Source organism: Bradyrhizobium aeschynomenes, from assembly GCF_013178945.1.
Classification (GTDB): Bacteria; Pseudomonadota; Alphaproteobacteria; order Rhizobiales; family Xanthobacteraceae; genus Bradyrhizobium; species Bradyrhizobium aeschynomenes.
In genome coordinates, this window is sequence record NZ_JABFDM010000003.1 from 451,806 (window position 1) to 505,894 (window position 54,089).

A 54,089-nucleotide genomic window follows, 5' to 3' on the forward strand; every position below is an offset into this window, starting at 1 on the left:
CCCGGCGAAAGCCGGCGCGCGCTTTATGAGCGGGCACGGGCGGCGCTGATCGCGCAGCTGCGCAGCGTCCAGCCGCCGCTCAGCGAATCCGAGATCACCCGCGAGCGGCTGTCGCTCGAGGAGGCGGTCCGCAAGGTCGAGGCCGAAGCGGCTCAGCGCGCCCGTGAGGCACAGCGGGCCTCCAGCGGCGCGGCCCGTCCCGGCGATGCGCTGCGCCGGGCCGGCGCGCGCAATCCCGATGCTCCGGCGGCCCCCGCAGCTCAGCCCGGCCCGACGCCCGAACAACCCGCGGCTCCCGCTGCGCGACCGCGGCCAGCTGCTGGGTCCCCAGTGCCTCGCAACGACCGTCCGCCGACTGGTCCTGAGCTGGCAGAGACACGGTCCGTCCGTCCTCCGCGGACCGAGTCGCCGGTTGCCGCGGCAGCCCCGGCTGCACCGGCTCGGCCGCAGCCGCCACAGGGCGCATCCCAGGATGTACCGCCGTTGCGCGAGCGTCCGGCCCCCCCGCGACGGGGCCAGGACAACAACGGCACTGCCGCTGCGACGCCGTCGATGCGTGGCTTCCGGGACATCACCGCCGACGTCGATGATCTCGGCAAGGCGACGGCCCAGGCCAATCGCGCCGCGCGCAAGACCTACGCCAATGTTCCGGCGACCGACCTCGACCGCCTCGACGGCGATGATGACCGGCCGCCGCTGCCCGCCGAGCCGGCCTATTCCTATGACGAGTCGGTCCAGGAAGCCGAGCGCTACGCGGTGCCGGCCACTGCCTCGGCCCGTCCGCGGACGGCCGGCGAGCGCGAGGCCAAGAAAAAGCCGGAGCGCAGTGGATCGACCTTCCCGTTCAAGGCCGCCATTGCTGCCGGCATCGTGCTGATCCTGATCGGCGCCGGCATTCTGTGGGGCCGGCCGCTGGTCGGAACCGTCAGCAGCCTGTTCAAGTCGACCTCGACGGTCGAGGCGCCGAAGGACGCCGGGGCGCCGCTGAGCAAGCCGAAGATCACCGACCGCGTCGGCCAATCGCCATCCTCGGACCAGATCGCGCCGGTGGCCCAGAAGGTCGTGCTCTACGACGAGGATCCGGCCGATCCGAAGGGCAAGCAGTATCTCGGCACGGTGGTCTGGCGCACCGAGCAGATCAAGGCGACAGGCACGCAGAAGGCCGACATCGCCGTGCGGGCCGACATCGAGATTCCCGATCGCAAGTTCAAGATGACGATGTCGTTCCGCCGCAACACCGATACGTCGCTGCCGGCGAGCCATACCGCCGAGCTCACCTTCATCCTGCCGCAGGATTTCGCGGGTGGAGGCGTCGGCAATGTGCCGGGCATCCTGATGAAGTCCAACGAACAGTCGCGCGGCACGCCGCTGGCGGGCCTCGCGGTCAAGGTGACCGACGGCTTCTTCCTGGTCGGCCTCTCCAATGTCGACGCCGACCGGACCCGCAACGTGCAGCTCCTGAAGGAACGCTCCTGGTTCGACGTTCCCTTGGTCTACACCAACCAACGCCGGGCGATCATCGCGATCGAGAAGGGGGCTCCGGGCGAGCGCGCCTTCAACGACGCCTTCGCGCTGTGGGGAGACTGACGGGGCGGCACGGGCTTCGCGCCTTCGGCGGATCGGCGAGGCAGGAGGTTTGTCATGAAGCGATATCTCATCTTCGTTGCCGTCGGCCCCGCGCTGGGCGGCTTCGCGCTGCTTCTGGTCACCACCTATATGTCCGGCTACTGGACCAAGACCGATCCGGGTGAAGTGGCCAAGCTGTTCAAGGTGTTCGTCACGTCGCTGCAATACAGCTACCTGTTCGGCTTCCTGCCGGCGCTGATGATGTGCGCGATCGACGACATCCTGTTCCATGTCCGGCGGATCGCGCCGGTGATGCGGATGCTGATCGTGGGCGGCATCGCCTTCGTTCTCGCCGGCTTCAACTATGCGTCCCATGGCTCCGAATACGGCGCGCTGCAGTGGATCCTGTATGGCCTCGTCGGCTTCATTCCGGCGACGGTGTCGTCCTGGCTGGTTCACAACTTCGTCGATGAGCAACTTCCGGATGCCTCGCCGGCCCGGCCCAGCGAGCATGGTGCGTGACGGCGTGACGCAACTTGCGCCGCGCTGCCGCGTTTCTATGTGATGGGTATGCAAGACCATATGTCCACCTCGCCCCGCCGCGCCTCCGGACGTGCCTCGCAGGCGCATTTCAGCGCCAATGAGGCGCGGGGGCCGATCATCGACCAGGATGGACGGGAGGTCCCTCAGGGGGCCTTCCAATCGTCGTTCAATGGCGCCTTCGTCGGGCCGGGCGGCGTTCGCTTCGATTTCCAGAGCGCCAATCCGTTCGGCAATCTGACCCGCGAGCAGCGCATCGCGCGGCTCGAGGCGGTGGCCAGGCTGCTCGACGTCGCCTTCGTCGTGCCCGGCACCAACATCCGCTACGGCATCGACGGCATCATCGGCCTGATCCCGGTCGTCGGCGACCTCATTGCGACCGCGCTGTCGCTGTGGCTGGTGCGTGAGGCCCGTGCGCTGGGTGCGCCCTGGCACGTCATCACGCGGATGCTGGGCAACGTCGCGGTCGAAGGCGTGATCGGCATGGTGCCGGTCGCGGGCGATGCGTTCGACGTGCTGTTCCGCGCCAACATGCGCAACGCCAAGATCCTCCGGCGGTGGTTGGATACCCAGCCGCGCTGACCAACGGCAGAAACCGATAAACAAGTCTCCATAAAAAAACTGCCCCGCGCGAGGCGGGGCAGGGTGTCGTCTGATGGTCTGGCTGCCGTCAGGCTGCATCGGCGTCAGGCGCCTTGTCCTCGACGGCGCGGCGCGGCAGCGGAAACGCCTCGCTCTCATACAGGGTGCGGATGCCGTTCTGGTCGAACCGGGCTTCCTCGACCTGCAGATAGGCGCCATTCAGCGAGTCCGCCGGCAACTCCTCCATGGCGAAGCGCACGGCCTCGGCCGCGGTGCCGAACCGCCGATAGGCAAAGCCCGCCCGCTTCTTCTTGCGAATGGCGGCGGGAAACAGTTCGGCAGAGGTGTTGAAGTTGAACGGACGCAGTGGACGCATGGTCTGAGACCTCTTCTTGTCGGCTAAGAACGCTGACGCGAGCTTTCGAACGATCCAGCTTGGCAATGACGCCAGCGTTTGCGGGGGTGGAGGGCTGTTATCGCCGCTCCAGGCGGCCCGGCCCTGCATGTCAGTTACAGCCCCTAATATAGGCCGATTTGACAGAAATGCGAATCCTGCCCGGTCACATCGTAAATCCGGGCTGCTTCCGGTCGCATTGAAATATCCTATTTTTTCAACAACTTAATCGATCTGCAACTTGTGAATGCAAGGGAGGCCGATCCGCACGGTGAAAATCTCGCGCCTTGTGACCGATTTTGACCGCTCCGGGCGCATGGACCGGGACCCGACGGCCTCCCGGTACCGTTGGATGAACGGCCCCGGGAGCGCCAGAAACTGCCGGACGATGATCAGCGCGGCTTCAGCTTCAGCGCCGCCGAATTGATGCAGTAGCGCAATCCGGTCGGCCCCGGGCCGTCGGGGAAGACGTGGCCGAGATGGCCCGAGCATTTCGAGCACAGCACCTCGGTGCGGACCATGCCGTGGGTATAGTCGGTCTCCTCGTCGACATGGCTCTCGGCCGCCGGCACGGTGAAGCTCGGCCAGCCGCAGCCGGAGTCGAACTTGGCATCGGATTCGAACAGTGTCTGGCCGCAGCCGGCGCAGACATAGGTGCCGGCGCGGTGCTCATGCTCGTACTCGCCGGAGAACGGACGCTCGGTCGCCTTCTCGCGCAGCACGGCATATTGCATGGGCGTCAGCTCGCGGCGCCACTCCGCCTCGCTCTTGACCACCTTGTCGCTCGTCTTGGTGTCGCTCATCCTCTGATCCTCCGGCGGATCCGCTGGGGTCCGCCCTGTCGTCGTGCCGGTCGGCCTCAATTCGTCGCCTTGGCGTCCCTGACCAGCGTCGGCTTGTCGATGTAGTTCTCGGCGAAGATCTTCTTCAGATTGTCGATCTTCGGCAGGTCGTTATAGGCAATATAGGGCTGGCTCGGGTGCAGCGTCAGATAGTCCTGGTGATAGTCCTCGGCCGGGTAGAACGCCTCGAGCTTTCCGACCTTGGTGACGATCGGCTTGCCGAACACCTTGGTCTTGTCGAGCTGGGCGATATAGGCCTCGGCGACCTTCTTCTGCGCCTCCGAGGTGGTGAAGATCGCGGAGCGATATTGCGGGCCCGAGTCCGGGCCCTGCCGGTTCAGCTGCGTCGGGTCGTGCACGACGGAGAAGAAGATCTGCAGGATCTTGCCGTAGGAGATCTTCTTCGGGTCGAACTTGATCTGCACGGACTCGGCATGGCCCGTGCTGCCGCTCGACACCGAGCGGTAGTCGGCGGTCGCCTTGGTGCCGCCCGCATAGCCGGACACGGCGCTGACCACGCCGGCGGTGTGCTGGTAGACGCCCTGGACGCCCCAGAAGCAGCCGCCGGCCACGACCGCAGTTTCAATGCCTTCGGCCGCCGGCTGGTCCTGGGCCGGAGGCGGGAGCACCACGGCTTCCTCGGCGGCGTGGAGCGGCTGCCATGCCAGGATGCCGGCAGCCGCGATCGCGCCGAGCAGGGCAGTCTTGACGAAAAGGGAGCGGGTGAGGCGCATCTTGGGATCCTCGTGAGGGTGGCTTGTCTCGTCTCGCCGGCCGGAAACACTGGCCCGGTCCGGCCTCTGCTGCAAGATACGTCGGTGCCCGGCCCGCGTTACGGGGGACGTGACACGACTGCGTGAACAGGCGCGTGCGCATGGCGCACCAAGCTCGGGAAAGTAGGGCGGCGTGCGGCGAGACCGTTCCAGGCATGACGACGTGGTCTCGCGGCCTGAAATTGCCCGAGGAATGCCGGTTCATCGGCCCTCCGAAGGCGGAGGGCGCAGGGAAGGCCGGACCTCGACTGAGGCCCGTGGCCCGCCTGCGTAGAAAAATGCAGGCGGCAGGAACCACAGGTTCAGCCGGACAGACCCGGCCCTCCCTGCGCGATGGTGTTAACGCTTATACGAGCTCTCCCCGGGGACCGGCTGTCTTGCCCCCGTCGCCGGCGGATCATCACCACCGGCTTGGCCTCAGCGTCGGGAGGCCAGGACCACACGCTTTCGTCGTCCGCGCCATGCCGTTCGTCCGCAGGCGCTTCGCCCACTGCAACATGTCGCGTCCATCGCATTCCGCTGCCAACGTCCGTGACGATCGCGATACGTCCCCTGCCGTGCAACGAAACGCAGGCATGATAAGTCTGATTTGGGGAATCGTGAAACGATTTATGTTTTTCAGAATGTCTTGACAGCTTTCTGTCTTGGCCGGCCGATTTGCCCGACGGGCCGAAGGGCGGTGCTGTACGCCGTCAACGCGGCGTCGGTCCTGCGTCGGCGGCAGCTATCGAACTCGCGACGACGGGGTGAGGTCATCGGATGCGCGCGATCTCGTCCACGAACTCACGATGACGTCACGCTTCGTCGATCCTCGAATGATGGTGTGGTTCAGGTCTCGCGGTCGTGATCCCGGTGCGGCGGCGATGCCGCGAATATTTCGTTCCCTTCGCGGTCAATACAGAAGCGGTCGCGCCTCGCTGATGACAGTCCCGACCAGGGCATCCATCGCGTGCGTGGTCTCCGCATCCTGAGAACCTGGAGAACAATCATGACATCCTGGAAATCAAAGGCGGCAGCCTTGCTGCTGTCGATGGCCATTGCTGCGCCGGGATCGGCGCAGGGCTGGTTCTTCGGCGAGCAGGAGCCCGGGACATATCAGGCGATGCATCCCGATCGCGACGTGCTCAACGGCGGCGCGCTGACGCCGGCCGGACGCATGGGGCTGGTGCGACCCTCCGGCGCGGCGCTCGTGTTTCCGCCGTCCGCCCATCTCGCGCCGTACGACCGGCTGCCGCGGCGACGGTGACGCGTCGAATTGGCATGGCGCGCAGTTGCGCGGCCGGCGTCTCGACCCCGGCGCGTCATCGCCATACACTGCCCACATGCGACGCCTTCCCCTCCGAGACATCGAAGCCTTCGTGGCGGTGGCCCGCGCCGGCAGCCTCGCGCAGGCGGCGTTGACCATGAATCTGAGCGTACCGGCATTGAGCCGTCGCATTCAGCAGCTCGAAGCCGGGCTCGCCGTGCGGCTGTTCGAGCGACAGCCGCGCGGCCTCGCGCTCACTGCGGCAGGCGACAAATACTTTGCCGCGCTCGATCCGGCCTGGCGAAGCATGACCCTGGCGACGGAGGCGCTGCGCAAGCGGGACCATGCCGGGCTCACCGTCAGCGTGATGCCGACCTTCGCAGCGAATTGGCTGATCCCGCGGCTGCAACGTTTCCAGGCCCGGCACAGCGCGGTGCAGATCGTGTTGCAGACATCGGCCGAGATCGAGGATCTCAACGCGCGGTCCGAGCTCGACTGCGCGATCCGGCTGGGACGGGGACCGTGGCCGGGGGTCACCAGCGAGCCGCTGCTGGCGGTCGATGCAGTGCCGGTGCTGAGCCCGCAATTGCGTGATCGGTACGACAGCCCGCGGCATCCGCACGACCTCGTCAATGCCAGGCTGATCGGCACCGATCACCAGATCGAATTCTGGGCGGAGTGGTTCGCCGCTTCCGGTATCGATGCCGTGCCGACGGACTGCCTCGTCTTCGACAATCTCCAGGTCGTCTACGAGGCCGCGAGCGCCGGCATGGGCATCGCGCTCGGGCTCGATCCGGTGGTGCGGCCGTTCATCGACGCTGGCCGGCTAGTGCCGCTGTTCGCCGAGCGTGTGCGCCTGCCGCGGCAGTTTCATCTCGTGCGCAGGCGCGATGCCGGCGGCAAGGCGCGCGACTTTGCGGTGTTTCGCGACTGGCTGTTTGCGGAGGCCGCGCGCTTCGCCGCATGACGTGCCGGCTGCGCCTTGCGCCGTGCTGAAGGGGCGGAGCCGAAAACGGAATGGTGCCGCAAGTCCGGGCCACCTAACATGAGAGAGCCCGATCTCGCGAGACGACCATGCCAAGCTACCGCCTGCACTACTTCCCCGAATCCGGCAACAGCTACAAGCTGGCCCTGATGCTGGTCCTGTGCGGCCAGAGCTTCGAGCCGGTATGGACCGATTTCGGCGGTGGCATCACGCGCACTGCCGCATGGCGCGCCAACGTCAATCCGATGGGCGAGATCCCGGTGCTGGAGGAGGACGGCGTGCGGTTGACCCAGACCGGCCCGATCCTGCTTCAGCTCGCCGCGCGCTACGGCAAGTTCGGCGGTGCCGACGCGCGTGAACGCTTCGAGATCCTGCGCTGGCTGTTCTGGGACAACCAGAAAATGTCCGGCTTCATGGCGACCTATCGCTATCGCCGGGCCTTCACGCCGACCCCCGACGAGAAGGTGCAGGCATTTCTGCGGGCACGCATCGACGATTTCCTGGCGATCCTGGCGGGCGAAGTGGCGCAGCGCCCCTTCATCATCGGCGACGAACCGACGGTCGCCGATCTCTCGCTGTGCGGATATCTGAGCTTTCCGATGGAGGAGAGCGGCTATGATCTCGCGGTGCGCTTCCCGCCGGTCGCGGCATGGCTGCAGCGTATCGCCGCGCTGCCTGGTTGGCGGGCGCCCTATGATCTGTTGCCTGGGCAGCGGCTGCCGCGCTACGTCCGAGAGGACGGCACGATCACGAACGGCCGCAGGCTCGCGCAGTCGTGATTGGGGTGACGCGATCGCCTGCCTACATCATCGTTGGTGCGAATTGACGCGCAGCAGAGGGGCCAATCATGATCGCATTCAGGAGCCTGGCGGCAGCTCTGCTGATGTCGACGCTGGCGGTGACCGCGGCATCGGCGCAATTCTCCGAGCCGGCGGCGTATGAGGCCATGCATCCCGATCGTGACGTGCTCAACGGCGGCGCGCTGACGCCGGCGGCCCAGGCGGAGTTGGCCCGTCGCGGCGCGCCGGTCCTTCCGAACGCCAATGCAGCGATGCGGCCGGCCGATGTCGCGAGGCCGCATCGGCTTCACCGGCGCTGAGCGAGGCGACTCAGCTCGCGTGCTCCTCGCGCTCGTGGATTACGCTGGCGCGGCCGACGATGAGGTCGTCGACATGGCCGATGCGCGAGACGTCCTTGCCGGCATAGGGCAGGGAATGCAACACGCAGCGCATGGCGTTCAGCCGGGCGCGCTTCTTGTCGTCGGACTTGATCACGGTCCACGGGCAGTCGGCGGTGTCGGTGGAGAAGAACATCGCCTCCTTGGCGCGGGTGTAGTCGTCCCATTTGTCGAGCGAGGCGGTGTCGATCGGCGACAGCTTCCACTGCTTGAGCGGATGCGCCTCGCGCTCCTTGAACCGGCGGCGCTGCTCCTCGCGGCTGACCGAGAACCAGAACTTGATGAGATGCATGCCGCTGCGCACGAGGTTGCGCTCGAACTCCGGCACCTGGCGCAGGAACTCGTCATATTCGGCCTGCGAGCAGAAGCCCATCACGCGCTCGACGCCGGCGCGGTTGTACCAGGAGCGGTCGAACAGCACGATTTCGCCGGATGTCGGCAGGTGCTCGACATAGCGCTGGAAGTACCACTGCCCACGCTCGACGTCGCTCGGCTTGTCCAACGCGACGACGCGGGCGCCGCGCGGGTTGAGATGCTCCATGAAGCGCTTGATCGCGCCGCCCTTGCCGGCGGCGTCGCGGCCCTCGAACAGCAGCACCAGACGCTGCCGCGCGTCCTTCATCCAGTTCTGCAGCTTGAGCAGTTCGGTCTGCAGGATGAATTTCTGCTCCTCATAGTCCTTGCGGTACATTCGGAACTTGTAGGGATAGCCGCCCTGGCGCCAATTGTCGGCGAGTTCGTCGGAGGTGTGGCGCTTGTCCGGCTTGGTCTTGCCGTCGATCAGCGCCTTCATCAGCTTGGCATCATCGGGCGCCGCGCCGTCGAGCATGGCCTTGATCGGTGCAGAATCGGCGTTCAGCGCCGGCGGTCCGTTCAGCACGCTCTCGAACGCCGACAGCTCGGTGATCTGCGCAGCCTGCGTCGATTCATTCACCAGCGACTGCCCGATCGGATCGAGGTTGGTCGCGGACTGTTTTCGCGCGACTCGCGCCGTCGCACTCGCTCGCCGGCCGTTCGACGTCTTGTCCTTCGTCGTCTTCGTATTTGCCATCCGATTCCGCCCCGCCTGCTGGTGATGTACAGACATGTGAATCGTTTTGTATCCGCCAAGCGTGCTGCGGCAGCTTGACCTGGATCAACTGGTCGCAGGCTTTGCGGGAACGAGGCAGAGCGATACCGCCGCTGCCTGCATCAAGGTTAAACGACGATGGACAGCCGCTTCGCGGCGCGCGTGATGCCGGTGTAGAGCCAGCGGGCGCGGCTCTCCTGAAAGGCAAAGCTCTCGTCGAACAGCACGACGTCGTCCCATTGCGAGCCCTGCGACTTGTGCACGGTCAGCACATAGCCGTAGTCGAACTCGTCATAGGGCTTGCGCTGCTCCCACGGGATGTCCTCGATGCCGCCCGCGAAACATTCGCCGCGCACCGAGACTTTCGTCACCTTGCGTCCGAAATCCTCCTCGGGCGCGACCCGCATGGTCACGATCTTGGACTTGGAGGTCGCGCGCGACTTCACCCGCCACAGCCCGCCATTGAACAGGCCCTTCTTGCGGTTGTTGCGCAGGCAGACCAGCTTGTCGCCGGCGACGGGCAGGGCGTCCTCGATGTCGAGGCGCTGACGGAAGCGGTTGTTGTAGGCGCGGCGGGTGGCGTTGCGGCCGACCAGCACCTGGTCGGCCTCCATGACGCGCGACGGATCGAGCTCGCGGCGCTCCACCACCTCGCTCTCGCCATAGCGGCCGATGTCGAGCGTATTGCCTTCGCGCACGTCCATGGACATCCGCACGATCGGATCGTCCTTGGCCTGACGATGCACCTCGGTCAGCATCACGTCGGGCTCGCTGTCGGTGAAGAAGCCGCCGCCCTTGACCGGCGGCAGCTGTGCGGGATCGCCGAGCACCAGCAGCGGGCAGTCGAAGGACAAGAGGTCACGGCCGAGATCGGCATCGACCATCGAGCATTCGTCGATGATGATGAGCTTGGCCTTGGACGCCGGCGCGTCGTCCCACAATTCGAAGTTCGGCTGCTCCTCGCCGCTCTCCTGCGCGCGGTAGATCAGCGAGTGGATGGTGGAGGCGTTGTCGCAGCCCTTGCTGCGCATCACGAGCGCTGCCTTGCCGGTGAACGCGGCGAACTTGACCTCGCCGTCGACGCCCTCGGCGATGTGGCGGGCGAGCGTGGTCTTGCCGGTTCCGGCATAGCCGAACAGCCGGAACACCTGCGGCGTGGCGTTCCTGCCTGGCTTGGCCTTCAGCCAATCGCCGACAGCCTTGAGGGCGGAATCCTGATGCGGGGAGAAGGTGGTCATGGCTCACAAGAATGGAGCCGCGGGGCGACTCGGGACATTCCGTGAACCTAAGGGCTGTTTCAGCGAGATCAAGCTGGAAGAGGGGCTAGTGTCAGGGCGAGATTGTGCCAAGCGGACGGTGCGCCCCTCCCCCTTGCGGGGAGGGGTTGGGGGTGGGGGTCTCAGCAAAGACTGCCCGTGTGGACCCCCACCCCCGACCCCTCCCCGCAAGGGGGAGGGGAGTCGACCTCGCGTGCGGCGAAAGCTCGCGTAATCAGAAGGAAGCTTACTGCCAGCCCGGCACGCCGCGCATGTCCGGCAGGTGATGCGCGATGCCCTTGTGGCAGTCGATGCAGGTCTTCTGCCCCGTGAACAGGAAGCGCTGGTGAGCTTCGACGGCGCGCGGGGACTGCCTGGTGATGTCCATCGACTGGGAGCTGTGGCAGTTGCGGCATTCGAGCGAATCGTTGGCCTTGAAGCGTGCCCATTCGTGCAACGCCAGCTCCAGGCGGCGATCGTTGAACTTCTCGCGGGTGTCGATCGAGCCGAACAGATGACCCCAGACCTCCTTGGACGCCTGCATCTTGCGCGCGATCTTGTCGGTCCAGTTGTGCGGGACGTGGCAGTCCGGGCAGGAGGCGCGGACGCCGGAGCGGTTGGAGAAGTGGACGGTCGTCTTCAGCTCCGCGAACACGTTGTCTTTCATCTCGTGGCAGCCGGTGCAGAACTTCTCGGTGTTGGTGATCTCGAGCGCGGTGTTGAAGCCGCCCCAGAAGATCACGCCGGCGACGAAGCCGGCGAGCACCAGCACGCCCAGGCCGAAGATCGAGCTCGGCTTGAGCAGGACGTCGACGAGGTCGAGCACGAATTGCCAGGCGCGGCGGAGGAGGCCGAGCCGTTTCTCCGGGGCCGGTGTTCCCGGCCCCTGCGGGATGTCGGCGCTGCTCATCGCTTGGCACCGGGCTTGTCGTGCGACAGCACCGTGTCGATGTCGACGAAGTCGTTGCTGACCGGCGGAGTGGCGACACTCTGCGGCACGTGGCACTGGTTGCAGAAGTAGCGGCGCGGCGACACCGACGCCAGGAACTGGCCGTCGCGGTCCATGAAGTGGGTGATCGAGAGCATCGGCGCTTTCGATTCGGCGGTGCGCGCACGCGCGTGGCAGGACAGGCACTTGTTGCCCTGCATGTCGACCTGATAGCCGTCGATCGCATGCGGGATGACCGGCGGCTGCTCCGGATAGTTGCGCACCTCCTTCTCGGCGGTGTTCTTCATCGGCTGCATCGGCGGCGCAGGACCCTCGTCGTTGAGCGGTGCGGGACCGCGCAGTGAGGACGAGACGCTCTGGGCGAGCAGGGCGCTCGAGCCGGCCGCGAGGCTGGCTGCGAGCAGCATCATCGCAAGTTTCTTGATCATATCAGTCACACCCGCTCGATGCGCACGGCGCATTTCTTGTAGTCGGTCTGCAGCGAGATCGGATCGGTGGCGTCGAGCGTCACCTTGTTGATCAGCTTCGACTCGTCGAACCACGGCACGAACACGAGGCCGCGCGGTGGCTTGTCACGCCCGCGCGTCTCGACGCGGGCGCGGATGAAGCCGCGCCGCGAGGCGACCTTGACCTCATCGCCACGCCGCAAGTTCGCTGCCTGCGCATCGTCCGGATGCATGAAGCAGACGGCCTCGGGGAACGCCTTGTAGAGCTCGGGCACGCGGCGCGTCATCGTGCCGGAGTGCCAGTGCTCGACGACGCGGCCCGTCGACAGCCAGAACGGATAGTCCTTGTCGGGCGATTCCGCCGGGGGCTCGTAGGGCAAAGCGAAGATGCGCGCCTTGCCGTCGGCGAAGCCGTAGAACTGCACGCCGGTGCCGGCCTTGACGTAGGGGTCGGAGCCTTCGCGGAAACGCCAGCGCGTCTCCTTGCCGTCGACGACCGGCCAACGCAGGCCGCGCTCCTTGTGGTAGGTCTCGAATGGCGCGAGGTCGTGGCCATGGCCGCGGCCGAACGCGGCGTATTCCTCGAACAGACCCTTGTGGACGTAGAAGCCGAATGCCTTCGACTCGTCGTTGGCGTAGCCCGGCTCGATGTGGTCGAGTGGGAATTTGTCGACCTGGCCGTTCCTGTAGAGCACGTCGAACAGCGTCTTGCCGCGCACCTCAGGCTTCTTGGCGATCAGCTCTTCCGGCCAGACCTCCTCGATCTTGAAGCGCTTGGAGAACTCCATGAGCTGCCAGAGATCGGAGCGCGCCTCGCCCGGCGCCGACACCAACTGATGCCAGAACTGGGTGCGGCGCTCGGCATTGCCATAGGCGCCTTCCTTCTCTACCCACATCGCGGTCGGCAGGATGAGGTCGGCGGCGAGCGCGGTCACGGAAGGGTAGGCGTCGGAAACGACGATGAAATTGTCGGGGTTGCGGAAGCCTGGATAGGTTTCCTCGTTCGCGTTCGGGCCGGCCTGGAGGTTGTTGTTGACCTGCACCCAATAGGCGTTGAGCAGACCGTCCTTCAGCATCCGGCTCTGCAGCACCGCGTGATAGCCCGGCTTGTCGGGGATCGTGCCCTCCGGCAGCTGCCAGATGTGCTCGGCCTTGGTGCGATGCTCCTTGTTGGTGACGACCATGTCGGCCGGCAAACGATGCGAGAAGGTGCCGACCTCGCGCGCGGTGCCGCAGGCCGAAGGCTGGCCGGTCAGCGAGAACGGGCTGTTGCCGGGCTCGCTGATCTTTCCCGTCAGCAGATGGATGTTGTAGATGAGGTTGTTGCACCAGACGCCGCGGGTGTGCTGGTTGAAGCCCATGGTCCAGAACGAGACGACCTTGGTCTTGGGATCGGCATAGAGCTCGGCCAGCGCCTCCAGCCGGTTCAAGGGGACGCCGGACATCTCGGCGGCCTTCTCCAGCGTGTAGTCGGAGACAAACTTCGCATATTCGTCGAACGAGATGTCGGTGGCGTCATTGGCCTTGGCCGCGCCCGTGGCCTTCTTCTGCAGCGGATGCTCCGGGCGCAGGCCGTAGCCGATGTCGGTCTGGCCCTTCTTGAACACCGTATGCGCCTGGACGAAGTCCTTGTTGACGCGGCCGGTCTTGATGATGTGGTTGGCGATCGCGTTGAGGAGATAGAGATCGGTCTGCGGCTTGAACACCATGCCGATGTCGGCGAGGTCGAACGAGCGATGCTCGAAGGTCGAGAGCACGGCGACCTTGACATGCGGCGCCGACAGGCGCCGGTCGGTGACGCGGCTCCACAGGATCGGATGCATCTCCGCCATGTTGGAGCCCCACAGCACGAACGCATCGGTGGCCTCGATGTCGTCATAGCAGCCGGCCGGCTCGTCGATGCCGAAGGTGCGCATCATGCCGGCGACGGCCGAGGCCATGCAGTGCCGCGCATTCGGATCGATGTTGTTGGAGCGGAAGCCGGCCTTGAACAGCTTTGACGCAGCGTAGCCTTCCCAGATCGTCCACTGTCCCGAGCCGAACATGCCGACGCCGGAGGGACCGCGCTTCTTCAGCGCGTCCTTGTACTTCGCGGCCATGACGTCGAACGCTTCGTCCCAGGAGACGGGGGTGAACTCGCCGTTCTTGTCGTACTTGCCGTTGGTCTTGCGCAGCATCGGATGCGTCAGGCGGTCATGACCGTACATGATCTTCGACAGGAAGTAGCCCTTGACGCAGTTGAGGCCGCGATTGACCTCGGCCTTGATGTCGCCATGGGTGGCGACGACGCGGTTGTCCTTGGTCGCGACCATCACGCTGCAGCCGGTGCCGCAGAAGCGGCAGGCGGCCTTGTCCCATTTCAGCTCGCTGGCCTCGCGTTCGGTGACGAGGTTGGCCGCAAGCGAGCTCGCCGGCATCCCGGCGGCGGCCGCGGCAATCGCTGCGGCCTCCAGCTTGAGCATCTGACGGCGATCGATCTTTGATTCGGTCATGGTGGTCTCGGTTGATTAGCCGGCGTCGATGGCGTGGAAGACGAGGCAGGCGGAATGCACGCAGGGGATCGCGGAGATGGTCGTCATGGTGGCGCCGAGCGCGCCCGCGTTCGGCGCATCGACGATGACGATCAGTTTGCCGCGCTCATCGCGGCCGTGAATCTCGCAGCCGGACATCGCAAGAATGTCGGCGGCGACGCGATCGAGCTGATCGGGACGGGTCTGAACGATGATCGAGGCGATCTCGCCCGTGACAGGCGCAACCACGGGCTCCGCGGTGAGCACTCGGCCGGTGATCAGCGCGCGCCTGTCGAGGGGAGTGCGGTGTGAGAGCATATAGGCCGTCCTTCCGGTCAATGTGCCGAGGGCGGGCCGGGCGGTCCGGCCAGCATCTGGTAGACCCACACCGCCAGCCCGTAGGAGCCGACGGTGGCGACCGCGAGCGCGGGCATCAGCACCGCGGTGAGGAACAGGAAGGCAAAAATTTCCATGCGTCTGCGGCGCGCACGCGCATTCGCATCGCTGCCAACGAGCGACATGAGAGAATTCTCGACTGTGTGGGTATGGGAGGGTTTGCGGCATCCGGGCCGCGCCTGATGATAGATTAAGCGAGCCCATTGGAACCAGCGTTGACCTGGATCAAGCGCAGGGGACTCCAGAGCACACCAGCGCACCGCCCCAGCGAATTCGGGCCCGCGTCGCCATCATGTTGGTTGATGAGCCGTGAAGACCCGTGACCGCATGTTTCCTTGCGAGAAACTCTCGCTGCTTTGCGTGGGGGCCTCGATACGATCATCCCCTCTGGTCGTCAGCCGAGAGGACCGGCATTGCTATTTTTCAGAGGTGCTCGACACGCGTTTCGTCCGCCACCATCATCCATCGCATCGCATCAGCGTGGATGCGCAAGGGTGATTGGAGAGGGCAATGAAGCGTCGCGATTTTCTGAAACTGTCATTGGCATCGGCTGCGGTGATGAGCTGCGCGGCGCCGCTGCGCGCCGAGGACAGGCCGAAGGAGATCCGCATCGGCACCCAAAAGGGCGGCTTCTTTCCTGCCGTGAAGGCGCGTCGCACCATCGAGACCGCATTCAAGCCTCTCGGCATCGAGATCGTCTGGATCGACTTCCAGTTCGGCCCGCCGCTGCTGGAGGCGATCAATGTGGGCAGTGTCGATTTCGGCTATGTCGGCGATGCGCCGCCGATCTTCGCGCAGGTCGCAAGCGCCAAGATCCGCTACGCCGCGGCCGTCAAGCAGAACGGCAGCACGCAGGCGATCATCGTGCCCAAGGACTCCCCGATCAAGACGCTGGCTGATCTGAAGGGCAAGCGCGTCGCCTTCGGCAAGGGTTCGAGCGCGCACAATCTGCTGGTCGCGGCGCTCGAGAAGGCCGGCATCGCCTGGAGCGACATCACGCCGGCGCCGCTTGCGCCGGCCGATGCGACCGCCGCCTTCGTCAAGGGCTCGGTCGATGCCTGGTCGATCTGGGATCCGTATCTCGCGCTGGCCGAGCTCAAGGAGAATGCGCGCGTCATCGTGTGGGACAAGGACGTGCACAAGCCGAACTCGTTCTACATCGTCGGCAGCGACTTCGTTGAGAAGTATCCGGCCGTCGTCGCCAAGCTGAACGGTGCCTTCGCCGCCGAGGGGGTGTGGGCCAACAGCCATCACGAGGAGGTCGCGAAGGCACAGGCCGAAGCCACCGGCGTCGATCTCGAAGCGGTCCGCCGCTTCGTCGACCGCTCGGTCTACAGCGTCGTCCCGATCGATGCCGACATCATCAAGAGCCAGCAGGCGGTGGCCGATCGCTTCGCTCGGGTCGGGCTCATTCCGAGACAGGTCAACGTCGCCGACATCGTCTGGAAGTGGACGCCGTCCACCTGACGCGTGATCGCCATCCCCATCGGAAAGAGAATGACATGAGCAACGCTCCGAAGCCCGACGTTCTGTGGTTCCTGCCGACCCATGGCGACGGCCGCCATCTCGGCACGTCGCAAGGCGGCCGCGAGGTCAACTTCAACTATCTGCGCCAGGTGGCGCAGGCCGCCGACCAGCTCGGCTATTTCGGCGTGCTGATCCCCACCGGACGCAGCTGCGAGGATTCATGGATCGTCGCCTCAGCCGTGGCGCCGTTCACCGAGAAGCTGCGCTACCTCGTCGCGGTGCGTCCCGGCCTGCAATCGCCGGCGGTGGCCGCGCGGATGACGGCGACGCTCGACCGCGTCAGCAATGGGCGGCTGCTCGTCAACGTCGTCACCGGCGGCGATCCGATCGAGAACAAGGGCGACGGCATCTTCCTGTCGCATGAGGAGCGCTACGAGGTCACCCGCGAGTTCCTCACCGTCTACAACGCGCTGCTCGAAGGCGAGGCCGTCAACTTCTCCGGCAAGCACATCAAGGTCGAGGACGGCCGCCTGCTGTTCCCGCCGGTGCAGTCGCCGCGCCCGCCGCTGTTCTTCGGCGGCTCGTCGGATGCCGGCATCGACGTCGCCGTCGATACCGTCGAGAAGTATCTGACCTGGGGCGAGCCGCCGGCCGACGTCGCGGCCAAGGTCGCCAAGGTCAAGGCCGTCGCCGACACGCGCGGCCGGAAGCTGTCGTTCGGCATCCGCCTCCATGTGATCGTACGCGAGACCAATGAGGAGGCGTGGGCCGCGGCCGACGATCTCATCAAGCACGTCACCGACGACACGATTGCCTCGGCGCAGAAGATCTTCGCGCGGATGGATTCGGTCGGTCAGCAGCGGATGTCGCAGCTGCATGGCGGCCGCCGCGACAAGCTCGAGATCAGCCCGAATCTGTGGGCCGGCGTCGGCCTGGTGCGCGGTGGCGCGGGCACCGCGCTGGTCGGCGATCCCGACACGGTGGCGGCGCGTATCCGCGAGTATCAGGATCTCGGCATCGATACGTTCATCCTGTCCGGCTATCCGCATCTCGAGGAGGCCTATCGCTTCGCCGAACTGGTCTTCCCGAAGCTCGGCCTGAACACGGTGGAGCAGGGCGGCAACGTGACGAAGCTCCGCGCGAATACGGGTCCGTTCGGCGAGACCATCGCCAATGAGCATCGTCCCCTGCAGCGGGCGTCGCAGTCATGAGTCTGATCGAAAGCCTTCCCAAAGTCCGCAAGCTCACCGTCCCCAAGGCAGATGGATTGCTGCCTTGGCTCGTCCCGCTCGCGATCCTCCTTGTCTGGCAGGCGGCCTCGGTTGCCGGCTTCGTCTCCCCCCGCGTGCTGCCGGCGCCGAGCGACGTCGCGCGCGCCGGCTGGAAGCTGTTGTGGTCGGGCGAGCTCGGCCGCAACATCTGGGTCAGCTTCTGGCGCGCCTCGATCGGCTTCCTGATCGGCGGCAGCATCGGTTTCGCCTTCGGCCTCGCCAACGGCCTGTCACAGCTGTCCTCGAAGCTCACCGACACGACATTGCAGATGGTGCGCAATGTGCCTCATCTGGCGCTGATCCCGCTGGTGATCCTGTGGTTCGGCATCGACGAGAGCGCAAAGCTGTTTCTCGTCGCGCTCGGCGTGTTCTTCCCGGTCTATCTCAACACGCTGCACGGGATTCGCACCGTCGACCCGCAACTCATTGAAATGGGCCGCGTCTACGGCATGACGGACGGCGAGCTGTTTCGCCGCGTGATCTTCCCCGGCGCGCTGCCGTCGATCTTCGTCGGCCTGCGCTTCGCGCTCGGCATCATGTGGCTCACCTTGATTGTCGCCGAGACGATCGCCGCCTCGTCGGGCCTCGGCTACATGGCGATGCAGGCGCGCGAGTTCATGCAGATCGACGTCGTCGTCCTCTCTATCCTGATCTACGCCCTGCTGGGCAAGCTCGCCGACAGCGCCTCGCGGTTGCTGGAGCGGCTGACGCTGTCCTGGCATCCGGCGTTCAGCAAGCATTGAGATCTGCAAATGCAGCAAGCGCTTCGAATTCCCGTGTCCAGCGTCGAGGAGACCGACGGCAAGGATGCGATCGGCCCTGCTGAGGCTTTCCGCCCTGTGAGGAAGCCCAGCGTGAGCCCGGCCAAACCCGAGACGCGCGGCCTGCCGCTGGTGATCCGCGACTTGCGCAAGTCCTTCGGCGACAACCAGGTGCTGCGCGGCATCGAGCTGGAGATTCCGGCCGGTCAGTTCGTCGCCATCGTCGGCCAGAGCGGCTGCGGCAAGAGCACGCTGCTGCGCCTGATCGCAGGTCTGGACAAGCCGACGTCCGGCACGATCAGTTTCGGCGACACGGCCGCGCGGTCCGAGGACATCCGCGTCATGTTCCAGGAACCGCGGCTGTTGCCCTGGGCGCGTGTGCTGGCCAATGCTGAGGTCGGGCTTGGGCGCGATCGCAAGGCCGCCGGCGCGCATGACCGCGCCAAGCAGGCGTTGGAGGAGGTCGGTCTCGCCGAGAAGCGCGATCAGTGGCCTTCCGTGCTGTCGGGCGGCCAGAAGCAGCGCGTGGCGCTGGCGCGCGCGCTGGTCAGCGGGCCGCGCCTGCTCGCCTTCGACGAGCCGCTCGGCGCGCTCGATGCGCTGACCCGGATTGCGATGCAACGGCTGCTGGAACGGGTCTGGATCGATCAAACCTTCACCGCAATCCTGGTCACCCATGACGTCGCGGAGGCCGTGGCCCTGGCCGATCGCGTCCTGGTCATCGAGGACGGCCGGGTCGCCGAGGACATCAGCGTCGATCTGCCGCGCCCGCGCCGACGCGGGTCTGCCGAGCTCGCGACGCTGGAGGGCTCGATCCTGGGCCAGTTGCTTGGACCGGGCACGGCAGGGTAGGAAAGATCAACGCAATGAACTCCATCGTCCGTCACATGCCCGATGCTACGGCGCTCCAGCCGGATTTCCGCTCTGCGATGCGCCAACTGGTCGGCGGCGTCAGTGTCATCACCGTCGGCCGGGGCGACGAGGTCACCGGCATGACCGTCAGCTCGCTGTCGTCGCTTGCGGTGGAGCCTCCTTCCATCATCGTCAGCCTCAACCGCAGCGCCTCATCCTGGCCAATTCTGCAGCGGGAGCGCGTTTTTGGGGCCAATCTGCTGGCGGCGGATCAGATCGACGTCGCCGAACGGTTCGCGGGTAAGGGAGGCCTGCGCGGCGCCGAGCGTTTCGCCGGCGCCGAGTGGCGCAAGCACGTCACCGGCGTGCCGCTGCTGGTGGGAGCACTCGCGACGCTGGATTGCGAGGTCGAGGAGATGATCGAACGGCATTCCCACGCCATCGTCATCGGCAAGGTGGTGCATATCGAGGTCGCGCCGCAATCGGCGGCTCTGGCGTATTGGCATGGCAGCTATGTCGCGGTTGATAGCGACGACGATCTCGGCCAGCTGGCCGCCCTGAGCGTGCCTGATCCGGGGCTGACGCCGTAGCGGCGGACCGGCGGACGGGACGCGCTGGCGTCGAGGCGGAGGAGGCCGTAAAAGCCACTGTCGATGTCGGCAGCGGACTATCATGAAGCGGATCGGAACCTGGGCTCTCTACGTGATCGGCACGGCCGCGATCCTGTATCTGGCGCTCTATGCCTACGCCATGTTGACGCAGCGCGAGTTCAAGCCGGGCGATCCCATCCACATCTTCCGCAACCCCGAGGCGCCGAGCTATTCGTGAGCTGCCGCTGCGCGGCCCCGTCGTGGCGGCGGCTCGCGCAGCCACGGGTCCTTCGACTGCTCGCAATCCCGCAACTGCATCCAGTCGGCGGTGAAAAACTGGACCCGGCAGCGGCGCCAGACGCGCGTTTGTCCGGTGCCGTCCGGCGAGGTCTCGATGTCGGAGAGCGAGAGATAAGGCGGCCGCCAGCGATAGCGCCGTTCGGTGTCCCAACCGTCGCAGCCGCTCGTGCCACATGCGAAGGTGCGTGAGATCAGCTTGCCGTTGCGTGCGAAGCACCAGCTGCGCGAGCCCCATTCCTCACCGGACGACGGCTTCACCAACGGCGGGTGCGAGGTCTGCTCCCAGCAGCCGGCCAGCACGCCGCGTGTCGCGGCGACGGCCGCAGAAACGGAAAGCGGCGCGCCCAGAAGGAGCGCGCCGCCGAGGGCGAGATAATGGAAGACGGCGAGGCTACACGGGGCTCGGCATGCGCGGCGTGTCGCCGGTGCCGGGAGGCGGGATCGGCACGCCGCCGTCGGCATATTCGTTGAGCTTGTTGCGCAACGTGCGGATCGAGATGCCCAGAATGTTGGCCGCATGTGTCCGGTTGCCCAGGCAGTGCTTCAGGGTTTCGAGGATCAGATCGCGCTCGACGTCGGCGACGGTGCGGCCGACCAGCGCACGCGTGACCTGCTCCGCGGCCATCGTAGCATGGGCGACGGCGGGTTGCGTCTTGCCGATGTCGAGCCGGGCGCCGTCGGGGGTCAGGATTGCGTCCGGACCGATCTCGTCGCCCTGAGCCATCAGCACGGCGCGATGCATCGTATTCTCCAGCTCGCGCACGTTGCCCGGCCAGCGGTTGGTGGTGAGGATGCGCTTGGCTTCCGCAGAGATCGGCCGCAGCGGCACCGCGTTGGCCTCGGAATATTTGCGCGCGAAGTGCTGCGCGAGCTCGAGGATGTCGGCGGGGCGCTCTCGCAGCGGAGGAATTTTCAGGTTCACGACGTTGAGCCGGAACAGCAGGTCCTCGCGGAACGTGCCCTCGCGCACGGCATCGGCGAGGTTGCGGTTCGAGGTCGCGATGATCCGGATATCGACCGGAACAGGGCGGGTGCCGCCGACCCGGTCGATCACGCGCTCCTGGATCGCGCGCAACAGCTTCGACTGCAGCCGCACGTCCATCTCGGAGATTTCGTCGAGCAGGAGCGTGCCGCCATTGGCCTCCTCGAACTTGCCGATGCGGCGCGCCACCGCGCCGGTGAACGCGCCCTTCTCGTGGCCGAACAGCTCGGATTCCAGGAGATGCTCGGGGATCGCGGCGCAGTTGATCGAGATGAAGGGACGCTTGGCGCGGGCCGAGCGGGTGTGGACGTAGCGCGCCAGCACCTCCTTGCCGGTGCCGGATTCGCCGGTGATCATCACCGAGGCGTCGGAGCCCGCGATCTGCTGGGCAAGCTTGATCACCCGAGCCATCGCGTCGTCGCGATAGACGAGGTCGCGGCTGTCGTTGGCGACGGCGGCGAGCACGGCCGCGATCAGCTCCGGATCGGGCGGCAGCGGAATGTATTCCTTGGCGCCGGCGTGGATGGCGGCGACCGCGGCGCGGGCGTCGCTGGTGATGCCGCAGGCGACGATCGGCACGTGGATGTGCTCGGCGTCGAGCCGCATCACCAGGTCGCGGATGTCGAGCGCGACGTCGACCAGCAGCAGGTCGGCGCCCTTGCCGCCGCGCAGCACCCGCATGGCCTGCTCGTTGTCCTCGGCATGGGTGACGGTGGCGCCGTTCTCCATGGCGATCTTGGTGGCCGCGGTGAGCTGGCCCTTCAGCGTTCCGACGATGAGAAGCCGCATGTTGGTCTCCTATTCGGTCGCGCCGCTCTCGATCAGCGCGCGGATCATGTCTGTCAGTTGCGGTCGGACTTGATGATTTCCGTCATCGTCACGCCGAGCTTGTCCTCGACCAGCACCACCTCGCCACGGGCGACCAGGCGGTTGTTGACGTAGATGTCGATGGCCTCGCCGACCTTGCGGTCGAGCTCGAGCACGGTGCCGGGCCCGAGCTTCAGGAGCTCGCCGACATCCATCTTCGAGCGGCCGAGCACGGCCGAGACTTGGACCGGCACGTCGAACACGGCCTCGAGGTCGGCGGCGATGCGCGCGGCATGCTCTTCTTCGTTGTAGCCGACGTCACCGCCCAGCGGCGGCGCGTCTGCCGCATTGAGGTCGGGAAGGGGGATCTCGTTGTCGCTCATGACTTAAACTCCCTTGGCCACCACAGCGGCCTAGTTCTTCTTGGACGCCATGTAGCGTCCGACAAGCTCGTTGATCTTGGCATCGATCGCGGCGCGCTCCAGCACGACGCCGCCGTCAGCCCATTCGATGCGGCAGTCGCCGGTCGCGATCTCCGGCTCGGCCAGGATCACGAGGCGTCCTTCGAAGCCGCTCTGCTTGGCGAGTTTGTCGATCTTCTCGCGGGCGAGCTCGTACAGCGCGTCGTTGATGCGCAGCACGAGGTGCGGCGTGGCGACCAGATGGGCGAAGCAGTCGTGCACGAGGCCGGTGATCTCGCCGAGCGGCTCCGCATCGATCAGCGCAGTGCACAGCTTGCGGGCGACGGCGACCGCGACATCCACCGCCTCGGTTTCCATCCGCTGCTCGATACCTTCGAAGCGGGCGGAGATGCCCTGCAATTGGATGTTGATCTGCTCCAGCGCCGCCGCGACGCGGCGGTCGGCCTCGACCTTGGCTTCGCGCTGCGCCGCCTCGTAGCCGTTGCGGTAGGCGGCGGCTTCGGCGGCCGCGACCTTCTGTGCGATCTCGGCGGACGTCGCCGCACGCTCCCGCGTCGTCTTCTCCGGCGCGGCAAAGTCGGTATCGAACAGGAATTTCGCGGGCTGAGCCATCAATACACCAGCTCGTCGTCGGCGCGGTTCTTGCTGAGCATGATCTCGCCCTTGGCGGCGAGGTCCTTGGCGAGATTGACGAGCAGGGCCTGCGCCTCGTCGACGTCGCGCAAACGCACCGGCCCCATCGCGGCCATGTCGTCCTGCAGCATCTTGGCGGCGCGCGACGACATGTTGCCGAAGAAGAAGTTGCGGACCTCCTCGTTGGCGCTCTTGAGCGCGATGCCGAGCTTGTCCTTGTCGACATTGCGAAGCAGCGTCTGCGCCGAGGCGGAGTCGAGCTTGATCAGGTCGTCGAAGGTGAACATCAGCGCCTTGATGCGCTCGGCGGATTCGCGGTTCTCTTCTTCGAGCGAGGTGATGAAGCGGGTCTCGGTCTGGCGGTCGAAATTGTTGAAGATCTCGGCCATCACCTCGTGAGCGTCGCGGCGGCGGGTCTGCGACAGGTTCGACATGAACTCGACCCGCAAGGTCTGTTCGACCCGCTCGATGACCTCCTTCTGCACGGCCTCCATGCGCAGCATGCGACCGATGACGTCGAGCGCCATGTCCTCGGGCAGGATCGCGAGCACGCGGGCGGCGTGCTCCGGCTTCAGCTTGGACAGCACGACGGCGATGGTCTGCGGATATTCGTTCTTGAGGTAGTTGGCGAGCACCTCTTCCTGGACGTTAGAGAGCTTCTCCCACATGTTGCGGCCGGCGGGGCCGCGGATCTCGTCCATGATGCCGGTGACGCGCTCGGCCGGCAGGTATTGCTGCAGCAGCCGCTCGGTGGCGTCGAAATTGCCCATCAGCGCGCCCGAGGCCGACATGCGCGAGACGAATTCGAGCATGAGATCCTCGACGACGTCGGCTTCGATCGTTCCCAGCGTCGACATCGCCAGTGACAATTCGCGCACCTCGTCGTCGTCGAGCTGCTGCCAGATCTTGCCGCCATATTGCTCGCCGAGCGCAAGCATCATCACGGCCGCGCGCCGGGGGCCGCTCAACGGCTCGGTCTTCTCGCGCTGCGCCTGCCGGCTCGCCAGCGTCGCGATGACGGTGGAGATGTCGTTGGCGTTGGCGTTGGTCTGTGTCTGCGGGAGCGACATGGCGGCTACGTTCTTCTCAGTTCAGGCGGTTCGCGTCGGTTGGTTCAGTTCTGCTGCGGCTCGGCGAGCCACTGGCGGATGATGGCGGCGGCTTCGCCGGGGTTGCGATCGGCCAGCTCGCCCACCCGGTGCACGGACTGGGCGTGGACCTGGCCCTGGACCTGGGCGACGTCGATCATGTTGGCGGTCTGCTGGGCGTGGGCGGCCGCCTGGACGGTCTCGTCGGTGAGGGCAGGGACCCCGCCGCTGAGCGCCGCGGCGACCTCTTCGGTGGAGATGATCTTCTTCACCAACGGACGCACCACCATGAACACGACCACGATTCCGAGCAGCATCATCACCGCGAGCTCGATGACGTACATCACGTCATCCTTGGTGAAGTGGATCATGCCGAGGAAGCCGGTCGGCTCGTTGATCTGCGGCACGGCCGGGGCGTCTGCGAATTTCAGGTTGACCACCTCGACCTGGTCGCCGCGCTTCTGGTCGAAGCCGATGGCGGAGCGGACGAGGGCTGCGATGCGATCGAGCTCGTCCTTGCTGCGCTCCTTGTAGACCAACTCGCCCTTCTCGTTCTTGGAGTAGGCACCGTCGACCAGCACGGCAACGGAGATGCGGTTGACCCGCCCGGCCTCGGTGACTTCGGTCTTCGTCGTTCGGGAGATCTCGTAATTGTTGGTCTCTTCGGTCTTCTTGCTCTGGTCACGCGGCTGCTGCGGCGGCTGGTTCTGCTGATTGCCCGGCAGCTCGTTGTTGACCGTGACCTGCCCGTTGTTTTCGTTGGTGGCCGACTGCTCTTCGCGGGTCTGGCTCGACCTCAGCACGCGTCCTTCCGGATCGTAGCGGTCGGAGGTCTGGGTGATGCGGTTGAAGTCGAAATCGGCCGAGAGCTGGACCCGGGCGCGGCCGGCACCGACCACCGAGGACACGATGTCCTCGACCTGCTTGCGCATCCGCTTCTCGAAGCTGTTGCGCCGCTCGTCGCCAACCTGCTGGTCGATGTCGGTCTGGGTGCCGTCGGCCAGCAATTGACCGGCCTCGTCGACGATCGACACCCGCTGCGGCTTCAGACCGTTGACGGCTGAGGCGACCAGGTGGCGGATGGCCCGGATCTGGTTCGCCTCGAGCGCACCGCGCACGCGCACGACGATCGAAGCCGACGGCTCCGGGGTCTCGCGCGAGAACAGCGGCCGCTCCGGCAGCACGAGGTGGACGCGCGCCGCCTGGACGCGGTCGATGGCGCGGATGGTGCGGGCGAGCTCGCCCTCCAGCGCGCGGAGATGGTTGATGTTCTGAACGAAGCTCGTGGTGCCCAGCGCGTCCGACTTGTCGAAGATCTCGTAGCCGACGCCGCCGCCCTTGGGGAGGCCGCCTTCGGCGAGCTTCATGCGGAGACGGGTGACCTTGTCCTTCGGGACCAGGATGACGCTGCCTTCATTGCGGATCTCGAACGGAATGCCCTGCCGCTCCAGATCCTTGATGATGCTGGAGGAGTCGTCCATCGTCAGATCGGTGAACAGGGTCGTCAGCTGCGGCGCCGTCACGCGCATGATGACGAAGCCGAAGAAGCCGATCAACGCGGCGGTGACCGCGATCATGGCGGTCAGCCGCGCGGCGCCCAAACCCTTCAGGAAGTCCAAGAGACCTTGCAAGCAACTGCCCCATAGTTCGGCATTCGACGGGTGGCTGCTGGAAGGTCATTTGAGCTTCGCGGGCCTTTACGGCCGGTTGTGGAGATCGCGAAATTCAATCGTTAAACCCTTCACCGCCACCCGCATTCCAGGTGGTGATCCGATGTTGCCCTCTTCTCCCGCAGTCGCGAGGCAGTCGCAGAGGTTGAATCGAACCACTGGGCAATTATTGCCTATGGGAAGGTTTCGATATGGTTAACGTCGGTTAAGAGGTCCTAACAAACTATCGACATGCAAAAAATCGGCTTGGCGGAGCCAAGCCGATTTTCGAAGACATCCCGCCGCGTCGTTAACGCTTTATTGACGATATTGCTGAATTCGGGTGGTGCGCAGCCCGGCGAGACCATGCTGGTCGATCGAGAACTGCCACGACAGGAATTCGTCGACGGTCAGGGTATATCGGCTGCACGCCTCTTCGAGGGACAACAATCCGCCGCGAACCGCAGCGACGACTTCGGCCTTGCGGCGTATGACCCACCTCTTGGTGCCTGGCGCAGGCAAATCCGCGATGGTGAGCGGGCTGCCGTCAGGCCCGATGACGTATTTCACCCTCGGGCGATGGGGTTCTGTCATGGCGTACTCACAAACTCTTAACCACTGAACTCACGGTAAGACCCTACGCCGCCTCGCTTAAAATTTGCCTAAGCAAAGGGCGTGAATCCGGCGCTCCGCGCGAACGCCGCCGCTCCCGGCCGCCAGAGGCTCCGGGAGCGAGATCGTGGTAAATGATTGGTTAAGAATTTCCGGCGGTTACGCCGGCATGTCGGAGCCCGGGCTGAGCTTGAGGTTCAAGATCAGCTGCAACCGTATCCAGAGTGTTAACCGCGCGACCCCGCTTCAAGGGCTAGCTAACGATCCGCTGGATCTGATTCACGGTGTAGGTCTGGCCGCCGATCGACAGCAGCGGGGGCTGCTGGGTCAGGTCCACCGAGGAGACCGTGCCCTTGACCTGGGTCGAGATGGCCACCGGCGTGCCGTTGGTCGCGTCGGTGCCGACCACGGAGATCTTGTATTGCCCGTCCGGCCATTGGACGCCGTCATTGCCCTGGCCGTTCCAATTGTAGGTCTGGTTGTCGCCGGCGCTCGCCGAATACTTGCCGCTGAACACGGTCTGCCCGACGCTGTTGGTGATGCTCACCGTCAGGTTGCTGTCCTTCGGGATGCTGAGATCCCAGCTCGCCTTGCCGCCGGTCATGGTCGTCGTCGAGCCATTCACCACGGCGGTCTTGCCGACGAAGGCCAGCGCCTGGGTGGCCTGCGTCGTCTGCTGCATCGAGATCAGCGAGGCCAGCTGGTCGTTGGTCTTGAGCTGCTGCTCGACGCCGGCGAACTGCACGAGCTGCTGAGTGAACTGGTTGGTGTCCAGCGGATCGAGCGGGTTCTGGTTCTGCAACTGCGTCGTCAGCAGGGTCAGGAAGGTCTGGAAGTTGCCTGCGATGGTCGAACTCGCCGTCGAGCCCAGGCTGCTGCCGTTGCTGGAGGACGAGGTCGAAGTCGTGCCCGAGACGGGCGGGCTTGCCGTGATTGCGTCGCCGATGGCCATGGAAGCCTCCTGTTAAACCCTGATATCGACCCCGCCCTGCGCGCCGAACATCCGTCCATAGGACCGTCCGGCGAGCTGGACCGGGACGTTTTCGTCCTCGGTCACGATCAGGCGTTGTGAATTGCCGTTCTGTTGATAATCGCCGCCGTTCTGGCCGGACGAGTTCTGGTCGCGGAGAGAAAATTGCAGCCCGCTGTTGTTGCTCTTGAGACCGGCGTCCTGCAGCGCCTGCTGCAGCTGCGGCGCGGTCTGCTGCAGCATCGCCAGCGTCTCCGGCTTCTCGACCCTCAGATGCGAGGTCACCTGGCCGTTGCGGTCGACGTCGATGCGGACGTCGATGCGGCCGAGCTCGGCCGGATCGAGCCTGATCTCGAAGCGGCTCTTGCCATTGAGCGCAGACGCCGCGATCTCGACGGCAAGGCCGTGCAGCGGCACGGGGGCGCTGGTGGCAGCCGTGGCCGTCAGATTGGCCGATGTGATTGGGCTGGTCGAGGCGGTGGGCGTCGAGAGCTGCGGCTGCAGGGCCGCAGTGGCCGGCGCCGTCGGATCGGCGACTGGAACGTTGCCCTGACCGCTGGCGTGCGCCGCGCCGCGCTCATGCGCCGCTTGTGCCGGGCCATTGCCGCCCTTGGCGAGCGGCTCGACCTCGCCGCCATCCGGCTTCGCCGCAACGGTAGGCTGCTGGCCGGGGTCGGTGCCCTGAGCTTGCGGCTGGGTGCCCTGTGTCGCAGGGGCGCTCTGCTCGGAGGTCTTGCCGATCTCACCGGGCGCAAGACCCGTCTTGACCTGCGCTCCCGGCTTGCCCGTCGCCTTGGGGCCGCCGGGGACCGTCGCATCCAGAGCCGCGGTGAAGGTCTGATCCGTCGACGCTGCCGCGTCGCCGGACGCCGTCGCCGTCTCGGGGGCCGATGTTGAGGCGGCGTCCTCGGTGGTCTTCGCGGCACCGGCAGCCTTGGCCGCTGCGGCCATCAGGCCGGCACTGGCATCGATGGTGCTCTTCGGGCCGGAGCCGGTGGTTCCGACCGGCGCGGTCGGTACGGGTGCCGTGGAGGCGCCTTCACCGTCCGAAGCAGGCGCGGCGGTTGCGGCATCGGCGAGCGTGATCTCGGACGGAATCGCGACGGCAGCCGGCGTCGGAACGGGTGCTTGACCGGCGGCAGCCGCCGCGGTCGTCGCGTCTGTGCCGGCCTGGTCGCCGTCCTTCTTGTCGGAGCTCTTCCCGTCGGAGGCGTCGGCCGTGTCGGTCGTGCTCTTGGCTGATGTGTCGGTGGTCGTGTCGGAGGGCGCATCCGAGCCGGTCCTCTCGGTGCGAGACGTGCCGTCGTCGGTGTTGTCTTGCGCCTTGTCTGCCGATCTCGTCTGGCTGGTGCGGTCCGTATCACTGGTGCGCGTGGTCTCGCGGCTGGGGCTCGCGGCGTTGCTGGCGCGAGGCGTCGACGCCGTGGGGGGCAGCGACGATGTCGACGGATCCGGCGGCGTTGCGGCATCGACCAGCGCCGAGAAGCTGTCGGACGGCTGCGCGGCGTCCTGACGGGACGGTTTCGGCGCTGCGCTCTTGAGAACCTGACCGGCCTGGATGTCTGACGTGACGCTGAACACCTTGGAACCTCTCGCGATGAAACTCGTCGAGCCAGTTCAGCAAGGAGCGGGCCAAAGCGGCGTCTCCATAAAAATACATATAGATCAGGATCTTAGATCTGGGATGGGAATGGCCGGCCGCCGCCGGCGGGCCGTCATTTCTGCCCGGCCGGCAAGATTTGCCGCGGCTCTCGAGGGTCAGCGCGATTGCTTCGCAGGAAGTGCGCCTATATTAAAGACCGATGCTTCTCGTGTTGTTTCCGACCGGGAGACCGGGTCCGGAGATCGCCGGGAGCAAGCCATCCGCAAAGACGGCGCATGCGAGGCGTTCCCGCCGGGGACGACTCGTCTGACGCTGCGATCGCAGTGACCTGACCATGCTCAACAGTCTCGATCTCGAAGGCCGTCCCGAGGACACCAGGGTCGTCGTCGCCATGTCCGGCGGCGTGGACTCGTCGGTTACGGCTGCGCTGTTGAAGTCGGAAGGGTACGACGTCGTCGGCATCACCCTGCAGCTCTATGATCATGGCGCCGCGACCCATCGCAAGGGCGCCTGCTGCGCCGGCCAGGACATTCACGACGCCCGCAACGTCGCCGAGCGGCTCGGCATCCCGCATTACGTGCTGGACTATGAGGACCGTTTCCGCGAGTCGGTGATCGACAATTTCGCCGCCAGCTATGCGTCGGGCGAGACGCCGGTGCCGTGCATCGAGTGCAACCGCGCCATCAAGTTCGGCGATCTGCTGAAGACCGCGCGCGAGCTCGGCGCGTCCGTGCTCGCCACCGGCCATTACGTCGCCTCGCGGCGTCTGGCCGACGGATCGCGCGCGCTCACTTGCGCCGCCGATGCCGATCGCGATCAGAGCTATTTCCTGTTCGCGACCACGCGCGAGCAGCTCGACTATCTGCGCTTTCCGCTCGGCGACATGACCAAGCCGGAGGTGCGCGAATTGGCGCGGCGCTTCGGCCTCGAGGTCGCCGACAAGCATGACAGCCAGGACATCTGCTTCGTGCCGACCGGCCGCTATACCGACATCATCGGCAAGCTGCGGCCCAACGCGATGGAGCCCGGCGAGATCGTCGATCTCGACGGCCGCGTGCTCGGCGCGCATCAGGGCATCGCCAACTACACGATCGGCCAGCGCAAGGGACTCGGCATTGCGGCCGGCGCGCCGCTCTATGTCGTGAAGCTGGACGTCGCGACCCGACGCGTCGTGGTCGGCCCGCGCGAGGCGCTGCGCACGCACCGCATCACCTTGCGCGAGGTCAACTGGATCGGCGACGGCGCGCTCGATGCGGCGGTGCGCGATGGCCTCGAACTCTTCGTGCGGGTGCGCTCGACGCGTCCGCCGCAGCCGGCCTGGCTGCGTGGCGCCAACGGTCACTATGAGGTCGAACTGGTCGGCGGCGAGGAGGGCGTCTCGCCCGGTCAGGCCTGCGTGTTCTACGATGCTGCCTCCGGCCGCGCCCGCGTGCTCGGTGGCGGCTTCATCCAGAGCGCTGTTGCCGAGAGCAGCAGCGCGCGCGGCGCCGTCAGGCCGCAGCGCGTGGCCGAGCCGGTCCGCGGCTGATCAGCTTTCATCATTCAGGGCAGGGGCATGGGGGACATCGACCGCGCAGGGGTCGAAAAGGCCTACGAGCGCTGGGCGCCGATCTATGATCTGGTGTTCGGCAAGGTCTTCGATCAGGGGCGCCAATCGACCATCGCGGAAGCCGATCGCATCGGCGGCCGCATTCTCGACGTCGGCGTCGGCACCGGGCTGTCGCTGTCGGACTATGCCCGCACGACGAAGATCTGCGGCGTCGACATCTCCGAGCCGATGCTGCGGCGGGCGCAGGCGCGCGTGCGCGAGCTGAAGCTCTTCAATGTCGAGACGCTCGCGGTGATGGATGCGAAGCATCTCGCCTTTCCGAATGATTTCTTCGACGCCGTCGTGGCGCAATATGTGATCACGGCGGTGCCGGATCCCGAGGCGACGCTGGATGATTTCGTCCGCGTGCTGAAGCCGGGCGGCGAACTGATCCTCGTCAATCACATCGGTGCGGAGAGCGGCCCGCGCCGCGTTTTCGAGCTGGCCTTCGCGCCGATCGCGCGCCGGCTCGGCTGGCGGCCGGAATTCCCGTGGGCGCGGCTGGTGAACTGGGCGGCAAAGCATGGCGGGGTGACGCTCGCCGAGCGCCGGCCGATGCCGCCGCTCGGGCACTTCTCGCTGATCCGCTACCGCAAGGGCTGATCGCTTCCGGCCACTGAAGTCTTGGCCCAGGGAACGCGAACGCCGGGTTGGCGTTGCTCTGTCATGAGCATCAGGCAGTCATTGTTCCTCTCCTTCGTGCTGGCCTCGGCCGCCACTGCGGCTCACGCCCAGGCACCCCCGACACCGGCCACGCCGCCGCAGGCGACGGCGCCGGCTCCCAACGCGAATGCCGCCTGTGCCCCGAACGCGCGGGCGACGGCGACGCCGGACGGCATCACCACCGGCCGCGCCGGTGAGCCGTTGGGCGAGAAGCTCGCCAAGACCAATGGCGTGCTGTGTCCGCCGAGCGGCGTCGATCCGGAGATGCATGCGCCGACCCCGGAAGGCGGCACCACGCCGGTGATCCCGCCGCCCGGGACTCCCGGCGGCAATCCGAACCTGCAGCCGAAGTGAGCCGCTTCGTTGCATGATTCGCCGTGGGCGGCCTCGCGATGGACGACGCTGCAGCGCCGGCCCATGAGCTTGCCTCAAGGCCTTGACGAGTCGAATGGAATTCGCGCGGCGGGAAAACCGCTGCGGGCTGCGAGCTTTGCTTGACAGCGGCGGGAACGGCTCCTTATATGCCGCCCGTTCACAAGGCCCGCCGCACTGTTTCGCCGGCCCCGCCTTGATCGGACACCGTGGCGGGGTAGCTCAGCTGGTTAGAGCACGGGAATCATAATCCTGGGGTCGGGGGTTCGAGTCCCTCCCCCGCTACCACCTTTCCCCACACTCCCTTCACTCTGCTTGGGTAGGCCTCACCGCCAATCAGCGAGTTGAGACGGCCTTCAATTTCGACACAGACCCCGCCCGGGCGTGTGTCATCTCTCGACACCGTCACCGTCTCCACGAGATCTCGGATTGCTTCGGCAGCCTCCTCGTCACCTGCGCTCACACCTTTGCCGAGCACACTTTCGAGCCGCATCAATTGCTCTTCGTATCGCCTTAGAATGACGGGGTGGAGCGCGATCGGCTGCGGGGCGGGTGGCTGCCTTTGCAATTCGGCCATGATCCGCTTCCGATCGGCATCCAAAGCCGTGGACCGCGGGCCGAGAATCGAAGGATCTCCATGCCCCTTGGCAATTGCGTCAACCAGCCGATCGATCTCGCGGTTCAATTGCCCGAGTTGCTGTTCCAATCGCCCTCTTTTCGCGCTGGCTGAAGCTGCCAACCGCTTCCTCTCCTCCAGGTAAGTCGTCACATACTCCGCAATCACCTTCGGCGAGCGCATTTCGGCACGCAGACCGCCAAGAACCGCCCGCTCGATCAAGTCGAGGTAGAAAGTCTTGGCGTCAGAACAGGTGCCGCTTTCCTTCGCTGCCGAGCATCGAACACGAACCCGCCCAGATTTGTCGCGGCCATTCGTTGACAGGCCCGACCCGCAGGCTGCGCAGCGCAGAAGGCCGGACAGCATCCTGCGGGGACGGCGCTGATAGCTCGGATGGGTGGAACTGCGTTCGCCCTTGCGTCTTTGTGCCGCCTCAAACAGGTCGGCGCTCACGATGGCAAGGTGTGGCACCTCGACAATCCGCCAATCGCTCTTTTGGTTTGGTCGAGAGAGGCGCTTGCCAGTGTCTGGATCCTTCACCATACGGACCTTGTTCCAGACGAGTCGCCCGACATAGAGCTCATTCTGCAGGATGCCCGAGCAGCGCATGCGGTTTCCGTTAATAGTCGAGGCATTCCACGATCGCCCACGCGGAGGCGGCACGTTTTCCCGGTTCAGGTCGTGTGCAATGTCTCGTGGCGTTCGACCGTCGACATAGTTCTGGAAGATCCGCTGCACGATCTTGGCTTCGGCCTCCACTATCGCCCGCTCTCCGCTCTTGCCGGCTACAGGCGTATAGCCATAGGTTACGCCCCCGCCGGCGAGACCTTGACTAACTCGGCCAGCCTGACCGCGTCGCACCTTGTGTGCATTGTCCTCACGGTAGAGCTGGCCAACCAATCCCCGTAGTCCGACAAGCACCGTGTTCACGACCCCCTCATGAACGGCTCTGATCTCGATACCGAGAAACGAGAGGCGCTTGTGGATGCCTGCGAGATCCTCCATGTCGCGTGACAAGCGGTCGAGTGCCTCCACGATCACGACTTCAAAACATCTGTCCCTTGCCTGATCAAGCAGCCGCAGAAGGCCGTCGCGTCCCATGACAGAACCGCCAGACCGCGCGCGATCTTCGTGAATATTGATGACCTCGAGGCCTTCGCGCTCCGCGTAGCTTTGACAAAGCGAAACTTGATCTTCAATCGATCGTTCGTTCTGCAGGTCTGTGGAGAAGCGAGCGTAAATTGCTGCCGTCTTCCTCTTCCCGTCGGGAAGCGATCTCGCGTTCATGATCTTCCCTCGCTGCTATCCGAGCAAGTGCGCGTGCGAGACGCAAGATCGCTCTATCTGGAGTCGCCGGCAAGGACCATTTGCGATCACGGGTCCGCACGGTCGTGCTCCAGGATGTTGCACGCGTAAGGAGCCCCGTCGTCTTCGGCGGGGCACACCTCGCAAATATCGACCGCGCTGATCATGCTCCATGGTTATGCTAACGGAGTAGGCGAGAGGAATGTTTGCCCAGATCGAGCCGTAAAGCTGGATGCCACAGCGAAGAAAAAGAAGTTCAGTCCTGCAGCATGATGGCCGGGACGGGGGTGCCCGCCACCTCACAGACCGCCTCGATGAGCAGGCGAACCGCTTTGGCATGCCAATCGATTTGGTCGATCGGCTTGTCCCAGTACTCTGACACGACGTGGGCAGTGTGACGTGCCTTCACGCCCAATCCGGCTATGCTACGAGCAGGCACTGTCATGAGTGCATGTTCGACGGGATACAGCTTTGCCAGGATGTCCTCGACCTCAGCTCGATGGGACCTCGCTTGTTCATTTTGCATCCTGGCAAGTTCATCCAGGAGCGCCGTCAACTGCGCTTCCAAAGTGAGCAACCTTTGGTCATCGGCCGCAGACGACGCGATTGCAGCTGAGCTCTCCTGCGCGTTCTGGACGGCATCGCTCTCTCCGACGGTCTGATTTCCCATGGTGGAGCCTCCAATCGAGCGCGCATTCGCGTCCGCCTGTTGAGCCATCTGGCTTTGTTGAGTATACTCAATTGATGGGTATGCTCAACAGGCCGCATTCGTTCACGAATGAACGATTTGCGAGATACTGTTGCTCGGAATTTGCGTCGCCTCCGAACGGGAAAGGGCTGGACGCAGGAGGAGCTCGCGTTCCGAGCAAAAGTCGACCGGAGCTATGTCAGTCAACTGGAGACGGGGGTGTACAGCGCATCTGTGACGATGCTCGGTAAGCTGTCAAAGGCGCTCGGCGTCGATCCCAGCGAATTCCTAAAACCTTGACCAGAGCCTGGTACTCGTGTCGCTGGGGTGCTCTGGAAGAACATTCAGGCGGAGTTGGTCGAACCGTTCACAGGGCGAGGCTGTCGCCTTTCTCAAACAGCAAGACTATAGGTCGACCTTCCTGCGAAGTCTGCATTATCCCACCGCGTACCAACTAACGTATTGGGATGATTGTGCATGAGCGTAGCGCCGCAGCTATCTAATTGATGTAGTGTCGATTTTCGAAAATCGTCGACCTGGTGGGGACGGGGAGTGGGGACGGTAGCGCGTGACGAACGTGATCATCATCCTTGATCAGACTCGGTCACGATCAGTCGTCTAGACGCACGACACGCCACCATGTTTCGCTTGTCCCAGGCGTCGAGTTGATCAATCGGATAGAGGACCGCTTTGCCGATTTTGACGAAGGCCGGCCCGACACGCATGGCTCGCCAATTCCGCAGCGTCCCTACGCTCACTGCTCCGCGATAGCGCTCCGAGACTTCCTCAGCAGTCAGATACTTTCGATCTCCCATGCTGTCACTCCAGATCACAATGGGCCCGATCGAGCATTTATGATCCCGGTCAGACATAGAACCTGGATGAATCATGGGTAGTGCGAGGGACGGTGAACGGCGGCGAATAGGCGTCCATTAGGTCGGCGCCGCTGACGTCGGCTATGCATCCGACAGTGACACTCGGTCCGACGAGTCGTGTTGTCAGGGGGCCGGGCCGCAAGCTGCCGTCGATGCACCCGACCGAGAAGGTCCGATAAGGGCGAATTGCGGAGGTGACGGGCGGCGCGGCCGGGCCGTAAATGGCCTGGAGCCTGCCGACTTGCGGCGTTGCATCAAGTCGGCAACTATCCGCGGTACACCGGCCGTGACGCTAGCTTGTTCGGTAAGGCAGCACGTGACCCTTAGCGGACGCTCTCTGCAGGCACAGTCTTCGCGGATGATCGCAGCCATCTATCTAAGAAATATAGCGGCAACATTCCGAAGCAGTGAATTATTACTCCGACCAAAAGGGGAATAGCACCATAAGTCAGGCCCAAAATGAAAGCTATCGGAGCGAAAATCAGCGTGAGGAGGGAAATAGCGGCCAGGAGCGTGAAAAAAATGCAGATCGGAGTGCCGACGAAATAACGGATGAGCATGCCTTCATCAAATGTGTTCCGCCTTCGTACTACGCTCATGGCCTGACCAAAAGCGATGGGAAACGCGATGAATGGAGTTAGTGCCGGAAGCAACTCCAAGATGTCGCGCTCAATGCGCACCACGGACGTGTAAAGCTCTGGATAGAGCGGCCGGATCATGAGCACGGCCAGCGATGCCACGGCTGTCGTCCAGATCGTCAGATAAGCAACGATGATGGCCTTCATTCCCACTTTCATCGCCGGAAAACCTCGCCTAGCTCCGCATGATAGCACGTCCGTCCTCTTGGTTGCACTGCTCCTTCAGAACAGGTTTGCAGACTATTAACGAATTCGGCTCTTGGCCCGTGGCTGCCGCCCCCAGGATGTCCGCGCGAACGGTAGGGACCAGAGGTAACCCGGACATCGTGATCCAGCCCGGTTCGATCGTGAGTACGAGCAACCTTCCAAGTCCGTAATGGGCTGTTCGCGTCGTGCCGACCACCGACCCGCCACGTCTGGTCTGCCCCAATCAACGGACATATTCCGATACTGACCAGGTTGAAAACGAGCCGCGCGCGGGCGCGCGTATTTCGAAAGCGCGACCTAGACCGCGCGAGAGCGCCAGCTTGGAAGGGTTTCGGTGGCTGAATACACTCAAGGCCCATTCGGACATAATGCGGCTTGAAGCACGATTGAACCGCAATGGCTTTTCCCGCAGGTCCGAATTGGGAGAAGCCCCCAGGTCGACGCCCTCACCCCACGGATCCTGGGCTGGAGGCGGTCAGTTTTGCCAGAAAAATGACTCCGAACTAACGAGCATCCTGAGACGTGTGGGGGGGGCGAGTCAGGGGTCCGCTACATCGCTTGTCCACTCTTCGGAAGTCCCGGTCTATTTCGGCGTGCAGCGGTACGCCAGGCGAGCGGGGTTGCCGGAGGGCAACATGCGACTGCCGAACGGCCACCTTGGGGAGGCGAATGCCCGAAAAAGGACGGCCGAGACCACAGACTCCGACCTCGCGAGAACATTGAGCAATCGCAGCAATCAGCACATCATAGAATTTTGCGGCAGCGCTCCACAGGACAGTCAAGCCTACCGCTACGATGCTTGCCGACACCACTCGGAGTTCGCCACATCGCAAGCCATCTATCGACTACTATCGGCTCTCTGCGCGCCATTCTAGGTCAGACACCCTAACCGAAATCACGGCCCAAAGTACAGTCAGCGTCGGCCTCGAAGATCGGACATCTACGCGAACGGGCAAAGTCTGGACTGCATCAGCAATCCTCCAACCACCGGAGGATAGATATGACCAAGAAGCCAAAGCCACATAAGCGTCCTACTGATGCCGTATCAGGATGACGACCATTCGAGACCTTGTAGGGTATTCCGGCCCCGCAACCGTGCTGACCGGCCCCACGAACGATCAGACGGCATGAACTCCGGCTTATTTTCCCGCTGTGAAATAGCACGATCTACGAAACGGAGAAGCGCGGCAAGTTCCCATGAAGGTTCAATCTCACGCGCCGATGCGTCGTGTGGGACCTGGAGGAGGTCGAGGCAGGGCTAGAACAACGCCGACGGACCTACCTCAAAGGCCGCGCGAAGATCGCACCAGGGCCGGACGTTCATCAGCGCAGGACCCGCCCTGTGAAATCGCCGATTGATTGAACGACCGAAAGCTATCGCGCCATCTCCGGCGCAGTAGCCCAGATCAGGGGTAAGCTCATTATTTGTCGCGTCGGCCGAATGCAGCACTTCAACTGCATCACAGTGAAAGCTTGCCGATCGAGGCCCCTCCATCCACATGCAGCGTCTGACCGGTCATGAAGGCCGCGTCGTCGGATAGAAGAAAGGCCGCTGCCGCAGCGATTTCCTCCGGCCTGCCGAAACGGCGCATCGGAACTCCGGCGAGATAGCGCGCTTCCCCCTCGCTTCCAGGGGCGTTGTTCGCCCTGAACAGCTCGGTCTCGGTCGGTCCCGGCGAAACGGCGTTGATGGTGATACCTGTCGCGGCAAGCTCCAGGGCCCAGCTGCGGGTGAAGCTCACGAGCGCAGCCTTGGCCGCCGCATAGCTCGTGCGCTCGACGCTGCCGAGCACGGTGAGGCTGGAGATATTGACGACCCTTCCCCATCCGCGTGAGCGCATGCCCGGAAGGGCTGTCTGCGTCGCGACCAGCGCCGGATGCAGGTTGACGCGCATGACTTCCTCGAGCGTCGAGACAGCGATATCGCCAAGGGGTGCCGCACGCACGAGGCCGACATTGTTGACGACGCCGTCGACTTCGGCCTCCCGGATGATCGCGGCGAGCCTGTCGCCAGAGGCCGGATCGGCGAGGTCGAGGAGATGCAATTCACCGGGGAACCCTTCCGACGCGTTGCGCGCGATGCCGACGATGGCATGTCCCTGTTTTGCGAGGCGGAGTGACAGTGCGAGGCCGATGCCCTTGCTGGCGCCGGTGATCAGGAAGGTTCTCTTCATGAGATATCCTTTCGGCCCCGCTGCTTGTGGGTGGGGCCTATTTGAGCGGGTTTAGATCAGGCGGCGAGGCTGGCGGCGCGGCGCAGCGCCGGCAGCATGTCTTCCGGTTCGGGACGGCGGGTGTAGTCCGGATTCACCTCGGCATAGAGGACGACGCCGTCCTGGCCGACGACGAAGCGGGCCGGCATCGGCAAGGTCCAGCTGGGATCACCGTTGAAGGCCGGCAGGTCGTTCTTCAGCGACTTGTAGAGCTCGATCAGATAGTCCGGCATCTCGAAACGCAGGCCGAAAGCAGCGGCGACGTCGTTATTCGGGTCCGACAGGATCGGAAAGGACAGGCTATTCTGCCGGACGGACTTGCGGCTGTTCGCCGGGTTCTGCGGCGAGATCGCGACCAGACTTGCTCCGAGTTCCTTGAACTGCGGAAGCGCTTCCTGCAGCGCCTGAAGCTCCATATTGCAATAGGGGCACCAGACACCACGGTAGAAGCTGATGACCAGCGGTCCCTTGGACAGAAGATCGTCGGACGAGACCTTGTTGCCCTCCGAGGAGGACAGCACGAAGGGCGGCAGCTTGTCGCCCGCCTTCAGCGCGCGCTGGGCAGCACCGGAAGCGATCAACTCGGCCGTGGCGCGGCGCATCGTCTCGATGACTGCGTAGGGCACATTGTACGGCGGTTTGCCGGCTTCAAAATCGACCTTGAAGGCGTCGAGCTTGGATTGCAGGGTCATGATTGTTCTCCGTGGAAAACTTGGTTTCGATGGATGATCGGGGGGAGGATGGTCAGCCATTGGACGCCATGGAGCGTGCAACCTCAGCGGCGCTGATGCCTTCGAGGGCCAGGCCATAGCCGGCACCTTCATCGATGATCCGGCGCAGCTTCTGGGTCAGTGCGATACGGGTGTAACGGCTCGTCAGCGGAGGCAGAGCGGCAAGGCTCTCAGCGATCTCGTGAGCACGGGCAAGCAGCCTGTCGGCCGGCACCACTTCGTTCACCGCGCCCCATTCCTTGGCGGTCTGGGCGTCGAGGATCTGCCGGGTGAGAATGAAATAGCGGCCGCGAACGCTGCCGATGACTTCCGGCCACAGCAGGTTGACGCCGTCGCCAGGCACAATGCCGAAGTCGAAATGTGGCTTGTCCTGGAAGACGGTCTCAGGCGTGGCCAGCACGATATCGGCGAGCAGCACATATTCCGAATGCAGGAGAACGGGACCGTTCAAGGCGGCAATCAGTGGCACCTCGATGTCGAGAATGTTCATGAGGACTTTCTTGCCCTCGCGATAGATCTTGTCGTAGCCGCGCGGCGAGAAGAAATCGAAACCCTCGGGCCTGATCGCATCCATGAAGGCATCGCCGGAGCCGGTCAGGATAACGACGCGGTTGTCCGGATCTGAGCCGATCTGGTGGAAGAGCTCGACGAACTGCTCATGGGTGTGGCCATTGAAGATCAGCTTGCCACCGTCGGTGTGCAGCGCGACCTCCAGGACACCGCTTTCCGAGCGCGTCAGGCGGGCGTTGGCGAAGGAATCCTTGTAGATGTTGAAATTGGACATGATGGTTCTCCTGCTGTCTTGAACTGGATGGATGTTCGGGAAGGATCAGGCGGCGGGCACGAGAGCTTCGACGCGGGCGATGGCTCGCTGGACGGCCGCGCGTGCCGCGACGTCGTCGTACCAGCGGGAAAGGTTCGGGCGGTCGTCGAGCGTTAGGCCGGGAAACTGCCGACGCCACAGCCAGCCGAAGTGTGCGATGTCGGCGATCGAAAAATCGTCACCGGCGGCGAAGGCCTGATCGGCCAGCTTCGCCTCGAGAAGACCGAGAACGCGTGCCGCCTCGCTGGTGAAGCGGGCCTCAGCGATCGGCTGCGGCTCCGGTGACGAGCGCTTGAAGAAGCCGGCATTGCCGAAGGCGGGGCTCAAAGCTGACGCATGAAAGAAGAGCTGCTCGAAAACCCGGGCGCGGGTGGCGCCGCTCTGTGGCAGGAGCTTGCCCGTCTTCTCTGCCAGATAGACGAGGATGGCGGCGCTTTCCGTCAGGACGAACCGCTCGCCGTCTACGTCATCGACGAGCACCGGCACCTTGCCGTTGGGATTCAGAGCAATGAAGGCCGAGTCCTTCTGCTCGCCCTTGCGGACGTTGACCGGTTTCAGCGCGTAGGCCAGCCCCATCTCTTCCAGCACAATCGGGACCTTGACGCTGTTGGGCGTGGCGAAGGCGTGAACTTCGATCATCTCTGTCTCCATCGGACTGTCGTTGGAGAGAGTTGTGACCATTCCTCTTATATTGCGGCAGAAGCCTTGAAGCGATATTGCTTATTCCTCTGGAGAATAGGCAATATGGACAGACTGCAGGCGATGGCCGCCTTCGTGCGCGTCGTGGAGACCGGCTCCTTCTCGGGAGCGGCCCGGCAGATCGGGGTCGGGCAACCGGCGATTTCGAAAACAATCGCGCAGCTTGAGGACCGGCTTCAGGTGCGGTTGCTGGTGCGCTCGACCCATGGCCTGACGCCGACGGATGCAGGGCTCCGCTTCTACGAGCGCGCCAAGACGGCGATCCACGAAGCCGACGAGGCGGAGCTGGAGGCGCGGGGCGCGGGAGCTGGCCTGACCGGTCAGCTTCGCGTCTCGGCCGCGACGACCTTCGCCAGGCTTCTGGTCGTGCCGCGGCTGCCAGAATTCCTCACCCAGCATCCCGATCTGGAGATCGACATCGTTCTCGACGACCGCGTCATCGACCTCGTTTCCGAAGGGGTCGATATTTCATTGCGGATGGGCCAACTGTCGGATTCGTCGGCGGTGGCAAGGCGCCTTGCGAGCGGCCGCCGATCCGTCATCGCAACGCCCGCCTATCTCGAGCAGGCAGGGATTCCGGCTGTGCCAGCCGAGCTCGCGACGCATGAGGCGATCGTCTACAGCCAGCTCGAAAACAACTGGATATTCCGAAAGGATGGCACCGAAGCATCGGTCGCAATCCGTGGCCGCGTCCGGGTCAGTGCCGCCGAAGGGATCCGCGCCGCGGTGCTCGCCGACATGGGGCTGACGGTCAACTCCGACTGGATGTTTGCACCCGAGCTGGAAAGCGGCGTCGTCGTTCGCTTACTGAAGGACTGGGAGCTTCCACCCGTCGACCTGTGGGCGGTCTTCCCGACTGGACGGCTGGCAAGTGCCAAAGCACGGGCGTTCGCTGATTTCGTAGAAACCGCAACAAGGCAATCAGATGGCCCAATGCCGCGTCTGAGTAAGAACAAAGCCAGTGCGGCTATCGACCGCCCTGAGATCGTAATCACCTGACAGTTGGCCGGATGCGGGCGGCATGCTGCGCGCCCTCGCGCCATGCTTCGTCAACGGAACCGAGCACCGCAGCGACGCAATCCTGCCGGTAAGCATCAAGCACGCTAAGCTCTGTATTTTGATCTCGGCTGCTAGACGTCGTTGCTACATTCCAGTGCTGAACGGTGAGCAGATTGAGTTGTTCGACCAGCTTGGCGTCATGCAAATCGCCGGGGTGGCGCTGCCTCAGTGATCTGCATGCAGCAATCGGCTCGCGACGTCCCGTTCAGGGTCAAAGACTAAAATTCTCATGCCGAGCAAATCTCTTCTGCACAACCTCGAACAACCGGCATGGCATGGCCTTGACGGCCTTTCTCTGCCGGACCATGGGCTATCCTCCGAATGGGGTGGCGCTATGGCCGGTGTACCCCAGATAACAGGCGACTTGCCGCAGCGCCGCAAGTCGGCAGCCATGGGCTGATTGCGGACGTCGGTCACATGATCGCGACGGATCGCAATGGGGCGCTCGCGTTACGTTCGGTGCCTCGGATCATTTCCGGTCTCAACTAGAAAGCTGACTCCAAGGGGGCTCCGCCTCTTCGTCAGTCGAGCGCCTGTGCTCACAAGAATCAATAGGCGCATGGAGGCCAAGAGCCGGGACACAGAAGCCCAGTCAAGGCCGTGGGCCGGCTCCTCTCTGAGGGCCGCGCGCAGCGCGAGCCTGGACGGAGCTCCGTTGGTCCGGCGGCGGCCTTCCGAGCGCTCATGGCTAGGACTGTCCCAATCTGCGAACCAGTTCGCCATGCTGCGAATGGTGCCGTTCGGGACGTTGATTTTCCTCGCCTTTCATCTTCGAGCAACTCTACGAGGTCTGCTTTGGTGCCATGCTGCTCTGAGTGAACACAAAGACATACGACCGCCGATTCTTCGCCGCGGAGAGGCGCTTTTATCTTGCCGTTGACCCGCTCTCTGCTCGCTCCTCTCGAATCCCAGGTTGAACTACGCTCAGACACCGCGCGGTGGCTACACGAGTGGTGAGTCTCAGGCTGCATCTTTGCTGCGGCTCCGTTCGGACCATTGGCATCCGAGCGCAGGGTCTTAGCGATCTATCGAGACAAACCAGAGTGATCGAACTGCATCGGCGATGCTGTTCGTCCGCAGATCCGAGATGGGCAGTCGGACTGCCCTCCAGCATCAATTCAACACGCACCGGTGCAGCATCGAGGAAAGCTGGTGTTAAAGCCGCACGCAAATCGCCGATGCGGCCGGCTAAGATCGAGTGTCGATCGGCGGCAGGTCGGCAGCAACAGCGCATCGTGGCCGTTGAGGGGAGGGCTGTAGCGCGCAACGTCGCGCAATTCGGCTGTTCCGCTCTGGCTTCGGACATGCCACCTTTGCAGGACACCTGCGCGCAGGCCATGGCTCGCGAGGCTTGGTCCGCTTCCGCCAGGCGCGGGCAGAATCGCCGCCATTCGGCACTACTGCGCGCAGGACCTCTCCGTCTGCTCTCCGCTGGGCGAGCAGGAGAGATGTGGGGCAAGCAGCTCCCCGTTCCGGCGACCGAGGTCTGCGTCATCGCCTTGGAGCAGCCGGCTTTTCCTACGCCTCCGATCGCGCGGGGCTGAGGCACAAGGAGCAGCGTCTGATCATGACCGAGTCCATTCCGCTCCATCCATTCGATGACGTGGAGGCGCTGGCCTGGCTGCGCTCCCAGCCCGAGGGGCGCGTGACGGTCAGTGCTGCTGAGCTCGGACGCCAATGGGGCTGGAATAGGATGCGGACCGGTCGTCGCCTGAAAGCCTGGGAGCGCGCGGGTCTAATCAGCCGTAACGCTGAAGCGATCATTGTAACGAGAACCGTAACACCGACCGTTACGGATGGCACCACTCTCGTTACGGAGGCCGCCGGCGTCACAGGAGTGTATGGAGTGGAGGAAGCTCATCGTTCCCCGACGCGCGTCAAGTTCGCTGCTTTGATTGTGGCTCTGGCGCTGGCTTGTGTATCGGCTGCCTTTTCCATCGACGGCCTGACTGCGATCTTTGCCGGAGCCTTCTGGCCTGTCATCATCATGGGCGCCGTGCTCGAGGCCGGAAAGCTCGTGGCGGCTGCCTGGCTGACTGAGCATTGGAAGTCCGCGCCATCCCTCCTGAGGTTCGTCCTCGTCCTGATGATTGGCGTGTTGATGGGCCTGAACGCCGTTGGCGTATTCGGCTTCCTGACCCGCGCTCACCTCGACCATATGGCATCCATAGATCTCACCCTTGCCGACAGGACCGCAGACGTCGAGGCCCGCCTCGGGATGCAGAGCCGAGTGGTCACCGACATTGACCGGCGTATTGCCCAGATCGACGCGGCCATCGACGAGGCGACGCGCCTTGGCCGGCCGGTCGGTGCGATGACGATTGCTGACCAGAGGCGTCGCGAACGTGCCGACATCGCGGCGGAACGCCAACGTGAGTCCCAGGCTCTCGCCAATCTACAGATCGAAAAAGGCAAGATTGACGCGCAACGCAGGCGTGCCGAGGTCGAGGTCGGACCAATACGATATCTCGCCGAGCTGATTGGCATACCCGCCGCGGACTTTGAGCGAGCGGTCCGGCTGCTCACGCTGGCGCTTGTTGCCGTCCTTGATCCGATGGCAGTGGCGCTGCTGCTCGCTGCCGGAGTTCACGCCAGGCGCGCGCGTTCATTCTGACTTTGTGAAGGCGCGGTCTGTGAATAACTCCCCTCACTGACTGACGAAGCCTTTGATAACAAACAAGGTTGCACTATCGACAACCGAAAAATATTCACATCCCCCTTGCGCCTGATCGAGAGTCCTGCGCACATCTCTTGCCCCCCGAAAGACATGAGTTGCTTTGCTCAATGGAGAACTGCGCCATGTCTGACCATCCTGAACTGCACGTCAAATTCCTGGGCCTCAGCCTCAGCGCCAAGGGCGCCATGGCTATCGGCGCCGCCATGGTGATTGTGCTGGCCGTCTTAGGGTTCTACCGGTTCTGACGATCACGTTGGCCAACGTCCGATGGTGGTGAATGGGGGCTATGAAGCCCCCACCCAATTATCGTCCGAAGGCGCGACGAACAGCACGGAACCCGTGGTAATAAAGTTGGCTTCTGATCGCGCCCACCGTGACCCCTAACTCGTTACCGCAGGAAAGGCACGTGATCTCGGTCGCACCGTCACATCTCCATATCCAAGCGACGAGCTGTGGTCCGCAGCGATCGCAAGTGATGGTCTTGATCTGTTTTGGTGTAAGTACCTGTTTCATAAATATTATTCTCCTTGAAATTTGATAATACCGATGTTGGTATCGGTCTATTTAGGCGATGCTGCACCGCAGCAATTGGTCTGACGGCGATTCTGGAAAAAAAATTTGAGGTCGGTTGACTCTTATGTTCTCTTTTTGTTCTCATTGATCGGTCAGGAATCCAGGGCTGATCCATGCCGACCATCGACTTCATCCGCTCGGAGATCGAGCACATGCGCACGCAGGTAAACCGCCAGCGGCGGGAGATCCTGCAGCTGCAGAAGGCGGGAATACCCACGGCGTCGGCCGAAGCGCTGCTCGAGCGCATGCTGGACAAGATCGACGCCCTGTGTGCCGAGCGAGACAAGCTGAAAGGCCAGCTTCCGCCGGCGAAGAGCAGGGTGCTTGGAGGCCGCAAATGGTGAAGTGGTACAGCGACGAGCAGAACCCGCCGCCGATCCTGAAATCACTGCACGAGAGCAGGCGACTCCTGACCAATGAGGGGTGGTGCTATCGCCATGCCCAGGCGATCATGGTGGCGATTGACCAGTATGCCGAAGCCGCCACCGGCAACCGCGACTACTTCCTGAGCAAGCCGCATTCGATTGGCGGGAGCCGTGGGGGAGACATCCCTTAGCAAGGCAAAAGCCGAGTTATCCACTTTTCCGCAACAAATGCGGATAGATCAGGTTACAGAAATTTTTTTTATTGCCACCGGGCGGCAAATCAGCCCTATCAACCTTGGCCCCTGAGAACTGATCCCGGCTCTCCAAGAAGTTTCAATGGAGAGCTACGCCATGAGTCAGCCGCCCAAATTCCAGATCAATGTCCTTGGCTTCGATATCAGTGCTGAAGGTGCGCTGGGTATCTCAGCAGCTTGCTTCTTGGTGATCTTCCTCGTCGCTGTCTATAGGTGGTTCTAGCAGGGTTGACGACTTGAGCCGTTCGGCTCACGATTCGATCATGCAAACAACGCGGACGGGAAAACGCGGTGGCCGCCGACCAGGCGCTGGCCGCCCTCGGCATGCAGAGCCGACCATACCGATGCGGGTGCCGGCGAGATTAGCCGAAGGTGTTCGCCACATGGTTTGGCGCCACAAGCAAGGAAAGAAGCCGCTCGTCCCGCTGATCGTCATGCCGAAGAGAAGCACGGATGAGTGAGCCGCAAGTACGTGCTTGGGTTGGATCTCGGAACGACGCTCGGCGTCTCTCAGGTGTTTGTTGACGGCGGTGTGGAGGCTGTAAGCCTCGAGCTCGACAGCAACATCCAGGGCCGCACAACCGGCGTGGCCGGTGTCATCAAGCGCCATGCAACGCCTGACTGCCTGGGCGTCTGCATCGAGGATGCCATTCTCCCGGCAATTCTCGTCCGTCAAGGCTCTCGTTCCGATGCTGGGTGCCGCGGTGCTGGCCTGTGAGTAGGCAGGGCTTCCGTGGTCTACGGCACACCTGGCCAAGCTGAAGATGCACGCCACCGGCAACCTCCATCCGCGCTTTGAAGTTTAGCTTCTGCGAATTACCTAAGGCGAAGCTGGGTTTGACGTAAAGCTCTGGCGTAACCGCGCTGACCGCGTCAGAGCGCAGCGATAAAACTTACCTAAGCCACGTAGACTATGCGGGAGCCTCGAACAGCAATTTGAGATGGTTGCAGGTCCCCGCAACCAACACCCCCTAGACTGGGCAGGGGGTTCGGCATCCTTCTCAGAGAGACTGAGAAGGGCTGCAAGCTGGCCGTAAATCTCGACGCGCACGGGCTTGTACGGGCCCTGCGGATGCACGACGACCTTTTCGACGATCTCCCGAATAGCCTCGTTTGCGGCGAGGCGGCTGTCCTCGTCTGAGTCCGCCAAGGCCTTCTTCAAATTCCTGACCTTGCTTCGGTAGGCGTTAGCCGAGTTTGGGTGGAATTCGACCGCGGGCGGCGCCACATCTGCGATGGTGGCTTCGATCTCGTCTCGTTCGGCTTCCAGCGCTGCCAGACGCTCGCGCAGAGCGCGACTGGGGCTGTCGAGCAAGACAACCACAGCCTTCGCAATGGCGCCCTTGACGTTGCCCAGTCGCTTTTCCAGATCGCGGCGTCGGTGTGCCGTCGAACTGCTCAGTTCACGCGATACGGGGTGATACTCCCGGACGTATTCTGCGATCAGCTCGGGGGCGGCCAGGTTGTTCTCGATCCCCCTCAGGACCAGGGTCGCGATCGCTTCGCGGGACACTGTTCGCCGGCTATCGCATAGCCCGGTTTCCTTCATGCGAGTGCAGAGCAGGAGAGGGCCGCGCTTGTCGTTACCTCCCACGACATAGCCCGATCCGCAATGCCCGCACTTGACCAGCCCTAACAGCAGGCTCCTCGGTCGAGTGGCGAAGGACCCGTTTGGTCCGCCGCGCTCTTCCCGCCGGGCCTGGACCCGTTCCCAGGTGTCACGGTCGATGACGCGGAGGTGTTCGGCGTCAGCCGGCATCCACTGATCACGCGGGTTCTCGCGGCTGATGCGTTTGCCGGTCTCGGGGGCCTTGATGAAAGTCTGCCGGTTCCAGACGATGCTGCCGGCATAGAGTTCATTTTGCAGGATGCCGTTCATCCGTTTGCGGCTTCCCGCGATCGTCGAGGCATTCCAGACGCCGCCGCGTGGTCCTGGCACTGCCTTCTTGTTCAGGGCAGTGGCGATGTCCGTAGATGTTAGCCTCGCGCGGTGTCGCGAATTCCATTCCCTCGTTGTCCACCGATACGAAGTTGCCATCCCGAATATGAAAGAAATAGCGTCTTGGCATGGTTGCTATTTAGACCCCCGGAATCAGATTGGCACCTGTCGTTATTGTCATGGGACAGTCGACGTAGTTCGGGGATGGGAAGTGCACCGGTTTGCATTCATAGCTGCATTAATGACGTTGGTTACCGCTTGTGCTGGCGCGGAGCCAATCGGCCCCGATGCCATAACTGTTGTTGATGGCGATACAATCGGCGTCGGCCCTCAGCGTCAGGCCTTGCGTTATCGGTTAGTAGGTTTCGACACGCCGGAGATCAGGACGCCTCGCCGCAAGGTTTCCGCCGACGAGAAGGCACTAGCTCGCCTGGCCAAGGAAAGGCTTATTGAGCTGTTGCATAGCGGGCCGGTCGACCTGACCGAGATCCCCTGTTCATGCCCGGCCAGCACGGTCAGCACCAAACGGTGTAACGCCGGCCGCAAGTGCGGCGTGCTCAAGGTCAATGGGACCGAGGTAGGTGCGACATTGATAGCCGAGGAATTAGCCGTTCCCTTTGTTTGCGGGAAAACCAAATGCCCGAAAATGCCGCCGTGGCGCAAGATCATCGAGGAGCAGTTCCCCGCGCAGAGACAGCAGTAACCATGCGCCAGAGGCCGGCGGACTCTGCGCCTGAGGAGTGGATCGAAAGGCATCAGCCTGACGGTTGCTCGTACTGTTTTATCCACGCCCGGTGATTTTGTTCTGCGAGAGCTTTGACCGCGTCAGCCTCGTTCTGCGACTTAAAACACCGCTGGTCATTGATCTGGACGCTCTCGATGTTCAGGGCCTTGGCGGCCTCGGCGACCATTGAAGACCAAGCGGCGTCCCAATAGGGGCCGATCTTGAGCCGGTTCTTTCGACGTGTCGGAATCTTGAATGTGAATGGCGCGAGGTAGTTTGCGGTCGATTGTGCAATGACCCGCCGCGCTTCGTCATCGGCGGGATCATCCCCAAATAAAACACGCTTGGAGTAGCTCATGGTGGTGTCGCCTGTTCGATCATCCCGCAGCCGAGTCTAGCGCCTTAACCGCGCATAACCGTATTCCAGTCGATCTCGTAACCGGCTGCCTCCAGCTCCCTCGATAATGTTTGCCGCCAGCCGCCACCCCTGTCGAAAGACTCGTCGATGACGCCTCGCCAGTCGGACGGAATTTCTGGGTCACCGACCTTCAGCGTGCAGACGCGCGGGCGTCCCAGTTTACCTATGAAGTAGCCCAGCTCCAGGAGCACGTTCTGCCTGACACGCGGTGCAGGCGTTCCACCCTTCACGCAGCCCTCATCATCTGGGGTCAAGAGGATGACCGCGAAACCTACGTCGCTGTGGGCTTCAACTTTCTCGATGACCGTCCGGCCCTGGTTGGCCTTTTCATGCAGGATGACAGCTTCGAAGCCGATCTTCTCCAAGAACCTTGCAACAGCTTCGCGCACGCCCTCGTCGTGGCCATGCACGATGAACACCTTTCTTGCCGCAGTCACTGTGTGTGGGGAAGGTGCGGCTGGCTCCGAATCCCGAGTGCCGTCGTCGAGGTCCGCCAGGTCGGTCTCTAGTGCCCGGATGGCGCCTTGGAGTATCTGAATGGAGCGCTGCTTGCCTTCGGCAAGGGTATTGGCGCGCTTCGTGCGCGTCTCTTGCGTCATAGTCGATCGACCCACCACGGCCAAACGCCGGCTCCATGCGCATGGTCACCGGGCCATTGTCCAGGCTGGCCGCATCCTCAAAGTTCTTGTACCGCGGGGTGTTGTGGCCAAACGCGGCGGCCAATGCGTCCTTTATGCCCGCTTCGATGGTCATTACCTCAGGGATGTTGAAGCGCTTTTGCACTTGCTCCGGCTTAAACGTATCCAGATCAGCGAGGCATTGCTTCAGTCGTTCGATACGGCGGCGGACCTGCGCCGCGTTCAGAACGGGGGCCTGGCGCGGCGGGGTGGTCGGCCGGCGAGGGGGCAATGATGTGCTCCGCTTTGGTTGCAATAAACTATTTATACCACAACGAAAAAGGGCACTCGACCCGGTAGGGGAGCGCCCTTCGAATTCTGGGGGGACTCGAACCCCCGACCTTCCCTTTACTAGAGGGAGCTCTATCCAGCTGAGCTACAGACGCCGTACGAATATAGTGGGCGCATCTAGGGATCGCAACCGCCAGCTACAGCCCTATGCTCGTTACCTCGGCTTTGCCGGTGAATAAGGTTTCCATCCGAGGATCGGCACTGACTTTGCCCTGCCAGTACGCCTTGGCTTTGTCCCGCGTGACCTGGAGCGGCTCGCTCAGGATGACCATCTGCCGCGAGTCCGCCCGGTGAATCACGCCCGTGCGGGTCAATTCGCACACGGCGCCGTTGCCGCCAAGCAGCGGCAACCAGGTGCGGGCCTCCTCAATGGTATCGCTCAGGTAGAGGCAGCGCTGGCGCGAAGGAGGGCTGCTGTTGAAGTCCTCTACCCGAATCTGCTCCATCAGTAGCTCACGAGCCAGCATCATATAATGCTGGCTCACAGTCCATGCGATCTCCGCAAGAATTTGAGGAGCGGTCTGTAAAACGCCGATCTTGACCTGGTGCAGCCACTCGACCGCATTGAGGTTATACGGCCGGCCGGTTGCGCCGTCCGTTACCGGATATTCCAGTGTCGTTTCGTAGAACTGAAAGAAGGGGTTGGGTTCGTTACCAACGTCAATCATTTGCCCGAGCGTGAAGGCCGTCTTGTAAGCCGAGGTGCACGTCACCTGGTACAGCTTGCGTTTCTCGACTGCTTCGACCACGTCTTCGCTCTCCATTTGCGGTTGGGTCTACATGGGGTCGGCTGTTGCACAAGTCAAAATAAATGCAACACTGGTGATCATCAGTCTGTGCAACAGCTTTGACTGTTGCATATGTCTGTTGCAAGTTTGCAGTGTTGAAATACGGCTATGCGCGCGTCTCTACCACCGAGCAGGACCATGCTGCGCAAGTTGACGCGCTCGCGCTAAGGGCTGCTGGCGCCGTCAAGGTCTTCAGCGAAAAGATGAGCGGGGTGAGGGCCGATCGGCCGCAGCTTGCCCGTGCCATCGCAGCGCTCGACCAGGGCGACGTGCTCGCCGTTACCCGCATCGACCGCCTGGCGCGCTCATCTCGGGACCTTCTCAATATCGTTCACGAGGTCGAGGCGAGGGGGCCGACCTTCGAGGTCTCTTGCGGAGCCTTGGGCCAATACCGATACGCCACAGGCGGCGGCGATGCTGACCATGCTGGCAGCCATCGCCCAGCTTGAGCGCGCCTTGATCTTGGCGCGAACCAAGGAAGGGAGAGAGCGGGCAAACGCTCAGGGTCGGAGGTTTGGGCCCGAGCTCAAGTTGAGCAAAGAGCAGATCGCGCATGCGCAGGATCTGCAGCGCGAGGGGCGAGGGCTGCGAGAAATTGGTGCGCTGCTCGGCTGCAGTGCAGCTACGGTCTCGCGCGCTTTGCAAAAAAAAGAAGAGGAGGAGATCGCATGACCGCAATCATGCTTACCCGCGTCGATACGCGCCGCAACATGGCGCGGTTTTACAAATTGGACATTCAGCCCACGCTCTTCAACGAGTGGTCCCTTATTCGGGAATGGGGGCGCATCGGGCGGGCTGGGGCTGTCCGGACAGAGGTTCACAAGACCCGTGGTCGCGCGGAGATCGCGCTTATCGCGCGCTGGACTGGAAAGCTCAAGCGAGGGTACCGGTGATGTCTAGGTTGCGGGCCCGAATCTTTGTAAAGGAGGACCGGTCTGAGCCATAGCGACCCGATGAACCATGCGATTAGAAGAAGCGGTCGATGCCTATCTCGGAGAATGGGTGGATGGTCACCCACCCGCAGGCGCGACCAAAGAGTGGTATCTTGAAGCGCTCAAAAAGACCCGTTCCGTTCTAAACATTCAGAGCGGATGGAATTCGATTAGCCGCGAGGGGGACAAGCATCTTTGGCTTGCCGCACGTCTGATTCTTGAACGGATGGGGGAGCAAAGACGGGTAACCACGCAGACGGCCAGGCGCTGTTTAGTTGAGGCTCACTCGGCGCATTTGCCGAAAGCCAAGCGAACCGGCATCCTCTCGGAACATGCGGTTATCGCTGGCGCGACCAAGCGAATTGCCGAATGTCCGCGGCCGAATGGTTTCTTCGTTATCCCCGTTCAGTTTGCCCCATCGGCCAAGAAAAGCCGGTTTCGTATTGGCCCAGCCCTGATCCTGGCTAAGGCGGTGTTCGAAGCTGAGTATCAGTCAAAGATTGCAGCGGAGGCGGACGGCACTGACGGCTTCGGCGATCAAGCTGTGGCTGAATGGGCCACCTACTCTAGCCGCTATGACCATTTTATCGTGGTCGAAGTCCGCCGACACGAGACCAAAATGGCTTGGAAAGTGGCCCGAGAGGTCGCCGAGTATGTTCTCAACCTTATCCGTATGAAGTTCGGCTACCATCACATGGACGATGTCCGTGTCGGGAATGGCTTTGTTTGGGAAGAGTCACAGGTCCGCGTGCACTTCGGAGACAGCGGTACCGCGAACTTCAACTTGTCTAGAGGCCCCTGGGCAAGCCACCTGGATGATACGTGGGTCGACCATTTCCATGATGATGTCGGAATGCATGCGCCATTGCTTGCGAGCCTGGCCTTCTGGATGGTTTCGGGAAACGACCCGCTGTCGCCGGTTCTGGAACGACTTCGTTATGCCAATACCCTGATCGCAGAGGCGTTCAGCGAGCCCCATGACCGCATTCGTTTGGTCAGACTTGTATCAGCCTTGGAAGCGCTGGCAGCCCTTCCAAACGAGAAGAAGTCTGAATCACTCGCATGGCGCTGCGCCTTTGCCGGTGGTTGGACCGACTGTGGCGCGGCTGTCGAAATCGTAGACGACGTCCGATTTGCATACGCTGTCCGAAATGCCGTGGTTCATGGTGATTCACCGGAGAACGACGACGCAATTGCAGCCTTCTATCGTCTGGAAAGGCATTTGGTACAGATTTACGTCGGCTTCTTGGTGATGCATGCCAGAGTGCAAAAGCACTATCGCCCAAGCCACGTCAGACATATTCGCCGAGCTTTTGATCGCCATCTGGAAAGCTTCTTTTGGAACGCGGACGAGGTCTGGTAGGTCTACCGAGACGTCATTCCGAAACGATGACCCTGAAGCCAGCCGCTGCGGTTTTGAGCAGGTACGTTTCGGTCGTTGCGAGCAGCTTGAGGGCATCCTCGTTGATCGACGCTGCCGAAGCTCCAGGCTGCACAATGATCACTTCAAAATGCAAGGCAGCGCGACGGGACTTATCTTTGAAGTAGGCAAGCTTCTTTATATCGCCTTTCAGGAAGCGCGAGCTGCCTCCTCTCATCCACAGGTCGTGCCGGCGCTTAAGGTCATTGTAGAGACGCGGTACGCCGCGGTGTTTGATGCTGACGGACTTTTGTGCTTGACCGCATAGTGTGTAAAAATTGCGGATATCCGCCGTTACTTTCCCGCCATGAGCATTCTTGCAGTGAACGAGGCAAAGGCTGATCGTGGTCTCGTCGATGTCCTTGAGCGCGACCAGGTCGGCTGCCTCGCCAGAGCCGTCATCGTTGAACACCAGCTCGAAATCTGCTTGCAGTTGTTGAAACGTCTTGTACTGGATCGTATCCTTGGCACGGCTCTTTCCCATCGACTCGCGGTTCAACGGGATGCCCTTCCACGACCAAGATTCCAGGCGTTCTACAGGAAAGTTGCCGGCATCGAGATTGGCGGGGATGTGGTAGCAGTTATACGAATACGTGCCGTCGGCGTAGCGGACGATAAAGGGGTCAGCGACCAGGTGTTCGATAAGCGGGAGCACCAGCTTATTCGATCGCTTGAAGAGGACATTTGGTCCTGAAATCTTGGTGTGTGAATAGCCCGCGACGACCTGGTCCGAGATTGTCAGTCGATACGTGGAGCTGACGGTCTCTGACGATATGCAGATGTCTATCGCCCCGTCTGCGCTAACGGCGGCCACGTCCAGATTGACAAGATAGAGCGGGACACTAACCCCATCAAAGATGACGAATTGGTCTGAATTCATCATCTGCGCATGTTCACCCCATTCGATGGCGATAGGGTGAGAGTTGTGAGGAGACGATAGTCGTATGGGCCTGAGAAAATCCCGGGTGATGTTCGGGGCGACAGTTTCCTCCGCAGAGACCTTCTTCCAGGTGCGGGCGCACCACGCCACCCATTCGGAGAGTGTTCCGGCGTTTTGCTGCCACACCTTGCCCTTGCGTTCGGCTCCGCCCCAGAGAACGCGCTCGCCGTCTTCGTATCCGAGACAGGCAATATTGTTGAGTTTGGACTCGCGCTTCTCGATGCTTGCCAGTCCCTCGGTTACATTCGGACCGAAGTAGGCGGTAAAGCTGATTGCGCCAACGCGTGACGAACCAAGGCTCTTTGCAAGCGGCAGTTGAACGTTGTTCAGAATCTGGAAGATGGGTGTTCCTGACAGGAGGCGCGCTGCGTCGCCGGTAACGTGGTTTGCCAGTTGTTCGGTGCGGAGTGCGTCGTAGTCGCTGGCGTAGATGAACAGCGCGTTGTTTGGCTTGTCCCACCACATCACGAGCAGATGGTAGCTGGTCTCCTCCAACGACTGGAAATTCCCCCAATCGACCGTATCCTCGCGATGGACGAGACCCACGAGCAGGTTTTGCGTCTTGTCGAGCGCATACCAGGTCTGGTCCTTGCCCTTGAGCACCTTCACGTAGTTTGTCGGGTCCCAGTCGGTGCATGACGTGCGGTAGATTTGTGTTGAAAGTCGCGGCCGCAAATTCCAAAGCGAGAGCTGCGCATGAAGCGTGCCTTTGCCTTTAAGGCCGGCTACCACATCCTGCAGGCGCAATTCCTGTTCGATCCGCTCCTCGCTCAGGCGACGAATGATTTTGTCCCAGTCGGCGCCTTCGGCGTAAAGATTGCCGAGCTTCTTTTCGGCATCGGGGTCGGCGATGTTCGTGACGACTGTGGCCTCTCC

62 protein-coding genes, 2 tRNA genes and 1 pseudogene (2 of these 65 cut by a window edge) are annotated in these 54,089 nt (G+C 63.3%); 31 read left to right on the forward strand and 34 right to left on the reverse strand.

Annotated features, from left to right (window positions below; all coding sequences use genetic code 11):
* The 3 genes in view from HL666_RS11070 to HL666_RS11080 are tightly spaced (at most 54 nt apart) and all read left to right on the forward strand, a layout consistent with a single transcriptional unit that may run on beyond the window.
* Positions 1-1,587, forward strand: the 3' portion of a protein-coding gene (locus HL666_RS11070; protein WP_172181377.1) for a hypothetical protein. 57 nt of this gene lie to the left of the window's left edge; the window shows 1,587 of its 1,644 coding nt (coding positions 58-1,644); its start codon lies off the left edge, out of view; it ends in the stop codon at positions 1,585-1,587.
* A gap of 54 nt (positions 1,588-1,641) precedes the next feature.
* A complete protein-coding gene (locus HL666_RS11075; protein WP_172112346.1) occupies positions 1,642-2,088 on the forward strand; it encodes a DUF5413 family protein in 447 nt (148 codons plus the stop codon).
* Positions 2,089-2,136: 48 nt separating this feature from the next.
* Positions 2,137-2,688, forward strand: coding sequence for a DUF4112 domain-containing protein (locus HL666_RS11080; protein ID WP_172112345.1), 552 nt, complete (start codon positions 2,137-2,139; stop codon positions 2,686-2,688).
* Between the two features lie 88 nt (positions 2,689-2,776).
* On the opposite strand, the gene HL666_RS11085 is transcribed toward HL666_RS11080, so the two are convergent.
* From HL666_RS11085 to msrA, 3 genes are all read right to left on the reverse strand, one after another.
* Positions 2,777-3,064 (reverse strand): hypothetical protein, encoded by a 288-nt coding sequence (locus HL666_RS11085; protein ID WP_172112344.1) that lies wholly within the window; start codon positions 3,062-3,064, stop codon positions 2,777-2,779.
* A 410-nt stretch (positions 3,065-3,474) separates the two neighbouring features.
* Positions 3,475-3,885, reverse strand: coding sequence for a peptide-methionine (R)-S-oxide reductase MsrB (msrB, locus tag HL666_RS11090; protein ID WP_172112343.1), 411 nt, complete (start codon positions 3,883-3,885; stop codon positions 3,475-3,477).
* 56 nt (positions 3,886-3,941) lie between these two features.
* Positions 3,942-4,658, reverse strand: coding sequence for a peptide-methionine (S)-S-oxide reductase MsrA (msrA, locus tag HL666_RS11095; protein WP_172112342.1), 717 nt, complete (start codon positions 4,656-4,658; stop codon positions 3,942-3,944).
* A gap of 1,027 nt (positions 4,659-5,685) precedes the next feature.
* On the opposite strand from msrA, the gene HL666_RS11100 reads away from it, so the two are divergent.
* From HL666_RS11100 to HL666_RS11115, 4 genes are all read left to right on the forward strand, one after another.
* Positions 5,686-5,943, forward strand: coding sequence for a hypothetical protein (locus HL666_RS11100; RefSeq protein WP_172132351.1), 258 nt, complete (start codon positions 5,686-5,688; stop codon positions 5,941-5,943).
* A gap of 76 nt (positions 5,944-6,019) precedes the next feature.
* On the forward strand, positions 6,020-6,910 hold the full coding sequence (locus HL666_RS11105) for a LysR substrate-binding domain-containing protein (protein WP_172181379.1): 891 nt from the start codon (positions 6,020-6,022) through the stop codon (positions 6,908-6,910).
* A gap of 107 nt (positions 6,911-7,017) precedes the next feature.
* Entirely contained in the window at positions 7,018-7,707 is a 690-nt protein-coding gene (locus HL666_RS11110) for a glutathione S-transferase family protein (protein ID WP_172181381.1), read from the forward strand.
* A gap of 68 nt (positions 7,708-7,775) precedes the next feature.
* Positions 7,776-8,027, forward strand: a complete 252-nt coding sequence (locus HL666_RS11115) for a hypothetical protein (RefSeq protein ID WP_172112338.1) — start codon at positions 7,776-7,778, stop codon at positions 8,025-8,027.
* 10 nt (positions 8,028-8,037) lie between these two features.
* Here the strand turns inward: HL666_RS11115 and ppk2 are convergent, their stop codons facing one another.
* The 7 genes from ppk2 to napE all read right to left on the reverse strand — a co-directional run bounded on the left by ppk2 (position 8,038) and on the right by napE (position 14,856).
* On the reverse strand, positions 8,038-9,192 hold the full coding sequence (gene ppk2, locus HL666_RS11120; protein ID WP_376698586.1) for a polyphosphate kinase 2: 1,155 nt from the start codon (positions 9,190-9,192) through the stop codon (positions 8,038-8,040).
* A gap of 110 nt (positions 9,193-9,302) precedes the next feature.
* The gene (locus HL666_RS11125; protein WP_172181385.1) at positions 9,303-10,412 is read right to left on the reverse strand and encodes an ATP-dependent DNA helicase; all 1,110 of its coding nucleotides are present in this window, start codon (positions 10,410-10,412) and stop codon (positions 9,303-9,305) included.
* A gap of 265 nt (positions 10,413-10,677) precedes the next feature.
* Positions 10,678-11,340, reverse strand: a complete 663-nt coding sequence (locus HL666_RS11130; protein ID WP_246739232.1) for a NapC/NirT family cytochrome c — start codon at positions 11,338-11,340, stop codon at positions 10,678-10,680.
* Positions 11,337-11,807, reverse strand: a complete 471-nt coding sequence (locus HL666_RS11135; RefSeq protein ID WP_172112335.1) for a nitrate reductase cytochrome c-type subunit — start codon at positions 11,805-11,807, stop codon at positions 11,337-11,339. Before HL666_RS11135 ends, HL666_RS11130 begins: the two co-directional genes overlap by 4 nt.
* 5 nt (positions 11,808-11,812) lie before the next feature.
* Positions 11,813-14,317: a nitrate reductase catalytic subunit NapA gene (napA, locus tag HL666_RS11140; protein WP_172181387.1), complete on the reverse strand. Its 2,505-nt coding sequence runs from the start codon at positions 14,315-14,317 to the stop codon at positions 11,813-11,815.
* Positions 14,318-14,332: 15 nt separating this feature from the next.
* Complete coding sequence (locus HL666_RS11145) at positions 14,333-14,653, reverse strand: chaperone NapD (RefSeq protein WP_172181389.1); 321 nt, start codon at positions 14,651-14,653, stop codon at positions 14,333-14,335.
* A gap of 17 nt (positions 14,654-14,670) precedes the next feature.
* Positions 14,671-14,856, reverse strand: a complete 186-nt coding sequence (napE, locus tag HL666_RS11150; protein WP_172112332.1) for a periplasmic nitrate reductase, NapE protein — start codon at positions 14,854-14,856, stop codon at positions 14,671-14,673.
* Between the two features lie 385 nt (positions 14,857-15,241).
* Here napE and HL666_RS11155 point away from each other — a divergent pair, with 385 nt between their 5' ends.
* The 6 genes from HL666_RS11155 to HL666_RS11180 all read left to right on the forward strand — a co-directional run bounded on the left by HL666_RS11155 (position 15,242) and on the right by HL666_RS11180 (position 19,910).
* Positions 15,242-16,198 carry an aliphatic sulfonate ABC transporter substrate-binding protein gene (locus HL666_RS11155; protein WP_172112331.1) on the forward strand — a complete coding sequence of 319 codons (957 nt, stop codon included), beginning with the start codon at positions 15,242-15,244 and terminating at the stop codon, positions 16,196-16,198.
* Between the two features lie 35 nt (positions 16,199-16,233).
* Positions 16,234-17,409 (forward strand): FMNH2-dependent alkanesulfonate monooxygenase, encoded by a 1,176-nt coding sequence (gene ssuD, locus HL666_RS11160; RefSeq protein WP_172181391.1) that lies wholly within the window; start codon positions 16,234-16,236, stop codon positions 17,407-17,409.
* Positions 17,406-18,212, forward strand: coding sequence for an aliphatic sulfonate ABC transporter permease SsuC (gene ssuC / locus HL666_RS11165; RefSeq protein WP_172181393.1), 807 nt, complete (start codon positions 17,406-17,408; stop codon positions 18,210-18,212). Before ssuD ends, ssuC begins: the two co-directional genes overlap by 4 nt.
* Before the next feature lie 9 nt (positions 18,213-18,221).
* Positions 18,222-19,082 (forward strand): ATP-binding cassette domain-containing protein, encoded by an 861-nt coding sequence (locus tag HL666_RS11170; RefSeq protein ID WP_172181395.1) that lies wholly within the window; start codon positions 18,222-18,224, stop codon positions 19,080-19,082.
* A gap of 14 nt (positions 19,083-19,096) precedes the next feature.
* Positions 19,097-19,672, forward strand: a complete 576-nt coding sequence (locus HL666_RS11175) for a flavin reductase family protein (RefSeq protein ID WP_172181397.1) — start codon at positions 19,097-19,099, stop codon at positions 19,670-19,672.
* An 82-nt stretch (positions 19,673-19,754) separates the two neighbouring features.
* Entirely contained in the window at positions 19,755-19,910 is a 156-nt protein-coding gene (locus HL666_RS11180) for a hypothetical protein (RefSeq protein WP_172112326.1), read from the forward strand.
* On the opposite strand, the gene HL666_RS11185 is transcribed toward HL666_RS11180, so the two are convergent.
* The 9 genes from HL666_RS11185 to HL666_RS11225 form a co-directional block, all read right to left on the reverse strand.
* Positions 19,901-20,272, reverse strand: coding sequence for a hypothetical protein (locus HL666_RS11185; protein ID WP_172132358.1), 372 nt, complete (start codon positions 20,270-20,272; stop codon positions 19,901-19,903). The two genes, HL666_RS11180 and HL666_RS11185, sit on opposite strands and share 10 nt — an antisense overlap.
* Before the next feature lie 91 nt (positions 20,273-20,363).
* Positions 20,364-21,743 (reverse strand): sigma-54-dependent transcriptional regulator FlbD, encoded by a 1,380-nt coding sequence (gene flbD, locus HL666_RS11190; RefSeq protein ID WP_172112324.1) that lies wholly within the window; start codon positions 21,741-21,743, stop codon positions 20,364-20,366.
* Positions 21,744-21,796: 53 nt separating this feature from the next.
* A complete protein-coding gene (gene fliN, locus HL666_RS11195; protein ID WP_015669138.1) occupies positions 21,797-22,144 on the reverse strand; it encodes a flagellar motor switch protein FliN in 348 nt (115 codons plus the stop codon).
* 30 nt (positions 22,145-22,174) lie between these two features.
* Positions 22,175-22,795: a FliH/SctL family protein gene (locus HL666_RS11200; RefSeq protein ID WP_172181399.1), complete on the reverse strand. Its 621-nt coding sequence runs from the start codon at positions 22,793-22,795 to the stop codon at positions 22,175-22,177.
* Positions 22,795-23,886, reverse strand: coding sequence for a flagellar motor switch protein FliG (gene fliG, locus HL666_RS11205; RefSeq protein ID WP_172112322.1), 1,092 nt, complete (start codon positions 23,884-23,886; stop codon positions 22,795-22,797). Before fliG ends, HL666_RS11200 begins: the two co-directional genes overlap by 1 nt.
* Before the next feature lie 44 nt (positions 23,887-23,930).
* Complete coding sequence (gene fliF / locus HL666_RS11210; protein ID WP_172112321.1) at positions 23,931-25,535, reverse strand: flagellar basal-body MS-ring/collar protein FliF; 1,605 nt, start codon at positions 25,533-25,535, stop codon at positions 23,931-23,933.
* Positions 25,536-25,871: 336 nt separating this feature from the next.
* On the reverse strand, positions 25,872-26,147 hold the full coding sequence (gene sciP, locus HL666_RS11215) for a CtrA inhibitor SciP (RefSeq protein ID WP_002714638.1): 276 nt from the start codon (positions 26,145-26,147) through the stop codon (positions 25,872-25,874).
* Positions 26,148-26,418: 271 nt separating this feature from the next.
* Positions 26,419-27,117: a flagellar hook assembly protein FlgD gene (locus HL666_RS11220; protein WP_172112320.1), complete on the reverse strand. Its 699-nt coding sequence runs from the start codon at positions 27,115-27,117 to the stop codon at positions 26,419-26,421.
* Between the two features lie 12 nt (positions 27,118-27,129).
* The gene (locus HL666_RS11225) at positions 27,130-28,716 is read right to left on the reverse strand and encodes a flagellar hook-length control protein FliK (protein WP_172181401.1); all 1,587 of its coding nucleotides are present in this window, start codon (positions 28,714-28,716) and stop codon (positions 27,130-27,132) included.
* Positions 28,717-29,072: 356 nt separating this feature from the next.
* Between HL666_RS11225 and mnmA the strand changes: the two genes are divergently transcribed.
* From mnmA to HL666_RS11245, 4 genes are all read left to right on the forward strand, one after another.
* Entirely contained in the window at positions 29,073-30,266 is a 1,194-nt protein-coding gene (gene mnmA / locus HL666_RS11230) for a tRNA 2-thiouridine(34) synthase MnmA (RefSeq protein ID WP_172132362.1), read from the forward strand.
* 27 nt (positions 30,267-30,293) lie between these two features.
* Positions 30,294-30,929 (forward strand): class I SAM-dependent methyltransferase, encoded by a 636-nt coding sequence (locus tag HL666_RS11235; protein WP_172132363.1) that lies wholly within the window; start codon positions 30,294-30,296, stop codon positions 30,927-30,929.
* Positions 30,930-30,992: 63 nt separating this feature from the next.
* Positions 30,993-31,343 (forward strand): hypothetical protein, encoded by a 351-nt coding sequence (locus HL666_RS11240; protein WP_172132364.1) that lies wholly within the window; start codon positions 30,993-30,995, stop codon positions 31,341-31,343.
* A 229-nt stretch (positions 31,344-31,572) separates the two neighbouring features.
* Positions 31,573-31,649, forward strand: a tRNA-Met gene (locus HL666_RS11245).
* On the opposite strand, the gene HL666_RS11250 is transcribed toward HL666_RS11245, so the two are convergent.
* Both HL666_RS11250 and HL666_RS11255 read right to left on the reverse strand, forming a co-directional pair.
* Positions 31,606-33,264 carry a recombinase family protein gene (locus HL666_RS11250; RefSeq protein WP_172181770.1) on the reverse strand — a complete coding sequence of 553 codons (1,659 nt, stop codon included), beginning with the start codon at positions 33,262-33,264 and terminating at the stop codon, positions 31,606-31,608. The genes HL666_RS11245 and HL666_RS11250 overlap by 44 nt on opposite strands.
* Positions 33,265-33,538: 274 nt before the next feature.
* Positions 33,539-33,952 carry a hypothetical protein gene (locus tag HL666_RS11255; RefSeq protein ID WP_172181403.1) on the reverse strand — a complete coding sequence of 138 codons (414 nt, stop codon included), beginning with the start codon at positions 33,950-33,952 and terminating at the stop codon, positions 33,539-33,541.
* A 108-nt stretch (positions 33,953-34,060) separates the two neighbouring features.
* Between HL666_RS11255 and HL666_RS11260 the strand changes: the two genes are divergently transcribed.
* Positions 34,061-34,270: a helix-turn-helix domain-containing protein gene (locus HL666_RS11260; protein ID WP_172181405.1), complete on the forward strand. Its 210-nt coding sequence runs from the start codon at positions 34,061-34,063 to the stop codon at positions 34,268-34,270.
* 284 nt (positions 34,271-34,554) lie between these two features.
* On the opposite strand, the gene HL666_RS11265 is transcribed toward HL666_RS11260, so the two are convergent.
* The 6 genes from HL666_RS11265 to HL666_RS11290 all read right to left on the reverse strand — a co-directional run bounded on the left by HL666_RS11265 (position 34,555) and on the right by HL666_RS11290 (position 40,096).
* Positions 34,555-34,785 (reverse strand): helix-turn-helix domain-containing protein, encoded by a 231-nt coding sequence (locus HL666_RS11265; protein ID WP_172181407.1) that lies wholly within the window; start codon positions 34,783-34,785, stop codon positions 34,555-34,557.
* A 383-nt stretch (positions 34,786-35,168) separates the two neighbouring features.
* Positions 35,169-35,630, reverse strand: coding sequence for a hypothetical protein (locus HL666_RS11270; RefSeq protein WP_172181409.1), 462 nt, complete (start codon positions 35,628-35,630; stop codon positions 35,169-35,171).
* Between the two features lie 1,520 nt (positions 35,631-37,150).
* Entirely contained in the window at positions 37,151-37,864 is a 714-nt protein-coding gene (locus tag HL666_RS11275; RefSeq protein ID WP_172181411.1) for an SDR family oxidoreductase, read from the reverse strand.
* Between the two features lie 56 nt (positions 37,865-37,920).
* Positions 37,921-38,595: a peroxiredoxin-like family protein gene (locus HL666_RS11280; RefSeq protein WP_172181413.1), complete on the reverse strand. Its 675-nt coding sequence runs from the start codon at positions 38,593-38,595 to the stop codon at positions 37,921-37,923.
* Between the two features lie 52 nt (positions 38,596-38,647).
* Complete coding sequence (locus HL666_RS11285; RefSeq protein WP_172181415.1) at positions 38,648-39,418, reverse strand: enoyl-CoA hydratase/isomerase family protein; 771 nt, start codon at positions 39,416-39,418, stop codon at positions 38,648-38,650.
* 45 nt (positions 39,419-39,463) lie between these two features.
* Entirely contained in the window at positions 39,464-40,096 is a 633-nt protein-coding gene (locus tag HL666_RS11290; protein WP_172181417.1) for a glutathione S-transferase family protein, read from the reverse strand.
* Between the two features lie 105 nt (positions 40,097-40,201).
* On the opposite strand from HL666_RS11290, the gene HL666_RS11295 reads away from it, so the two are divergent.
* The 8 genes from HL666_RS11295 to HL666_RS11325 all read left to right on the forward strand — a co-directional run bounded on the left by HL666_RS11295 (position 40,202) and on the right by HL666_RS11325 (position 45,802).
* Positions 40,202-41,155, forward strand: a complete 954-nt coding sequence (locus HL666_RS11295; RefSeq protein ID WP_172181419.1) for a LysR family transcriptional regulator — start codon at positions 40,202-40,204, stop codon at positions 41,153-41,155.
* A 22-nt stretch (positions 41,156-41,177) separates the two neighbouring features.
* Complete coding sequence (locus HL666_RS11300; protein WP_172180999.1) at positions 41,178-41,387, forward strand: hypothetical protein; 210 nt, start codon at positions 41,178-41,180, stop codon at positions 41,385-41,387.
* Positions 41,388-42,782: 1,395 nt separating this feature from the next.
* Positions 42,783-43,829 (forward strand): hypothetical protein, encoded by a 1,047-nt coding sequence (locus HL666_RS11305; protein ID WP_172181421.1) that lies wholly within the window; start codon positions 42,783-42,785, stop codon positions 43,827-43,829.
* A 185-nt stretch (positions 43,830-44,014) separates the two neighbouring features.
* The gene (locus HL666_RS34400; protein ID WP_283814784.1) at positions 44,015-44,137 is read left to right on the forward strand and encodes a hypothetical protein; all 123 of its coding nucleotides are present in this window, start codon (positions 44,015-44,017) and stop codon (positions 44,135-44,137) included.
* Positions 44,138-44,578: 441 nt separating this feature from the next.
* The gene (locus HL666_RS11310; RefSeq protein WP_172181423.1) at positions 44,579-44,809 is read left to right on the forward strand and encodes a hypothetical protein; all 231 of its coding nucleotides are present in this window, start codon (positions 44,579-44,581) and stop codon (positions 44,807-44,809) included.
* Positions 44,803-45,021 carry a hypothetical protein gene (locus tag HL666_RS11315; protein ID WP_172181425.1) on the forward strand — a complete coding sequence of 73 codons (219 nt, stop codon included), beginning with the start codon at positions 44,803-44,805 and terminating at the stop codon, positions 45,019-45,021. Before HL666_RS11310 ends, HL666_RS11315 begins: the two co-directional genes overlap by 7 nt.
* A gap of 145 nt (positions 45,022-45,166) precedes the next feature.
* A complete protein-coding gene (locus tag HL666_RS11320) occupies positions 45,167-45,307 on the forward strand; it encodes a hypothetical protein (protein ID WP_172181427.1) in 141 nt (46 codons plus the stop codon).
* Between the two features lie 234 nt (positions 45,308-45,541).
* Positions 45,542-45,802, forward strand: coding sequence for a hypothetical protein (locus HL666_RS11325; protein ID WP_172181429.1), 261 nt, complete (start codon positions 45,542-45,544; stop codon positions 45,800-45,802).
* Between the two features lie 102 nt (positions 45,803-45,904).
* On the opposite strand, the gene HL666_RS11330 is transcribed toward HL666_RS11325, so the two are convergent.
* On the reverse strand, positions 45,905-47,050 hold the full coding sequence (locus tag HL666_RS11330; RefSeq protein WP_376698590.1) for a recombinase family protein: 1,146 nt from the start codon (positions 47,048-47,050) through the stop codon (positions 45,905-45,907).
* Between the two features lie 16 nt (positions 47,051-47,066).
* Positions 47,067-47,153 (reverse strand): annotated as a pseudogene (locus HL666_RS34570) (DUF6894 family protein); the annotation flags it as partial.
* A gap of 81 nt (positions 47,154-47,234) precedes the next feature.
* Here HL666_RS34570 and HL666_RS11335 point away from each other — a divergent pair.
* On the forward strand, positions 47,235-47,726 hold the full coding sequence (locus tag HL666_RS11335; protein WP_311975740.1) for a thermonuclease family protein: 492 nt from the start codon (positions 47,235-47,237) through the stop codon (positions 47,724-47,726).
* Positions 47,727-47,778: 52 nt separating this feature from the next.
* Here HL666_RS11335 and HL666_RS11340 read toward each other — a convergent pair whose 3' ends face one another.
* The 4 genes from HL666_RS11340 to HL666_RS34405 form a co-directional block, all read right to left on the reverse strand.
* A complete protein-coding gene (locus HL666_RS11340; RefSeq protein WP_172181431.1) occupies positions 47,779-48,105 on the reverse strand; it encodes a hypothetical protein in 327 nt (108 codons plus the stop codon).
* Between the two features lie 44 nt (positions 48,106-48,149).
* Positions 48,150-48,764, reverse strand: a complete 615-nt coding sequence (locus HL666_RS11345; RefSeq protein WP_172181433.1) for a TIR domain-containing protein — start codon at positions 48,762-48,764, stop codon at positions 48,150-48,152.
* 390 nt (positions 48,765-49,154) lie between these two features.
* A tRNA-Thr gene (locus HL666_RS11350) sits at positions 49,155-49,229 on the reverse strand.
* 41 nt (positions 49,230-49,270) lie between these two features.
* Positions 49,271-49,882: a DUF2441 domain-containing protein gene (locus tag HL666_RS34405; protein WP_172181434.1), complete on the reverse strand. Its 612-nt coding sequence runs from the start codon at positions 49,880-49,882 to the stop codon at positions 49,271-49,273.
* 134 nt (positions 49,883-50,016) lie between these two features.
* Between HL666_RS34405 and HL666_RS34150 the strand changes: the two genes are divergently transcribed.
* The 4 genes from HL666_RS34150 to HL666_RS11370 all read left to right on the forward strand — a co-directional run bounded on the left by HL666_RS34150 (position 50,017) and on the right by HL666_RS11370 (position 52,216).
* The gene (locus tag HL666_RS34150; protein ID WP_283814785.1) at positions 50,017-50,370 is read left to right on the forward strand and encodes a recombinase family protein; all 354 of its coding nucleotides are present in this window, start codon (positions 50,017-50,019) and stop codon (positions 50,368-50,370) included.
* Complete coding sequence (locus HL666_RS34155) at positions 50,345-50,593, forward strand: helix-turn-helix domain-containing protein (RefSeq protein ID WP_246741536.1); 249 nt, start codon at positions 50,345-50,347, stop codon at positions 50,591-50,593. Before HL666_RS34150 ends, HL666_RS34155 begins: the two co-directional genes overlap by 26 nt.
* On the forward strand, positions 50,590-50,814 hold the full coding sequence (locus HL666_RS11365; RefSeq protein WP_172181436.1) for a WGR domain-containing protein: 225 nt from the start codon (positions 50,590-50,592) through the stop codon (positions 50,812-50,814). Before HL666_RS34155 ends, HL666_RS11365 begins: the two co-directional genes overlap by 4 nt.
* Positions 50,815-50,881: 67 nt before the next feature.
* Entirely contained in the window at positions 50,882-52,216 is a 1,335-nt protein-coding gene (locus HL666_RS11370) for a hypothetical protein (protein WP_172181438.1), read from the forward strand.
* Positions 52,217-52,229: 13 nt separating this feature from the next.
* Here HL666_RS11370 and HL666_RS11375 read toward each other — a convergent pair whose 3' ends face one another.
* Positions 52,230-54,089, reverse strand: partial view of a DEAD/DEAH box helicase gene (locus HL666_RS11375; protein ID WP_172181440.1) — the 3' portion only. Its footprint extends 1,434 nt past the window's final position; 1,860 of the gene's 3,294 nt are visible here — the last part of the coding sequence; the start codon falls outside the window, past its right edge — the gene reads right to left on this strand; its stop codon occupies positions 52,230-52,232.

Excerpts from the sequence above, each read along its gene's own strand:
- HL666_RS11075 (WP_172112346.1), top strand. The coding sequence starts at position 1,642 with ATGAAGCGATATCTCATCTTCGTTGCCGTCGGCCCCGCGCTGGGCGGC.
- HL666_RS11080 (WP_172112345.1), top strand. The coding sequence starts at position 2,137 with ATGCAAGACCATATGTCCACCTCGCCCCGCCGCGCCTCCGGACGTGCC.
- HL666_RS11085 (WP_172112344.1), bottom strand. The coding sequence starts at position 3,064 with ATGCGTCCACTGCGTCCGTTCAACTTCAACACCTCTGCCGAACTGTTT.
- msrB (WP_172112343.1), bottom strand. The coding sequence starts at position 3,885 with ATGAGCGACACCAAGACGAGCGACAAGGTGGTCAAGAGCGAGGCGGAG.
- msrA (WP_172112342.1), bottom strand. The coding sequence starts at position 4,658 with ATGCGCCTCACCCGCTCCCTTTTCGTCAAGACTGCCCTGCTCGGCGCG.
- HL666_RS11100 (WP_172132351.1), top strand. The coding sequence starts at position 5,686 with ATGACATCCTGGAAATCAAAGGCGGCAGCCTTGCTGCTGTCGATGGCC.
- HL666_RS11105 (WP_172181379.1), top strand. The coding sequence starts at position 6,020 with ATGCGACGCCTTCCCCTCCGAGACATCGAAGCCTTCGTGGCGGTGGCC.
- HL666_RS11110 (WP_172181381.1), top strand. The coding sequence starts at position 7,018 with ATGCCAAGCTACCGCCTGCACTACTTCCCCGAATCCGGCAACAGCTAC.
- HL666_RS11115 (WP_172112338.1), top strand. The coding sequence starts at position 7,776 with ATGATCGCATTCAGGAGCCTGGCGGCAGCTCTGCTGATGTCGACGCTG.
- ppk2 (WP_376698586.1), bottom strand. The coding sequence starts at position 9,192 with ATGTCTGTACATCACCAGCAGGCGGGGCGGAATCGGATGGCAAATACG.
- HL666_RS11125 (WP_172181385.1), bottom strand. The coding sequence starts at position 10,412 with ATGACCACCTTCTCCCCGCATCAGGATTCCGCCCTCAAGGCTGTCGGC.
- HL666_RS11130 (WP_246739232.1), bottom strand. The coding sequence starts at position 11,340 with ATGAGCAGCGCCGACATCCCGCAGGGGCCGGGAACACCGGCCCCGGAG.
- HL666_RS11135 (WP_172112335.1), bottom strand. The coding sequence starts at position 11,807 with ATGATCAAGAAACTTGCGATGATGCTGCTCGCAGCCAGCCTCGCGGCC.
- napA (WP_172181387.1), bottom strand. The coding sequence starts at position 14,317 with ATGACCGAATCAAAGATCGATCGCCGTCAGATGCTCAAGCTGGAGGCC.
- HL666_RS11145 (WP_172181389.1), bottom strand. The coding sequence starts at position 14,653 with ATGCTCTCACACCGCACTCCCCTCGACAGGCGCGCGCTGATCACCGGC.
- napE (WP_172112332.1), bottom strand. The coding sequence starts at position 14,856 with ATGTCGCTCGTTGGCAGCGATGCGAATGCGCGTGCGCGCCGCAGACGC.
- HL666_RS11155 (WP_172112331.1), top strand. The coding sequence starts at position 15,242 with ATGAAGCGTCGCGATTTTCTGAAACTGTCATTGGCATCGGCTGCGGTG.
- ssuD (WP_172181391.1), top strand. The coding sequence starts at position 16,234 with ATGAGCAACGCTCCGAAGCCCGACGTTCTGTGGTTCCTGCCGACCCAT.
- ssuC (WP_172181393.1), top strand. The coding sequence starts at position 17,406 with ATGAGTCTGATCGAAAGCCTTCCCAAAGTCCGCAAGCTCACCGTCCCC.
- HL666_RS11170 (WP_172181395.1), top strand. The coding sequence starts at position 18,222 with ATGCAGCAAGCGCTTCGAATTCCCGTGTCCAGCGTCGAGGAGACCGAC.
- HL666_RS11175 (WP_172181397.1), top strand. The coding sequence starts at position 19,097 with ATGAACTCCATCGTCCGTCACATGCCCGATGCTACGGCGCTCCAGCCG.
- HL666_RS11180 (WP_172112326.1), top strand. The coding sequence starts at position 19,755 with ATGAAGCGGATCGGAACCTGGGCTCTCTACGTGATCGGCACGGCCGCG.
- flbD (WP_172112324.1), bottom strand. The coding sequence starts at position 21,743 with ATGCGGCTTCTCATCGTCGGAACGCTGAAGGGCCAGCTCACCGCGGCC.
- fliN (WP_015669138.1), bottom strand. The coding sequence starts at position 22,144 with ATGAGCGACAACGAGATCCCCCTTCCCGACCTCAATGCGGCAGACGCG.
- HL666_RS11200 (WP_172181399.1), bottom strand. The coding sequence starts at position 22,795 with ATGGCTCAGCCCGCGAAATTCCTGTTCGATACCGACTTTGCCGCGCCG.
- fliG (WP_172112322.1), bottom strand. The coding sequence starts at position 23,886 with ATGTCGCTCCCGCAGACACAGACCAACGCCAACGCCAACGACATCTCC.
- sciP (WP_002714638.1), bottom strand. The coding sequence starts at position 26,147 with ATGACAGAACCCCATCGCCCGAGGGTGAAATACGTCATCGGGCCTGAC.
- HL666_RS11220 (WP_172112320.1), bottom strand. The coding sequence starts at position 27,117 with ATGGCCATCGGCGACGCAATCACGGCAAGCCCGCCCGTCTCGGGCACG.
- mnmA (WP_172132362.1), top strand. The coding sequence starts at position 29,073 with ATGCTCAACAGTCTCGATCTCGAAGGCCGTCCCGAGGACACCAGGGTC.
- HL666_RS11235 (WP_172132363.1), top strand. The coding sequence starts at position 30,294 with ATGGGGGACATCGACCGCGCAGGGGTCGAAAAGGCCTACGAGCGCTGG.
- HL666_RS11240 (WP_172132364.1), top strand. The coding sequence starts at position 30,993 with ATGAGCATCAGGCAGTCATTGTTCCTCTCCTTCGTGCTGGCCTCGGCC.
- HL666_RS11250 (WP_172181770.1), bottom strand. The coding sequence starts at position 33,264 with ATGAACGCGAGATCGCTTCCCGACGGGAAGAGGAAGACGGCAGCAATT.
- HL666_RS11255 (WP_172181403.1), bottom strand. The coding sequence starts at position 33,952 with ATGGGAAATCAGACCGTCGGAGAGAGCGATGCCGTCCAGAACGCGCAG.
- HL666_RS11260 (WP_172181405.1), top strand. The coding sequence starts at position 34,061 with ATGAACGATTTGCGAGATACTGTTGCTCGGAATTTGCGTCGCCTCCGA.
- HL666_RS11265 (WP_172181407.1), bottom strand. The coding sequence starts at position 34,785 with ATGGGAGATCGAAAGTATCTGACTGCTGAGGAAGTCTCGGAGCGCTAT.
- HL666_RS11270 (WP_172181409.1), bottom strand. The coding sequence starts at position 35,630 with ATGAAGGCCATCATCGTTGCTTATCTGACGATCTGGACGACAGCCGTG.
- HL666_RS11275 (WP_172181411.1), bottom strand. The coding sequence starts at position 37,864 with ATGAAGAGAACCTTCCTGATCACCGGCGCCAGCAAGGGCATCGGCCTC.
- HL666_RS11280 (WP_172181413.1), bottom strand. The coding sequence starts at position 38,595 with ATGACCCTGCAATCCAAGCTCGACGCCTTCAAGGTCGATTTTGAAGCC.
- HL666_RS11285 (WP_172181415.1), bottom strand. The coding sequence starts at position 39,418 with ATGTCCAATTTCAACATCTACAAGGATTCCTTCGCCAACGCCCGCCTG.
- HL666_RS11290 (WP_172181417.1), bottom strand. The coding sequence starts at position 40,096 with ATGATCGAAGTTCACGCCTTCGCCACGCCCAACAGCGTCAAGGTCCCG.
- HL666_RS11295 (WP_172181419.1), top strand. The coding sequence starts at position 40,202 with ATGGACAGACTGCAGGCGATGGCCGCCTTCGTGCGCGTCGTGGAGACC.
- HL666_RS11300 (WP_172180999.1), top strand. The coding sequence starts at position 41,178 with ATGCTGCGCGCCCTCGCGCCATGCTTCGTCAACGGAACCGAGCACCGC.
- HL666_RS11305 (WP_172181421.1), top strand. The coding sequence starts at position 42,783 with ATGACCGAGTCCATTCCGCTCCATCCATTCGATGACGTGGAGGCGCTG.
- HL666_RS34400 (WP_283814784.1), top strand. The coding sequence starts at position 44,015 with ATGTCTGACCATCCTGAACTGCACGTCAAATTCCTGGGCCTCAGCCTC.
- HL666_RS11310 (WP_172181423.1), top strand. The coding sequence starts at position 44,579 with ATGCCGACCATCGACTTCATCCGCTCGGAGATCGAGCACATGCGCACG.
- HL666_RS11315 (WP_172181425.1), top strand. The coding sequence starts at position 44,803 with ATGGTGAAGTGGTACAGCGACGAGCAGAACCCGCCGCCGATCCTGAAA.
- HL666_RS11320 (WP_172181427.1), top strand. The coding sequence starts at position 45,167 with ATGGAGAGCTACGCCATGAGTCAGCCGCCCAAATTCCAGATCAATGTC.
- HL666_RS11340 (WP_172181431.1), bottom strand. The coding sequence starts at position 48,105 with ATGAGCTACTCCAAGCGTGTTTTATTTGGGGATGATCCCGCCGATGAC.
- HL666_RS11345 (WP_172181433.1), bottom strand. The coding sequence starts at position 48,764 with ATGACGCAAGAGACGCGCACGAAGCGCGCCAATACCCTTGCCGAAGGC.
- HL666_RS34155 (WP_246741536.1), top strand. The coding sequence starts at position 50,345 with ATGCTGGCAGCCATCGCCCAGCTTGAGCGCGCCTTGATCTTGGCGCGA.
- HL666_RS11365 (WP_172181436.1), top strand. The coding sequence starts at position 50,590 with ATGACCGCAATCATGCTTACCCGCGTCGATACGCGCCGCAACATGGCG.
- HL666_RS11370 (WP_172181438.1), top strand. The coding sequence starts at position 50,882 with ATGCGATTAGAAGAAGCGGTCGATGCCTATCTCGGAGAATGGGTGGAT.